Origin of the sequence: Polynucleobacter cosmopolitanus (assembly GCF_002224225.1) — a bacterium.
GTDB classification, from domain to species: domain Bacteria; phylum Pseudomonadota; class Gammaproteobacteria; order Burkholderiales; family Burkholderiaceae; genus Polynucleobacter; species Polynucleobacter cosmopolitanus.
On the sequence record NZ_NJGG01000002.1, the window covers coordinates 1 to 57671 of the forward strand.

At 44.8% G+C, this 57671-nt stretch carries 44 protein-coding genes and 1 tRNA gene (1 of these 45 running past the window's edge); 14 read left to right on the forward strand and 31 right to left on the reverse strand.

Annotated elements, in window-relative coordinates:
* The 6 genes from AOC33_RS09215 to AOC33_RS05540 form a co-directional block, all read right to left on the reverse strand.
* Nucleotides 1-8995: beta strand repeat-containing protein (locus AOC33_RS09215; RefSeq protein ID WP_143744020.1), on the reverse strand; the 8995-nt coding region annotated here is incomplete at its 3' end.
* The gene (locus AOC33_RS05520) at nucleotides 8995-10698 is read right to left on the reverse strand and encodes a ShlB/FhaC/HecB family hemolysin secretion/activation protein (protein ID WP_180738108.1); all 1704 of its coding nucleotides are present in this window, start codon (nucleotides 10696-10698) and stop codon (nucleotides 8995-8997) included. The genes AOC33_RS05520 and AOC33_RS09215, both read right to left, overlap by 1 nt.
* A gap of 356 nt (nucleotides 10699-11054) precedes the next feature.
* On the reverse strand, nucleotides 11055-12161 hold the full coding sequence (locus AOC33_RS09150; protein WP_219349906.1) for a response regulator transcription factor: 1107 nt from the start codon (nucleotides 12159-12161) through the stop codon (nucleotides 11055-11057).
* Between the two features lie 683 nt (nucleotides 12162-12844).
* A complete protein-coding gene (locus tag AOC33_RS05530; protein WP_089515646.1) occupies nucleotides 12845-13693 on the reverse strand; it encodes a spermine/spermidine synthase domain-containing protein in 849 nt (282 codons plus the stop codon).
* 118 nt (nucleotides 13694-13811) lie between these two features.
* On the reverse strand, nucleotides 13812-17846 hold the full coding sequence (gene purL / locus AOC33_RS05535) for a phosphoribosylformylglycinamidine synthase (protein ID WP_089515648.1): 4035 nt from the start codon (nucleotides 17844-17846) through the stop codon (nucleotides 13812-13814).
* A 102-nt stretch (nucleotides 17847-17948) separates the two neighbouring features.
* Nucleotides 17949-18644, reverse strand: coding sequence for an ABC transporter ATP-binding protein (locus tag AOC33_RS05540; RefSeq protein WP_089515650.1), 696 nt, complete (start codon nucleotides 18642-18644; stop codon nucleotides 17949-17951).
* Nucleotides 18645-18748: 104 nt separating this feature from the next.
* Between AOC33_RS05540 and AOC33_RS05545 the strand changes: the two genes are divergently transcribed.
* On the forward strand, nucleotides 18749-19357 hold the full coding sequence (locus tag AOC33_RS05545; RefSeq protein WP_089516427.1) for an arylesterase: 609 nt from the start codon (nucleotides 18749-18751) through the stop codon (nucleotides 19355-19357).
* Between the two features lie 10 nt (nucleotides 19358-19367).
* On the opposite strand, the gene AOC33_RS05550 is transcribed toward AOC33_RS05545, so the two are convergent.
* The 4 genes from AOC33_RS05550 to lon all read right to left on the reverse strand — a co-directional run bounded on the left by AOC33_RS05550 (nucleotide 19368) and on the right by lon (nucleotide 25048).
* Nucleotides 19368-20813: a sensor histidine kinase gene (locus AOC33_RS05550; protein ID WP_089515652.1), complete on the reverse strand. Its 1446-nt coding sequence runs from the start codon at nucleotides 20811-20813 to the stop codon at nucleotides 19368-19370.
* A gap of 115 nt (nucleotides 20814-20928) precedes the next feature.
* A complete protein-coding gene (locus tag AOC33_RS05555) occupies nucleotides 20929-22380 on the reverse strand; it encodes a SurA N-terminal domain-containing protein (RefSeq protein ID WP_089515654.1) in 1452 nt (483 codons plus the stop codon).
* Nucleotides 22381-22421: 41 nt separating this feature from the next.
* Nucleotides 22422-22497 (reverse strand) — tRNA-Val (locus AOC33_RS05560).
* Between the two features lie 124 nt (nucleotides 22498-22621).
* On the reverse strand, nucleotides 22622-25048 hold the full coding sequence (gene lon / locus AOC33_RS05565) for an endopeptidase La (RefSeq protein WP_089515656.1): 2427 nt from the start codon (nucleotides 25046-25048) through the stop codon (nucleotides 22622-22624).
* 250 nt (nucleotides 25049-25298) lie between these two features.
* Here lon and AOC33_RS05570 point away from each other — a divergent pair, with 250 nt between their 5' ends.
* Entirely contained in the window at nucleotides 25299-25595 is a 297-nt protein-coding gene (locus AOC33_RS05570; protein WP_089515658.1) for a type II toxin-antitoxin system RelE/ParE family toxin, read from the forward strand.
* Between the two features lie 2 nt (nucleotides 25596-25597).
* Complete coding sequence (locus AOC33_RS05575; protein WP_089515660.1) at nucleotides 25598-25888, forward strand: addiction module antidote protein; 291 nt, start codon at nucleotides 25598-25600, stop codon at nucleotides 25886-25888.
* Between the two features lie 239 nt (nucleotides 25889-26127).
* Here AOC33_RS05575 and clpX read toward each other — a convergent pair whose 3' ends face one another.
* The 3 genes from clpX to tig are packed head-to-tail and all read right to left on the reverse strand — an operon-like array spanning nucleotide 26128 to nucleotide 29441.
* The gene (gene clpX / locus AOC33_RS05580; protein WP_089515661.1) at nucleotides 26128-27417 is read right to left on the reverse strand and encodes an ATP-dependent Clp protease ATP-binding subunit ClpX; all 1290 of its coding nucleotides are present in this window, start codon (nucleotides 27415-27417) and stop codon (nucleotides 26128-26130) included.
* A 27-nt stretch (nucleotides 27418-27444) separates the two neighbouring features.
* A complete protein-coding gene (gene clpP / locus AOC33_RS05585) occupies nucleotides 27445-28065 on the reverse strand; it encodes an ATP-dependent Clp endopeptidase proteolytic subunit ClpP (protein WP_089516428.1) in 621 nt (206 codons plus the stop codon).
* Between the two features lie 44 nt (nucleotides 28066-28109).
* The gene (tig, locus tag AOC33_RS05590) at nucleotides 28110-29441 is read right to left on the reverse strand and encodes a trigger factor (RefSeq protein WP_089515662.1); all 1332 of its coding nucleotides are present in this window, start codon (nucleotides 29439-29441) and stop codon (nucleotides 28110-28112) included.
* A 248-nt stretch (nucleotides 29442-29689) separates the two neighbouring features.
* Here tig and mscL point away from each other — a divergent pair, with 248 nt between their 5' ends.
* The 4 genes from mscL to AOC33_RS05610 all read left to right on the forward strand — a co-directional run bounded on the left by mscL (nucleotide 29690) and on the right by AOC33_RS05610 (nucleotide 31221).
* Nucleotides 29690-30118 (forward strand): large conductance mechanosensitive channel protein MscL, encoded by a 429-nt coding sequence (mscL, locus tag AOC33_RS05595; RefSeq protein WP_089515664.1) that lies wholly within the window; start codon nucleotides 29690-29692, stop codon nucleotides 30116-30118.
* A gap of 9 nt (nucleotides 30119-30127) precedes the next feature.
* Nucleotides 30128-30475, forward strand: coding sequence for an FKBP-type peptidyl-prolyl cis-trans isomerase (locus AOC33_RS05600; protein ID WP_089515666.1), 348 nt, complete (start codon nucleotides 30128-30130; stop codon nucleotides 30473-30475).
* Between the two features lie 124 nt (nucleotides 30476-30599).
* Nucleotides 30600-30914: a hypothetical protein gene (locus tag AOC33_RS05605; protein ID WP_219349907.1), complete on the forward strand. Its 315-nt coding sequence runs from the start codon at nucleotides 30600-30602 to the stop codon at nucleotides 30912-30914.
* On the forward strand, nucleotides 30892-31221 hold the full coding sequence (locus AOC33_RS05610; RefSeq protein WP_089515668.1) for a hypothetical protein: 330 nt from the start codon (nucleotides 30892-30894) through the stop codon (nucleotides 31219-31221). Before AOC33_RS05605 ends, AOC33_RS05610 begins: the two co-directional genes overlap by 23 nt.
* An 8-nt stretch (nucleotides 31222-31229) precedes the next feature.
* On the opposite strand, the gene ispF is transcribed toward AOC33_RS05610, so the two are convergent.
* Nucleotides 31230-31718, reverse strand: coding sequence for a 2-C-methyl-D-erythritol 2,4-cyclodiphosphate synthase (ispF, locus tag AOC33_RS05615; protein ID WP_089515670.1), 489 nt, complete (start codon nucleotides 31716-31718; stop codon nucleotides 31230-31232).
* Entirely contained in the window at nucleotides 31715-32485 is a 771-nt protein-coding gene (gene ispD / locus AOC33_RS05620; RefSeq protein WP_219349908.1) for a 2-C-methyl-D-erythritol 4-phosphate cytidylyltransferase, read from the reverse strand. Before ispD ends, ispF begins: the two co-directional genes overlap by 4 nt.
* Before the next feature lie 25 nt (nucleotides 32486-32510).
* Here ispD and mfd point away from each other — a divergent pair, with 25 nt between their 5' ends.
* The 4 genes from mfd to AOC33_RS05640 all read left to right on the forward strand — a co-directional run bounded on the left by mfd (nucleotide 32511) and on the right by AOC33_RS05640 (nucleotide 37680).
* Nucleotides 32511-36065 carry a transcription-repair coupling factor gene (gene mfd / locus AOC33_RS05625; protein WP_089515671.1) on the forward strand — a complete coding sequence of 1185 codons (3555 nt, stop codon included), beginning with the start codon at nucleotides 32511-32513 and terminating at the stop codon, nucleotides 36063-36065.
* Nucleotides 36065-36913, forward strand: coding sequence for a phosphoserine phosphatase SerB (serB, locus tag AOC33_RS05630; protein WP_089515672.1), 849 nt, complete (start codon nucleotides 36065-36067; stop codon nucleotides 36911-36913). Before mfd ends, serB begins: the two co-directional genes overlap by 1 nt.
* A gap of 160 nt (nucleotides 36914-37073) precedes the next feature.
* Entirely contained in the window at nucleotides 37074-37373 is a 300-nt protein-coding gene (locus tag AOC33_RS05635; RefSeq protein WP_089515674.1) for a BrnT family toxin, read from the forward strand.
* Nucleotides 37327-37680, forward strand: coding sequence for a helix-turn-helix domain-containing protein (locus AOC33_RS05640; RefSeq protein ID WP_089515676.1), 354 nt, complete (start codon nucleotides 37327-37329; stop codon nucleotides 37678-37680). Before AOC33_RS05635 ends, AOC33_RS05640 begins: the two co-directional genes overlap by 47 nt.
* 70 nt (nucleotides 37681-37750) lie before the next feature.
* Here the strand turns inward: AOC33_RS05640 and AOC33_RS05645 are convergent, their stop codons facing one another.
* The 7 genes from AOC33_RS05645 to AOC33_RS05675 all read right to left on the reverse strand — a co-directional run bounded on the left by AOC33_RS05645 (nucleotide 37751) and on the right by AOC33_RS05675 (nucleotide 45458).
* Nucleotides 37751-38932 carry an acetyl-CoA C-acyltransferase family protein gene (locus AOC33_RS05645; RefSeq protein ID WP_089515678.1) on the reverse strand — a complete coding sequence of 394 codons (1182 nt, stop codon included), beginning with the start codon at nucleotides 38930-38932 and terminating at the stop codon, nucleotides 37751-37753.
* A gap of 152 nt (nucleotides 38933-39084) precedes the next feature.
* Entirely contained in the window at nucleotides 39085-40443 is a 1359-nt protein-coding gene (gene rimO, locus AOC33_RS05650; RefSeq protein WP_089515679.1) for a 30S ribosomal protein S12 methylthiotransferase RimO, read from the reverse strand.
* Nucleotides 40444-40998: a polyhydroxyalkanoate synthesis repressor PhaR gene (gene phaR, locus AOC33_RS05655; protein ID WP_089515681.1), complete on the reverse strand. Its 555-nt coding sequence runs from the start codon at nucleotides 40996-40998 to the stop codon at nucleotides 40444-40446.
* Nucleotides 40999-41085: 87 nt separating this feature from the next.
* Nucleotides 41086-41826 (reverse strand): 3-ketoacyl-ACP reductase, encoded by a 741-nt coding sequence (locus AOC33_RS05660; protein ID WP_089515683.1) that lies wholly within the window; start codon nucleotides 41824-41826, stop codon nucleotides 41086-41088.
* 41 nt (nucleotides 41827-41867) lie between these two features.
* On the reverse strand, nucleotides 41868-43496 hold the full coding sequence (gene phaC, locus AOC33_RS05665; RefSeq protein ID WP_089515685.1) for a class I poly(R)-hydroxyalkanoic acid synthase: 1629 nt from the start codon (nucleotides 43494-43496) through the stop codon (nucleotides 41868-41870).
* A 142-nt stretch (nucleotides 43497-43638) separates the two neighbouring features.
* Nucleotides 43639-44403 (reverse strand): peptidoglycan editing factor PgeF, encoded by a 765-nt coding sequence (gene pgeF, locus AOC33_RS05670; protein WP_089515686.1) that lies wholly within the window; start codon nucleotides 44401-44403, stop codon nucleotides 43639-43641.
* A gap of 29 nt (nucleotides 44404-44432) precedes the next feature.
* Nucleotides 44433-45458 carry an RluA family pseudouridine synthase gene (locus AOC33_RS05675; protein WP_089515688.1) on the reverse strand — a complete coding sequence of 342 codons (1026 nt, stop codon included), beginning with the start codon at nucleotides 45456-45458 and terminating at the stop codon, nucleotides 44433-44435.
* On the opposite strand from AOC33_RS05675, the gene AOC33_RS05680 reads away from it, so the two are divergent.
* Nucleotides 45452-46330 (forward strand): outer membrane protein assembly factor BamD, encoded by an 879-nt coding sequence (locus AOC33_RS05680; protein WP_089515690.1) that lies wholly within the window; start codon nucleotides 45452-45454, stop codon nucleotides 46328-46330. The two genes, AOC33_RS05675 and AOC33_RS05680, sit on opposite strands and share 7 nt — an antisense overlap.
* Nucleotides 46331-46363: 33 nt before the next feature.
* Here AOC33_RS05680 and alr read toward each other — a convergent pair whose 3' ends face one another.
* Entirely contained in the window at nucleotides 46364-47467 is a 1104-nt protein-coding gene (gene alr, locus AOC33_RS05685) for an alanine racemase (RefSeq protein WP_089516431.1), read from the reverse strand.
* 50 nt (nucleotides 47468-47517) lie between these two features.
* Here alr and lplT point away from each other — a divergent pair, with 50 nt between their 5' ends.
* A complete protein-coding gene (gene lplT / locus AOC33_RS05690; protein ID WP_089515693.1) occupies nucleotides 47518-48858 on the forward strand; it encodes a lysophospholipid transporter LplT in 1341 nt (446 codons plus the stop codon).
* 29 nt (nucleotides 48859-48887) lie between these two features.
* Here lplT and AOC33_RS05695 read toward each other — a convergent pair whose 3' ends face one another.
* The 4 genes from AOC33_RS05695 to aceB are packed head-to-tail and all read right to left on the reverse strand — an operon-like array spanning nucleotide 48888 to nucleotide 52288.
* Entirely contained in the window at nucleotides 48888-49427 is a 540-nt protein-coding gene (locus AOC33_RS05695) for a uracil-DNA glycosylase family protein (protein WP_089515694.1), read from the reverse strand.
* 27 nt (nucleotides 49428-49454) lie between these two features.
* On the reverse strand, nucleotides 49455-49937 hold the full coding sequence (rimI, locus tag AOC33_RS05700) for a ribosomal protein S18-alanine N-acetyltransferase (protein ID WP_089515696.1): 483 nt from the start codon (nucleotides 49935-49937) through the stop codon (nucleotides 49455-49457).
* Nucleotides 49938-49954: 17 nt separating this feature from the next.
* Entirely contained in the window at nucleotides 49955-50710 is a 756-nt protein-coding gene (gene tsaB / locus AOC33_RS05705) for a tRNA (adenosine(37)-N6)-threonylcarbamoyltransferase complex dimerization subunit type 1 TsaB (protein WP_089515698.1), read from the reverse strand.
* A complete protein-coding gene (gene aceB, locus AOC33_RS05710; protein ID WP_089515700.1) occupies nucleotides 50711-52288 on the reverse strand; it encodes a malate synthase A in 1578 nt (525 codons plus the stop codon). It lies immediately after the preceding gene.
* A gap of 195 nt (nucleotides 52289-52483) precedes the next feature.
* Here aceB and AOC33_RS09115 point away from each other — a divergent pair, with 195 nt between their 5' ends.
* Entirely contained in the window at nucleotides 52484-52654 is a 171-nt protein-coding gene (locus AOC33_RS09115) for a hypothetical protein (protein WP_180738109.1), read from the forward strand.
* Between the two features lie 117 nt (nucleotides 52655-52771).
* Here AOC33_RS09115 and AOC33_RS05715 read toward each other — a convergent pair whose 3' ends face one another.
* The 4 genes from AOC33_RS05715 to meaB all read right to left on the reverse strand — a co-directional run.
* Nucleotides 52772-53233 carry a VOC family protein gene (locus AOC33_RS05715; protein ID WP_089515701.1) on the reverse strand — a complete coding sequence of 154 codons (462 nt, stop codon included), beginning with the start codon at nucleotides 53231-53233 and terminating at the stop codon, nucleotides 52772-52774.
* Between the two features lie 8 nt (nucleotides 53234-53241).
* On the reverse strand, nucleotides 53242-55239 hold the full coding sequence (gene accC, locus AOC33_RS05720; protein ID WP_089515703.1) for an acetyl-CoA carboxylase biotin carboxylase subunit: 1998 nt from the start codon (nucleotides 55237-55239) through the stop codon (nucleotides 53242-53244).
* Between the two features lie 17 nt (nucleotides 55240-55256).
* A complete protein-coding gene (locus tag AOC33_RS05725; RefSeq protein ID WP_089515705.1) occupies nucleotides 55257-56789 on the reverse strand; it encodes an acyl-CoA carboxylase subunit beta in 1533 nt (510 codons plus the stop codon).
* A gap of 74 nt (nucleotides 56790-56863) precedes the next feature.
* On the reverse strand, nucleotides 56864-57671 hold the 3' portion of the coding sequence (gene meaB, locus AOC33_RS05730; RefSeq protein WP_089516432.1) for a methylmalonyl Co-A mutase-associated GTPase MeaB. 134 nt of this gene lie beyond the right edge of the window; the window shows 808 of its 942 coding nt (coding positions 135-942); its start codon lies off the right edge, out of view — the gene reads right to left on this strand; it ends in the stop codon at nucleotides 56864-56866.

The following is a 57671-nucleotide window of genomic DNA, read 5'->3' on the forward strand; positions in this document are numbered from 1 at the left end:
CTGCGGATGTTGAACTATTAATCAATGCACCACCAGAAGAAATGCCCGTGCCATTTAAGGTGAGCGCATTGGTATTTGTAACGGTTTGACCATTCAGATCAAGAACAGCGCCGTCAGTTACCGATGCGGCACTAGTGGAGCCGCCCAATCCAGCGGCATTACCTAACTTTAGAGTACCGGCACTAATAGTGACGCCACCTGTGAAGGTATTAGCGCCAGAGAGCCACCATGTACCAGCACCTGACTTTGTTAAGCTTGTTGCACCAGTGTTGTTTGCTAATACCGCTGATATTTTGTTGTCGCCAGTGTTTGCTCCAGTCAGCGTGAATGTTCGAGCAGCGGTTGTGCCACTATAAGCAATTGAACCTGTATTGGTGAAGTTCAATGCACCCGCTCCAGATACATCAATAGTTCCACCATTGTTACTAATGGTAAATAATCGATCTATGCTAACGGCACTGCCTGTGTAGGCAAGTGTGCCACCGTTAAACACTAAGTTGCCTGCTACGTTAGTAGATTTACCAATGTTACTGTTGTTTCCACCTGAAGCTAAAGTAGAAACAGATAAAGTTCCACCTGAAAGAGTTGTTGCACCAGTATAGGTATTTGAGCCAGAAAGGGTTACAGTGCCATTGCCTGATTTAGTTAAAGTAACCGAGGTGCCAGCTAAAACTGCTGTGATTGAATGATCTGTTCCAGTAGAAGGATTTAATACATAACTTGTTCCTGTTAATGTATTACCTGTTGCCCCAACAGTGATCGAACCAGAAGTCAATGTCACCTGCCCAACCGTTTCAGTTAAATCATTTAAAACTAATGAGCCGCCGTTGACTGTAATTGCTCCAGTATCAGCGAGCACGGTTCCAGTTGTTGAACTTGATTGATCTAGCGTAAGAGTTCCGGCAGTAATTGTCGTGCCTGCAGTAAAAGTGCTTGAACCCGACAAGGTCAAGTTACCTGCACCCGCCTTATTAAAGGTAATTGCTCCTGAAATGACGCCAGTCAAAGCACTTGAGCTTGAATTAGTGATACTTAATGAACCGCCATCATAAATGTTTATAGCTGCCGCATTGACCGTTGCACCAAGAGCCGCAATGTTGCCAGCAACTTTATTTGCTCCAACTGCACCCGTAAAGGTCACATTGCCTGTACCCGCATTAATATTTAGGCCACTAGCATTTGCCATAAACACAGTATTCGCTGCTGATACAGTGAAATTCCTTGCTCCCCAAGCTTCGTCAGTATTTGCTGAATCAAGAGTAGAACTTAAACTAATTGTTTGATTACTGCTTGATGAAGGCGCTGCAATAGTGATGAGGTACTTTTGATCACCCCAAGCGGCATTGTTGACACTTGAAGATGCCATACCTTGTGAAGCAATTGTTGTAGTGTAGCTTCCAACTGTTTGTGAGGCAGCACTGAGCATATTATCTGCTTCAGCAGTTTGACAACATCTTAATTGAGCCCTGAATATACAACTTCCAATTGTGATGTCAAAATACTCGCTATCCCAAGAATCTACACGATAAAAATCAAAAGTAATAGTTCTTGCAGCCCCACCTAAGTTAAATGTACGGGTTAGTGGCCCAACAGTGTATAACCCCAGAATCGTGCCCCATGCCGAACTTGTATTAGTCGAAGCACTATTCCATCCATCAGTGGTCGTAACGATATCGGTAAACAAATCTGCTTGTCGTAAATAAGACGATGCTGAATCAATCGTAGAAGAAAAACTGATATTTCCACCACCTGTATTGATAGTGATGTCAGCAGAACTTGCAGCAAGTAATACCGGGCCCGTGAATGTTACTGCACCGCCAGTACCTGATGGTGCAGTTGTATTGATAGTGAATGCGTTTTGTTGAAGTGCGATAGTTGGCGCAGTCATTACTACAGCACCGCCTCTGGTGGTGATATTGTTTTCAATACCAATATATCCAGTTGAAGCACCGGCAGTTAACTGAACGCCTAATGCACCATCAGAAGTAGCGATTGTGCTATTGATAAAAATGTCATCACCAGCAGTAAATGACAATGTGCCAGATGTTGATCCAGAATAAGCTACAGCAGAGTTAGTAACAATATCGCCAGTGACATTAACCGTGACACCACCAGTTGCACTCAAGCCTGAGACAGAACTTGCTGTACCAATTAACAAGTTGTCACTCTTAAGAGTTAATGAACCCACTTGACCAGCAAAAGTTGATATCACATTGCTTGCATTATTCAATGTGAAATTGCCACCACCCTTCAGTAATAATGTGTTGGTAGTAGTACCGCCTGTTACTGCACCGCTCAAAGTTAGGCCACTAGCAGTATTCATAATGACCGCTGAACCCATGGTTACGTTACCAGCGTATGTGGCAGCAGTTGATGAACTGTTGATGAGTGATCCACCAGAACTAATACCTGTTCCTGATAATGAAAGAGCGTTGGTATTCGTCATCGTGATACCGTTTAGGTCAAGCACCGCCCCACTGCTCAAAGTGACGCCACCGGTAGAGGCTCCCAAGGCTGTTGCGTGACCGATTTTGACAGTACCGGCAGTGATCGTGGTGCCGCCCTTATAGGTATTGGCACCACTGAGTAAGACAGTACCCGTTACTCCTGAAGTGTTAATATTGAGTGAGTTGCTATCACAAGAACACGAGGCTGCCTCAGTGGTTGAAACTAATGTACCACTTAACGTCAAGGTTTTTCCTGCGGCTACATTAATCGAGGTACCACCTGATTTCGTGAGAGTTAATCCTGTTGCACTTACAGTTGAGTTTTCCGTAACTGTTATGTCAGTACCTAAATTCCATGACCCCCACTGAGATGTCGTGCCACCCCACCCCAGAGTTCCGCCCGCCAATACAAAGCTACCAAGTTTTAAATGAAAAGTAGTCGAAGAACTTGCTGCGGAGGTCAGAGTACCCCCCGAATTAATAGTTAAAGTTAAACCTGAACGAACACCGTTACCAATGAACCCATTGCTATTCGCAGTGGTTGCTAAAGTGATGGTTCCGCCATTATTAATATTGATGGCTGTGGCATTACCTAAACCAGCTGCAGCATTATTAGTACCCGCAGTCATGGTTACATTTTGTGCAACATTGATGGTGCCGGTGAATGCTTGATCCCCGCTGATGGTCACCGTGCCTGCAGATGCCCCCAAGTTTATAGTTCCAGTCCCTGCTGCAAAATTACTAAAGGTCTGGTTGGCGGAACTTAGCCAAGAGAAAGTTGCGCCCGAGCTAACCGTAATAGATTGGGAATAACTCGCACCCGATCCTAAGGTAGCAGCGCTACTACCTAAAACACCTATTGCTAACGTCCCTGATGATACTAAGGTTGTTCCAGAATATGTATTAGCGCCAGTGAGTGTCCATGTGCCTGAACCTACTTTAGCTACACTCAAAACAGTAGGTCCATCACTCGAAGCGCTATTGACAATCGTTCCTGCAAAGCTTCCCGTACCATTATCGTTACCAACTGAAAGTGTGAGTGCCTTGCCACCTCCGCCTGAAGCGAAATCAATCGTACCGTTACCCGTAATAGTGCCTGATTTAATGGTCGCACCAGCTGCTCCATAAACTCGCAAATAGGTATTGGCACCATTTAAATTAATCGCTGAAGTCGCATTGACGGACGAGCCCTCTAGCCACAAATTACCGTAGTTAGTCACCGTCATCTGACCAGATACGGTGGAGGTACCTCTAAATATCATGCGATTATTAAAAGTTGTATTGCTGGATGCACTATTTATCGTCCATGTACCAGCACCTGAAACTGCGCCATCCAAAAATAATGCGCTACCACTCGCTGCTTCGTATAGCACTTCAGAATTATTTGTAATGCCACCACTTAAAGTCATCGAAAAACTAGAGGAAGGTGCAAACTTTAGCGTTCCTGCGCTAACAGTAGTTAAGCCAGTGTAGGTACTGTTGCCAGACATCGTCAAAGTGCCTGTGCCAGCTTTAGTCAAATTAATTTGCTTGCCCGCACTACTAATGACACCAGAAAAAGTAGTGTCGGCATTACTTCCACCTACAGTTAATTTTGCACCTGCAGAGGTTTCTTGTATTTGAGTTGCTGTTAAAGCTTTGTTGTAAACCTGAACAGCATACAAATCACCTTTCAAAAATTCATTTACAGCTGAATTGTATTTTGCTGCGCCAATTAATGTTTCCATGGTGGCTCCGCCACCACCTGACACAGAACCCAATGTCATTGATCCTTGTGAAACTCCATTGATATAAGAAGTTAAAACACTACCGTTGTAGGTCATTGTTAGCTGAGACAAGTTGCTAACCGGAACAGTGCCTGTACTATCAAAACCCCATGGGGAAATCTCACGATAAGCACCTGTTTTTCCACTAGAAAGAACTTTATATACGTAATCTCCCTCGACGCTACCGTTATGCCTGCTGATCAGAACTTGGTTTGCAGTAGGACTTGGTAGACTCACCCAAAGATTAAAAGTAAATGAACTTGTGCCGTTGAGTAATAAGCTAGATGAGCTACCTAAATTAAAGTACTGACTTGTTCCATTTAATGTGAAATAACCACCAGAGGAATTAAAAGTTGGACTACCTACGATGGTGGCATTTAAAGAACTATTAACTAAGTTTGTCCAAACAGTTCCTAAGCCACTATAAGATGAACTATTAGCTGCATCTAAATAGACAAGCAATCCAGTCTGGTCACCAACAGGAGTTCTGCTAGATATTATTGTTCCAGCTCCAGATAAGGAGCCAATTGAAATTGAGTGACCCCACATATCAAGAGTGGCACCAGTATTAACTGTTAGAGCAGTAGTAGATGGCAAAGCGGTTGTTGAACCAGTTCGCAACGTTCCCGCTGAAATAGTTGTCGAACCACCGTATGAATTGTTTCCAGATAGAGTAAGCGAGCCGCCAGTAGCATCAATAGTTAATGATCCTGTTCCTGAAATGGCGCCAGTTAATGAAGCAGAGAATGAACCATTGATAACAAAGCTAGAACTACCTGTTGTTGAAAAAGTATGAATTGTTTTATTACCTGAGGTTGTTACTACCCCACCTGTTGCCATACTACTTGTGCCAGCATATGCAACAACAACAACGCCAGAGCCGCCAGATGCATTGGAGGCACCTTGTGAACCACCGCCACCGCCACCCAAACCAGCTGTTCCTGATACGCCTGTAGCATCGCCTCCCGCTCCACCTCCGCCAGAACCTCCTGATCCTTGGGTACCGCAACTTGAGCAGGTTGCACCACCACCGCCACCACCGTAAGTTCGGCTAGATCCAGAGATATCGAAAGCAATTCCGCTACCACCATTTCCAGGATTACGATAGACTGAAATGCCGCCACCAGCAGAGCCGGCGCCACCGCCACCGCCACCGGCTTGCAATGCCACACCTGATCCACTACCTCCGACATTGCCATAGGCCTGCCAAGCACTACTCGGTACTGTTTGAGTTGAAGCAGCACCTCCTTGCATTTGATTTAATAAGCTATCTTCTCCAGCACCTCCGCCAGAACCACCGGCTCTACCACTCGCAGCTACGCTGTCATTACCATACCCATATCCTGATCCACCACCACCACCTATGGCAGTAACTGTTCCAAATTGACTATCAGCACCGTTATTACCAAGACCAGTTGAATTAAATTCACCCGATCCACCACTACCAACTGTAATTGCTGTTGTGCCTGAACTTAAGGCTGTATTTCCGTAAATAACACCACCACCGCCACCGCCTCCGGCCCAGCCTCTGCCACCGCCTGCACCACCTCCAGCAACGATAAGCACTTGTACATCTAATTGCTGGAATATCTTGATAGTGACACCACCACTACCAACCACGATATCGTTAGAAACAGTGATGCCATGAGATAACTCAAGAGTTGTGCCACCACTCAGGTTCAATTTGCCTGTACCAGAAACAGAACCTGAACCACTACGAAGGATTAAACCTCCAGTAGATGTGCGAGTGATATCAGCATTAATGACAATGTTCCCAGCTGCTTGCAAGGTGAGCGTGCCAGTCCCACCTGCAGTGATTGCACTACTTACAGTAATATTTCCAGCCTGAGAATTACCGGTAGATCCTGTAAAGACTGTAACGTTGGTGCTAGCCAGTGCAGTATTCAAGGTTGTTACATTGATGACAGCGCTATCTGCAGTAGCTGTGTAGCTAGAAACTCCACTATTAGAGCCAGAGCTAATAGTTATATTTCTTGGGTCAAGTAACCATTGACCAATTTGCCCATTTGGAGCCGCAGTAGAGATTGAAGCACCGTCAACATTTAAGTTATAGCCAGAAGTTTCAATCTGTCCACCATCTCCAGCAGTTAAACCGCCTTTTGCAAAAATAGTTCCTTTTGCTGTCGTGACTGAATTTTGATTTGTAACATCGCTCCACAGAACAACTGTTCCGCCATTCCCATTTTGGATAGCACTTGCATCTATGATGACGCCTTGATTCATGGTGACAGTAATTGATTGGTGCAAAGTACCCGACCCCTGCCAATCACCACCCACCAATACAGATCCACCACCACTGTTACCAGTGACATTGATGAGTGTGTTGCTATCTAGAAGAATATGATCTGCGGTTAAGAGAACTGTTCCGCCAACAGTGGCACCAGTCGCTTGGATGGTGCTATTAATTGTGAGGCTGCCTGAGTTAGAAGAAATCTCAACCGTGCCTCCGCGACCATTACTTCCATTTGTCTGAATTACTGAATTATCAAAAACAATGTCTTGATATTGAGAGTTCAAATAGATTTGACCACCTTGCTCACCATTCGCTTTTAATGATGAGTTATTAATCAGCAAGTCATTTTGTGTATCAATCTTGATTTGATTGATATCTTGATTATTTAAATTATTCTGACCAGATACATCAATATTCGCATTATCTAAGGTCACAGAAACAGAAAACGGCAATGTGCCATTATCTGCATCATTGCCGATTAAGATTATGCCACCTTGATTTAATCCTTTTGCCTCGATATTAGAATCTGAGATCAAAGTATTATTAGTGGCGGATATTCCAATAGAACCACCTCGGCCATTTGAACCGTTGGTTTGAATTAATGCATTTTGTAGGATTAAGTCACCAGAGTTGGTGAATATATTGATATAACCACCATTATTACCATTGGATTGGATAATAGCGTTATTAATGTGAATATCTTCAGCTTGGGAGATATTAATCTCTCCACCACGACCATTACCACCATTTGTTTGGATTAATCCTTCAATCGTGATAATACCAGTGCCATTAGCACTTAATATAATCGTGCCACCATTAATGTCACCATTGGCTTCTAACTTTCCGCTTGATGCCAAAGTTAACTCATCCGCTGTGATGCGGATAGTTCCTACTGTGGCACTGTTACTAGTAACGCCATTAACCGTAACCTGCGCTCTGGAGTTAACCGTGATAGCACCATGGAAGTTAAAAATATTCGCCAAGATGTTAACCAATGGGTTAGCTCCTGCCCCAATGATGCTACCGTAACCTGTTACCGAGTTAACTGCTGTGATCGTAACTTTGTTAACTTCTATCTTGCTGTTTTGGGCCAGGTTAACGTTTTGTGCCTGGATCACCACTTCTAAGATCGAATCAGCTGCCTGGTTGATGGTGCCATAGTTAAAGAAGGTCCCATCTGCTAAGAAAGTTAAGACTGTTTTGACACCACCCGTTTTACTGATGGTTACGCCTTGGTCAATCGTGAGGTTACCGCTGCCGTTCTGGGTACAGCTACCCCCTGAACAAACATTGCCCTGCACCTGAACTGTGACGTTATTGTTCTGCAAGGCATCGCTGATTACTTGAGCAAATCCTGTGGTTATTAGTAGATCCATAGGATCCAATAGCCAAGTACCGGCTTTGCCTAGGATATTTCTAGCTGAGGTATCAACCTTTGTCTTGCTGCTGATCTCTAGGACTTCCTTCGAGCTGGTGTCAATGAAGCCGCCATTACCGCTGGTCTTGCCACCCTTGGCTTCAAGCACGCCTGAGACCTGAGTCTTCTTTTCTGAGAGAACGATGATCTGGCCGCCATTGCCTTGCTCTTTGGCATTGGCCTTGATCTTGCTGCTATCAGCCAAAGCAATGTTGTTGCCTTTGATGTTGATCTGACCGCCGTTACCTGTATTACCTGTGGCATTAGCGATGATGGCACCTAGGTTCTGAACCGTATCAGCCAAGATCTCAATCACACCACCGTTATTGACCATAGAGCTGGTGCTGATGCGGCCGCTGTTCTTGATGACTGAGCCCATCAGCTGGGCGGCAGAGTTTGCAGCGATCACAACCATACCGCCGTCCACCTGAACCACTCGTTTGTTCTCAATCAATGATTTGTAGGCAGAAGCATCGACCTTCACAGTCATGAGCTGATCACCACGGAAATCCAAGGTCACTTGGCTTCCACTGGCCAATGCAACCACGTTAGCTGCACCGCCCTTGGCCAGGATGTAGCCCTCGTTGCGTACTTCTGGCGCCAATAAGGCGATATAGCCTTTGGGGTCTTTGGTTTGGATCTTGCCGTGGTTGACCACAGCGCCTGTGCCATTACCTTTGAAGGTACTCTTACCTTCCATGAAGTCTTTGTCATTGATGTCCATAGTGGTGGCCACGATAGAACCCACGTCAATCTGAGCAGATGTACCAAAGCTAACACCCTTGGAGTTAGAGATCACCACCTGTCCATTGGACTTGAGCATGCCATCAATCTGAGTGGCGCTCACCGAATTAACACGGTGATGAATCACTGCTTGAGAATTGGGTTGAACAATTTCAACCTTGGCATTTTTACCGATATTGAAACTATCCCAATTGACCACAGCACGCTGTGAGGCCTGGACCACGTTCATGGTATTGCCCGTGTGATTGATGATGGCCTGTCCTGCGACTACTCGACCACCCGTCGGGAGTGCATCAGCTGCAGACTGGGCAAAGGCCCCGCCAGCAAGCGACATCAATACAAGGGAGATCCATGGGGCTTTGATCATCAAAACACCCACTGCACGTTAGCCCAAATATAGGCAGACTTTGAAAGACCATCGCTGTTCACACCTTTTCCGCTATAGGCTAGCAAAGGATTGTGGCCCAACTTCCAATTGATGGTGGTGCTCCAGATGATGTCCTCACCAGCACGCTTGAGACCAACACCAGCGCTGCGCAAGCTATAGCTATTGTTTGCGCCGACAGCGTCCTCGTAGAGGGTCTTGTTACGGTACTGCTGAACAAAGCCAATGTCGTAGAAAGCAGATGCAATGATCTTGTCTTCGAGGGCCTGCTGTAACTCAATGTTCAGCATCGCGCCTTGAGAACCACCAGCTTGAGAACCTGGGTAGCCTTTAACTCCATTGGGGCCGCCCAAAAAGAATTTTTCAGCCGAATCAAGATCCACAGAAGACATCTGACCAGAGACGTTGATGTTCAGGATCGTCTTATCGGGGACAACTTGATGAGCTCTCGATAAGCTGGCATTAAATTTTGTAAAGGTGGTTGGCGTCGATGTGCCATAAGCGCTGGTTGGCGCCTCAGTTTGAAGCTTGATGGTTTCTGAACCGAAAGTGATGTGGCCCTTGGTCATCGATACAGAACCTTGAGTCACGCCACCGCCCAGCCATTGATCGTACTGGTTGGCGTTGTAGCCGAAGACCATGTTTTCAATTCTGTAATCGCTGGATACATCCCCGGTGCTGGCTTGCTTATTCAGGTACATCTTGCGATCTAAGCCAGCTGTCACATTGCTGTTGGCAGCGGCAGAACGAAGCGTTGGATAACTCAAATTCGCACCAACAGTTTTGGCACGGCCAAAGCCAGCATTACCGTTGCGTGGATAGGCGAATTTATTGACGTTCGAGTAATCAAGGTAGCTACCAGAAACACCAGCCCTCAAGCCATCAGAGTTAACTGGTAGCGAGTAACTGGCCAAAGAATAATCAGAGCCATCGGACTTGATGTTGCTGGCTGCAAGCTGATCACCATTGCCTGTCAAGCCGTCAAATATCAGGTTCACAACGCGTTGACCAGTGCCTGTAGCACGGCTACCTTGGTTATTCCATTCAACGCGACCTCTCACTGGTTTTGTGTCAGCCAATGAAAGCTTGATATCCACTTCTCCTTCGTTCTTACCAGGCTGTAGCTCACTTGCCACTGCAATGCCTGGGGTTTCATTGAGGATGTAGATGGAGCGTTCAATGTTGCGGGTTTGAACGATCTCTGAGAGTCTGTTGGCATCAGTCACATAACGACGGGCCCTGTCTTCACCAAAGCGTGATGGTCCATTGGGCATGTCCACATTGACCGCGCCAAGCTTGGCTTCTAGGACCTTGAGGATGACGATGCCATCAGTGATGCGCTGAGGTGGTACAGAAACTTGAGCCAAGAGCCCTTGGCTTTGATACAAGGCTGCGACTAAGTCAGCGGCCTTTTGAAGCTCTTCAAAGGCAACGGTCTTGCCAAGCCAAGGCTTGAGAGCTTCTTTGATGAGCTCTTCAGACAAGGTCTTGTTGCCATCAATGCGAAAACCCTTGATGGTCACCTTCACCTCACTGGGCTTCGCCTCTTGGGGCTTGGCTGGGGTCTTAGGAGCAGAAGGCGTGGGCAAAGGCTGTAAATTAGGAACTTGCTTTTGCAACTCTTGCTGCAAGGTTCCAGCACCAGGTGTGAAATCAGTAGACGCCGCATGCACGAGTGTAGTCATGGCTGTAAAGCCAATAGCTACAAGGGGCATAAGGAAACGAAGTCTCATTTTTTCTCTGTTTTTTGCAAAAAATGTTCTGAAAATATTTACAGAACGGGCGCGCGCATGCGATTTTAGAGGAAAAGAACCCCTTTAGCAAAAACAAAATCTTCTAAGTTATTGAATTAATTGGATTTCCTACAAAAACCTACATATGAATGTAGGACTTTTTTCTCCCTAAAAAACTATGAAATAGATCAACAACGAAGGTTAACCAACTAATTTCCCCTGGTATCAAAAGAAAAAGAGCTAGGTTAAGAAACAAAAAAGCCACCCGAAGGTGGCTGTAAATTTACTTTTACTTAACTTTTTAAAAGTTAACTCTTGGTAAAGAGATCGGGGCTATCATTTTCAGTTGGTAAAGTTTGGTCAACTTCTTTACTTTCTTGAGCTGGAACTGTCTTAGAGATTAACTTTTTAAGGTCTTCTGGTTTTTTCATACCTAACTTACCAGTCATTCTTGAACGATGGACCTTAACGCTTGCTTCTGAAGAGTTAAGGATGGTTGCAATCTCACCATTCTTCTTACCGTCTGCTGCCAAGAAGAAAACATCACGCTCTTTATCAGTTAACTTTTCTAGTAAAGCCAGTTTTTCCATATCAGTTAATAAATCTGGGTTAACAGAAACAGTTTCAGTGGCATCAGCTTTCTTATTAATAGATTTTTCTTTAACTGGCTTATCTTCATTATTAAAGAAGGATGGTTTTTCAGCAGCTTTTTCCTTGGCTGGTGATTTATCCGCTAATCCCGGTTTTACTAATCCATTCGTAATTAACAGGTCTTCTGAGATTTGAAGTGACCAAGCAATATTGGCCACCAATGTTGCAACTAGATTAATCAGACTTGTCAGGTAAACAACCTCTGAAGTCACAATAATATAGTCACTACCTTTGGCTGCTAATGCACCCAAAGTTAATAAAGCCATGAACACACCCTGAACCCAAAAGACACCACTGATTAAATAGATGTATTTACTTCTGGTTTGGAGTGCTTGAACACCTGCAAACCACCCACTATATATAAGTGTCGCAGAAACTGGCGCCAAAAGAATGGCTTCAAGGCTTCCCAGCGGGGCTTCGAATAGTCTGCTGAAATGGAATAAAGTAGCAGTTAAGGCTACGCCACCCACGCATATTAACGATGCTTTTTTAGGTAATGTATATCCAGACCATATACCTAAAGAGCTTAATGTCACCAAACTACCCAGTAATACTGCGATTGGGCCTGCTACCCAAGTATGAGGCAATGGATCAGCGCTATTAAGCAGCGTTACGATGTAACCAAGGCCCACAAGTAGGTAACCAGAAGCCCATAGGTAAGCTGACAAGCCTTTTTTTCTGAATAGAATCAACTGTGTAACAGAGAAAGCAATGGCTATGAAGCCCGTTAAGTAGATGGTTGTAACGTTATCTAGAGGTAACATGATTAACCTTAACCTTTTTTGTTAATTTAAAGAACTGTGAAATTTACCTGAATTAACTTAATTGGTAAATGTTTTCTTTGGTTAATTTCTCAATATTTTGCGGTGTTTTGAGGCCTTTATTGAGGCCTTGAGGCTGATGGCAGGGCTTTTAGTGCTGTTATTTCTATCTTCTACTTGCTCTTTCAGGGGGTTTAGATGGCTCCCTTTACCTTTTTCTTATAAATAAGCTTGTTCTTGGGGCCTCTTATATACAGCTTATATATTGTTGCTTCATCTATGTTGCTTGGCTCCATGTCATCCTCCCCTTGTATCTGAATTAGTCTTTCTGTGTATTAGTCTTTTATATATCAGCTCTTTATTTGTTGTAGCTTATTTATTGGTGAGTATTTCCAGTTCTTTAGTTTGCTTAATTAAGCATATTAATTTCTTAATTAACATTTAGGCCATGATCTTTTTAAGCTTTGCTTTATTTACTTGTTAATTGGCTATTCAATTTTTAGGTTTTCAAGCTGTTTATGATTTTCACTAGGAATCGCACTTTTTGGTCTTTTTACTATTTTTAACGTAATGTTTGCCTTGACGCATATAAAGGACATGTTTTGGGGGCAATTTCCAAAAGATGTAAAAAAGCCACCCTTGGGTGGCTTTTGGAAATTTCTCAAACTAAGAGAAAAAGAGACTATCTATATAGATAGGTAGTTTTCTTGTCGGGCATTCTCAGATCTGAGTCCTGGCACCCAGGTTTTGGTGGGTAAACCGTATTTCTTCTCTAAATAAGCTGCTCTACCCTTCACATCACTCCAGTCAACTTCCAAATGCGGTCCTTTGAAAGCAATCACGACGATATTGCAGTCATGCACTTGCTGAAAAACCATGACCCGGTTGTTAAACGCATTACAAATATTGGTGATGTTTGATTTATAGCTCTTATGGTTACCAAATAGATTGACCGTCATCACACCAGGTTCTTTGAGGCTGTCATAACAAGCCTGATAAAACTCTGGAGAGCTCAAAGCTGGACCTCTGGCAGTCGCGTCATATAAATCTACTTGGAGTAAATCGATGCTTTCTTTGTTTTTCTTATTGGTGACGTACTTCAAGGCATCTGTTTGCAGCACATGGAGGTGTTGATTTGATGGCGGCATATTGAACATCACTCTGGCCGCCACAATTACTGCTGGGTTGAGGTCAATTGCCGTGACTTGAGCCTTTGGAAAATGCTTATGAGCAAACTTGGTCAATGCACCTGTACCCAAACCTAACTGAACCATGTGGAATGGCTTATCCGATTTTTTAGATTTAGATATTTTTAATCTTTTATCGTTAGGATCTAGAAACAGCAAGCCAGCCATCATTTGCTGGGCGTACTCTAGTTCAATGAAGTCAGGCTTATTGATACGCATCGCGCCCTGCACCCACCAAGTTCCAAAGTGTAAAAAGCGCACACCACTCTCCTCAGAGAATGTAACTGGTGCAAATGTTGGTTTGGGATCTTTTTTATTAACTGTTTTTCTTACTTGTTTGTTAGCCATCGCGGCCTCCGATAAAAGAATAAGGCTCAACGCTTGTTGAGCCTTATGGTCTATTGCTTGTTTCAATTTGGAACGAATGGATCTTGTTTAATTGTTCGATTGAATATTTTGCTTACTCTTACTTTACCCAAGCCCTGGCATTGCGGAACATGCGCATCCATGGGCTTGCACCGTCAGCGATGTCATGCCACTGCTTTGGAGCCCAGCTCATTTGTGCTGTTCTAAAGACTCGCTCAGGATGAGGCATCAAGACTGTGAAACGTCCATCTGGTGTCGTCAAACCAGTAATACCCTCTGGTGAACCGTTTGGGTTCAATGGATAAGTCTCGGTTGCTTGTCCTTGGTTATCAACAAATTTGAGAGCCACCAAGCCTTTGGCTTGCGTCTGCTCTTTATTACCTTGCTGACTGAAGTTGGCAAAGCCTTCACCATGGGCCACAGCGATTGGCAACTGACTGCCCGCCATACCTTGCAAGAAGATCGATGGTGATTGTGTAACTTCCACCATCACCAAGCGTGCTTCGTACTGTTCGGATTTATTGCGTGTGAACTTAGACCATGTATCAGCACCTGGAATGATGCTGGCCAAGTTGGACATCATCTGACAGCCATTACAAATACCTAAACCAAAGGTGTCTGGACGATTGAAGTAGGTTTGGAATTGATCTTTGATATTACTGTTAAAGAGAATAGATTTTGCCCAACCTTCACCTGCACCCAAGACGTCACCATAACTAAATCCGCCACAAGCCACCAAGCCTTGGAAGTCTTTTAAGTTGACTCGTCCAGCAATCAAATCACTCATGTGCACGTCATAGCTTGAGAAGCCAGCCCAGTCCATGGCATACGCCATCTCTAGGTGTGAGTTAACGCCCTGCTCTCTGAGGATCGCGACTTTAGGCTTGGCGCCATTGGCAATGTACGGTGCTGCCACATTGTCACTTGGATCAAATGTGAGTTTTGGCTGCATGCCTGCATCGGCCAAGTTATCGACAAGATTGTTTTCACTATCGGCGCAATCTGGGTTGTCGCGCAGACGCGCGATCTGCCAACTGGTGCTTTGCCATAGTTTTTGTAAGACGTGGCGTGGCACATCTAAAATCTTCTTCGCATCACGCCAGATTTCTACTTGGCCTGTGGTGTTTGGTTTGGCAATCACATGACTGCAGCTATATAAGTTGTGTTGCTTGAGAATTTCAAAGACGGTGTCGCGGTGTTCACGTTTCACTTGAATCAAGGCACCCAACTCTTCATTGAAGAGTGCTCGTAAGGTCAAATCGTTTCTTCTGCCAGATACTTGCTGAGCCCAATTTTTGGCATCACCAAAATCAGATTCGTGATCTTTATCAAGCACCAACATATCCACATTGAGTGACACACCGACGTGTGATGTGAATGCCATTTCAGTAGCGGCCGCGAATAGACCACCGTCTGAACGGTCGTGATAAGCCAAGAGAAGACCTTGACGGCGCATGCTGATAATTGCTTTTGCTAGATTCTTTAGATCCTCTGGATCATCTAAGTCTGGCGTGCTTTGACCTGCTTGGTCAATCACTTGAGACAAGATGCTGCCAGCCATGCGGCTCTTTGAACGACCTAAATCAATCAATACGATTTCTGTATCAAGTGCTTGACCTTGCTCATCTTTAGTTTGCAACAAAGGCGTTGTTGTTTTACGTGTATCGACCACTGGGGCAAACGCCGAGATGATCAATGAAACAGGAGATGTGACTGATTTCTTTTCAGAGGTTTTTTCATCATCCCATTGCGTGCGCATCGACAAGGAGTCTTTGCCCACCGGAATAGAAATACCCAAAGCTGGGCAAAGTTCCATGCCCACTGCTTTAACAGAATCAAATAATTTGGCATCTTCACCAGGATTGCCGCAAGCAGCCATCCAGTTAGCAGATAGTTTGATATCTTCAATGCTGTCAATATCGGCTGAAAGAATATTGGTGATTGACTCAGCCACAGCCATGCGAGCTGCTGCTGGTGCGTTCATCACAGCCAATGGAGTTCTTTCACCCATTGACATGACTTCACCACGATAGCCCTTGAAGTCCATCAAGGTCACAGCAGCATCAGCTACCGGTACTTGCCACGGACCAACAAATTGGTCGCGGGCGTTCAAGCCACCCACTGTTCTGTCACCAATGGTGATCAAGAATGATTTGCTGGCAACGGTTGGGTGTTGCAAAACCCAACTAGCGACTTGATCCAGTTTGACATCGGTGAGATCAATTTCAGGCAGTTGCTTTTTAAGACGCCTGACATCACGGTGCATGCGCGGTGGTTTGCCCAATAGCACTTCCATCGGCATATCAATCGGTAGACGTTCGTCTTTGCCGGCAGCTTCTTTGGTGTCAACCAAAAACAGCTGGCGCTCTTTGCTTGTTTCGCCAACAACCGCGATTGGACAACGTTCACGATCACACATGGCCTGCAGAATCGGCAGACTTTCTTTTGCAATCGCTAATACATAACGTTCTTGAGATTCATTGCACCAGATTTCAGCTGGGCTCATGCCGCTTTCTTCGAGTGGCACTTTGCGCATATCAAAGGTGGCACCTAAACCAGCGCCATCGGCCAATTCCGGGAATGCATTCGATAAACCGCCGGCTCCCACGTCATGGATAGAAACAATCGGGTTCTTCTCACCCATGGCGCGACAAGCGTTGATCACTTCTTGAGCGCGGCGTTCGATTTCTGGATTACCACGTTGTACCGAATCAAAGTCCAAGTCAGCAGTATTCGCACCAGTGGTCATGGAGCTCGCGGCTCCACCACCCATACCAATGCGCATACCAGGACCACCCAATTGAACCAATAGGTAACCAGGTTTGATTTCTTTTTTATGGGTATGACCATCATCGATGGCACCAATACCACCAGCGATCATTATGGGCTTGTGATAACCGCGGCGCTCGCCATCAATGGTTTGCTCAAACACGCGGAAGTAACCACCTAAATTAGGACGGCCGAATTCATTGTTGAATGCCGCACCACCCAAAGGGCCTTCAATCATGATTTGCAATGGAGATGCAATGCGCTCAGGCTTGCCGTACGCTTGTTGATCCCATGGCAACTGACTGCCTGGTAAGTTCAAGTTCGATACTGAAAAACCAGACAAACCTGCTTTGGGTTTACCACCAATACCAGTGGCACCTTCATCACGGATCTCACCACCGGAACCAGTAGAGGCTCCAGGGTATGGGGCAATCGCTGTTGGATGGTTGTGCGTTTCCACTTTCATGAGCGTGTGTGTCAATCGTGTTTGTTTCACATACTCTTGTTGTTCATTGGGAGCCCATACTTCAGCTTCACAACCCACCATGATGGCGGAGTTGTCTGAATAAGCCACCACCGTACCTTTGGGTTGCAACTGGTGCGTATTACGGATCATCGCAAACAAAGACTTGTCTTGCTCTAGACCATCAATGGTCCAAGTGGCATTAAAGATCTTGTGACGGCAATGTTCACTGTTGGCTTGCGCGAACATCATGAGCTCAACGTCACTAGGATTGCGGTTCAATTTTTTAAAGTTATCAACCAAGTAGATGATTTCATCATCAGACAAGGCCAAGCCCATGGTTGTGTTGGCTTGTTCAAGAGCAGCTTGACCGCCTTTGAGAATATCGATGCGTGTGAATGCTTTGTCACTCAAGGTTTGATACAGCTCGGCTGCTGATTCAATCGATGGCAAAGTGATTTCTGTCATGCGATCATGGATCGCTGCCAAAACTGCTTGGCGCTGAGCTTCATTCAACGCTTTTTTACTGGTCCAGAAAAATTGTACACCGCGTTCAATGCGCAGGACATTCAAACCGCAATGATGGGCAATATCAGTGGCTTTACTGGCCCAAGGAGAAATCGTACCAATACGTGGTGCGACCACTGCGTGATCTTGTTTGCCGGCAAATAAGCCTTTGGCCTCGATCAAACTGAATGGCTCACCATAATTTAGTAAGCCGGCCAAAACCTGCTGATGATCCCCTGAAAGTTCAGCATCAGACCAGACAAAATGCACAAATTGCGCTTGGATCTGAGTGAGCTCGACGCCTTGCTCAGATAAAGAGCTTAAAAGACGCTGTTGGCGAAATTGAGAGAGGGCTTGAGACCCATTTAGGCTTAAAAAACGACGATTTGCAGGCATCCGAAGATTATAAAACGAATGGCATTCTTGCTATTGTTTTTAAAGCTATTTTTTGAAGAATTGCCCTATTAATCTAGGTTCCTCAAGCTTCTTCAGGCTTCTTTAGTCTGATGCGACCACTCGGCCGTTGTTTAAAACCATTTGACGTTCACAGCGACTGGCCAAGGCCATGTCATGGGTGACCAAAATCAGGGTTGAACCCAGTTCTTGGTTCAGCTGGAACAGCAATTGAATGATTTTTTGGCCATTTTGCTCATCCAAGCTACCTGTAGGTTCGTCGGCAAACAGAATGTCTGGTTCTGTGACAAAAGCACGTGCCAAAGCTACACGCTGTTGCTCACCACCTGACAAGGTTTTGGGGCGGTGCTTGAGGCGCTCAGATAAACCAACTTTTTCTAACCAAACTTGAGCTTTGGCCGCAGCTTCGGCTCTGGGCATGCCTGCTAATTCAAGAGGCAGTTGGACATTTTCCAAGGCGGTTAAATGATCAATCAATTGAAATGACTGAAACACAAAACCCACGTGCTGAGATCGGATTTGGGCGCGTTGATCTTCACTGGCCGCAGAAATATCCCGGTCCATCAGCAAGATCTGACCTTTGCTTGGAGTATCTAAGCCAGCCAAGAGACCCAATAAGGTACTTTTACCTGAACCACTGGCTCCCACAATCGCCAAACTTTCACCCTCAGCAACTGAAAAATTAATATCGTGCAAAATAGTCAGAGGACCATCCACCGTATCCACGGTTTTTGCTAGATGCGATACTTCTAGAACAGTTTTGAGTGTTGTTGCATCCATAGGAGCTTAGTTTGAGTAGTTTTTTAAGTTGTCGTTCAGGTTTTAAATCTGGATCAGCATCAATAAAGCGTAATAGTTATCTTACGCACATCACTCACATGGTAATGGTGTTTGCTGTCTTGTGCATGGCTCTTTTAAATAGCCCCACTGTTTATGCGCAAAGTTCAAAAGTTTTGATCATGGGCGACAGCCTCTCAGCCGAATATGGTTTACCCCGCGGCACTGGCTGGGTGAAATTGCTCGAAAATCGTTTAAAGAAAAAATACCCAGATATACAAGTGATCAATGCCAGTATCAGTGGAGAAACCACCAGCGGTGGTCAGATGCGCATGGCTTCATTATTAAAAACTTACCAACCCAAAGTGGTGGTGATTGAATTAGGCGCTAATGATGCGTTGCGCGGCCTGCAACTGACAGCCACCGAGCAAAATTTACGCCAGATGATCCAGGCATCAAAACAATCAGGTGCAAAGGTTTTATTACTGGGTATGCGCATTCCACCAAATTATGGCCAGGACTACACCAATAAGTTTTTTGCCATTTATGGCAAGTTGGCCACATCCGAACAAGTTGAGTTACTACCCTTCTTCTTAGAGCGAGTGGCCACACGCATGGATTTGTTTCAGGCCGATCGCATTCATCCGAATATGACAGCGCAAAGTCTCATGCTTGAGAATGTTTGGCCTAAATTAGAGCCTCTATTGAAACCTTAGTCCTTAGATCTTAAGTTTCAACACATTCAATTGGTAACTGGATCAAGAATTCAGCACCGCCCAATGCAGATTGTTGGTAACTGATGCGGCCTTGATGTCTATCAATGATGTGCTTACACAACCACAAGCCTAAACCCATGCCCTGCTTTTTATTGGTTTTCATCAAATCAAAAATACTGGCTTTTAATTGATCAGGAATGCCTGGGCCATTATCAGAAACCTTTAACTCCACAAAATTACCAAATACTCGTGTGTGAATATTGATCTCTTTATTTGACTGACTTGAATTGGAAAGTGCCTCAATGGAGTTGTTCAATAAATTGATCAATACCTGACTGATTTCATTGTTGTTCATCGGTATTGATTGATTCACATTCAAATCAAACTTTAAGTTGATTTTTAAGTCACGGGCCTGAGGCACGATGATAGATTTAGTTTGCTCAATCAATTCATCCAAATGCACATCACTTGTTCTGATTTCTTCTTGTCTGAAGATATCCCTTAAGGTAGAGACAATTTTCGCAATTCGTTGATTGTCTTGCTGAATATGCGTGATGACTTCTTTTAGACCATTAGGATCAGTTTGACCTTCATTCAATTGGCGTTGAATGAATTCAGTATTTAGACTGATGGCAGCAACAGGCTGATTCAACTCATGAGCAATCGAGGCTGACAGTGCGCCAGTGGCTGCTGTTTTATTGGCAATCAATAAAGATGAAATCAAACCTTCACGCTCTTCTAAAAGCGCTTTGATTTGCGTATTTTCTGTGGAACTTCTTTCAAGGCCAAGCCTAGCAGTCAATTCACTCTTCATCAGGCGTTGGTACAAATAACTACTAACCGCAATGTAAATCAAGAGATGTGCACTCAAGCTACCCCAAAGAATAAAGGTGCTGTCAAATTGAATCAGTTGGCTAACACCCCCTGTGTGATTGATGAGTCCATATACGGCAACAGAGAAAGTAACCGTCAAACTAATCAAAACTATTCCCATCAAAACCTTAAGACCAAAACTTTGATCCTTCTTTAGCAATCGTGTTAACTCATTAATTTCCCAAATTGAAAGTATCAAAATTGGAATCGACACAAAGCCAGTTCTTGCTGCAAAATCTGCGCCACTTTGCCGTAACACTTCATAAATAAAGATGAATATCAATAAAAATGTCGTTGCCACTATCAAGTTTGAGCGTGTAATTTCTACGTGCCAGCTTCTGAATAAAAGGACCAGAAACACCATGGAGCTCAAGAAGCAAAAATTAGCAATCGTCAGAGAAAAACCAATTAAATAAGGTGAAACCGTCCAAACAATAAAAGCCAATGCCCGGAGCAAAATGGATGCCTGCCAGTACACCAAGTTCTTATCTTTTTTATACCCCGATGGCGTGATTGTGCTCACGTACAAACCTACCAACATGAGGGCCAGTAGTGAGAAGAAGATTTGATTGGCGGCTTGCATGCAGGGATTATGACTTATTTAGAATTGATTGAAAGTCTTTTATCCATGAAAAAAGCCACTTCATGTCAGAAGTGGCTTTTTAGATCATGCATTTAATTTTCTATCTGCTCAATGATTACTTCACTGAGTTGACTTGCTTGACACCCGCACGATCTTTCACACTCTCAAAATAAGCTGCTGCTTCAGATTGGGCGCCGAGGGCAGCCACCTGACGAGCTTGATTAGTGCGTAACTTTGCATCCGCTTGCAAAGGTTTCTGTACCTTGTTTACTCGGTAAATAGCGAACCCACCATCATTGGCTTGAGCACTGACCACGGCTGGCAATTGTTTTGCATTCGCTGACATCACCGCATCCATGCCACTTGCCGTTAAGTCGGCAGGCTTGTTGCGTGATACCCACTTACCAGCTGTGAAACCAGCTGATTCGCTTGGATTCTTCTGAAGTGCTTCAAATCGCTCTTGGCCAGTCTTGATCGCTAACTCTTGAGCCATTCTGAGTGACACTTGTTTTTTGACATCTACTTGAATTTGAGACAAAGGCAAAGCAGCTTGTGGCTTGTGAGTTATGACACGCGCAGAAATGATCTTTCCTGGTGACAACTCTAAGGCTTCAATATTGCGGCGGTTTTTAACTGCATCATCAGCAAAGATAGCTGCCAATAATTTAGGGTTGTTGAATGGATGATCTGCTGGGGCTCCACGCAAACCACCGCGGGTGATGTTGCTGGCTTTTTGAATTGGTAAGCTCAAGCGATCAGCTACTGGTTTCAAGCTATCAGCCTGTTCATAAGCCATGTTAGCAAATAAATCTGCTTTTTCTGCGAATTTTTTTGGATCTGCCTTAGCATCACCTTGCAAGATCACGTATTCAACTTCAACGTTCTCGGGGGCTTGATAAGCATTGATATTGCTTTGATAGAAAGACTCAATGTCTTGCTGTGATGGGTTCACTTTAGAAACAAAATCGTTTGGTGAAAAACGCAAAACTTGAACTTCACGTTCTGTTTCAAAGGCAATCGATACTTGCTCAGCCACTTTTCTTGAACCAATGCCAGTTGCAACCACCGCTGTCAAAACATGACGGGTTTTAAGTTCATGGCGACGACCATTTTCAAATTGATCGACCGTTAGATTGTTGCTAGCTAGCAGCTTTTTATAACGCTCAGCATCAAACTGACCATTGTTATACAGCGCTTTGATTTCTGGAATTTGTGTCAAATCACGAGCCAATGCTTCTGGGCTGATAGAAAGCTTGAGGGCTTTAATTTCGTAAGCTAAGAGGCGCTGCTGAATAATTTCATTGAGCACAGCCTGCTTAAAAGGCACGCTGTTGACCATTGCTGAGTCCACGCGACCTTGCTGTTGCTGCAAACGATCAGCTCTTAACTTCACGGCATTATCAAGTTCTTGACGGGTGATTGCAGCACCATCCACTTTGACCAAGGTTGAGTCTTTGCCTATGTCTTGCATGTAACTCTCAACGCCCAAAAAGACGAATGATGGCAAGATGAGCAAAAGTAAAAGCCCCATCAGTATTTTTTGGTACTTACGGATCGATTCAAGCATGAGTATGTAGTGTTGACGTAGAAAAAGTCAGAAGAAATCTGTGGTGGGTGCTGACGGGGTCGAACCGCCGACATTCGCCTTGTAAGGGCGACGCTCTACCAACTGAGCTAAGCACCCACAGAGAAACGAGAGTATACAGTACCTTCATTCCCACTGCAAATATTTCAGACTGTTTGGTTAAACAAGTCCCTCACACAAAGGCTGTTGAGGCCTATGTATGAAGGTTCTTTTAATACAAGAATCAGTGCTTGAGGACATCCCCTGAGCTGGCTTGAGCAGATTTACTTGCTTCAGCAGCTTTGGCGATTTCTTCAGCGGTTAACTCAGGCAAGGCTTCTGGCATTTTTTCTAGCGCCAATTCTAAGACCTTATCAATCCATCTGACTGGAACAATCTCGATCGCGTTTTTAACGTTATCAGGAATGTCGGTCAAATCTTTGATGTTTTCTTCAGGAATCAAAGCTAGCTTGATACCACCTCGGTGAGCTGCCAATAGCTTCTCTTTCAAGCCACCAATCGGCAAAACTTCACCACGCAAAGTGATTTCACCGGTCATGGCCACATCGGCTCTGACTGGAATACCTGTTAAGACTGAAACCAAGGCGGTAGTGATCGCGATACCTGCTGATGGGCCATCCTTCGGTGTGGCGCCTTCTGGGAAGTGAATGTGAATATCTTTCTTTTCAAAAGATTCTTCAGTGATACCCAATTTGCGACCGCGTGAACGAACCACTGAGCGTGCTGCCTCAACAGATTCTTTCATCACATCGCCCAATGAACCTGTGCGAATCGTGTTGCCCTTACCTGGCATCACAGCTGCTTCAATGGTCAATAAATCGCCACCCACTTCAGTCCATGCCAAACCAGTGACTTGACCCACTTGGTTTTGCTTTGCAGCTAGACCGTAGTCATAGCGACGCACTGATAAGAATTTATCCAAGTTCGAACCATCAACTTTGATCGGTGCAGCTTCTTTTTTGAGCAAAAGTAGCTTGACCACCTTACGGCAGATTTTGCTGATCTCACGTTCAAGCGCACGCACACCTGCTTCGCGGGTGTAGTAACGAATGATGTCGCGAATCGCAGATTCATCCACCACAATTTCACCAGCCTTCAAACCATTGCCTTTGATTTGCTTAGGCAACAGATAGCTCAATGCAATGTGAGTTTTTTCATCTTCGGTGTAACCCGCCAAACGAATCACTTCCATACGATCAAGCAAAGGACCTGGAATGTTCAAAGAGTTTGAAGTCGCCACAAACATCACATCTGACAAGTCGTAATCGACTTCAACATAGTGATCTTGGAAGGTGTGGTTTTGTTCTGGATCTAAGACTTCAAGCATCGCGCTCGCAGGATCACCACGGAAGTCCATGCCCATCTTGTCAATCTCATCTAACAAGAACAATGGATTGCGCACACCGACCTTGGTCAAGCTAGACAAAATCTTGCCTGGCATTGATCCAATGTAGGTACGACGATGGCCACGGATTTCAGATTCATCACGCACACCACCCAAGGCCATGCGCACAAACTTGCGGTTTGTGGCGCGTGCAATCGATTGACCCAAAGATGTCTTACCCACACCAGGAGGGCCAACCAAACAGAGGATTGGAGCCTTCACTTTTTCAACACGCTGTTGAACTGCGAGATATTCCAAAATACGTTCTTTGACTTTGTCTAAACCATAGTGGTCTTCGTTCAATACTTTTTCAGCATTGGTTAAATCATTATTGACCTTGCTCTTTTTCTTCCAAGGCAAGTTCACCAATGTTTCGATGTAGTTACGAATCACTGAAGCTTCAGCTGACATCGGAGACATCAACTTCAACTTCTTCATTTCTGATTCAGCTTTTTTCAAAGCTTCTTTAGGCATCTTGGCAGCTTTGATGCGTTTATCGAGTTCTTCGATATCAGCACCCTCTTCACCTTCGCCCAATTCCTTCTGAATGGCTTTGACTTGTTCATTCAAGTAGTACTCACGCTGACTCTTTTCCATTTGACGTTTGACACGTCCACGGATGCGTTTTTCAACTTGAAGAATATCGATTTCACTTTCAAGGTGGGCCAAGATCGCTTCTAGTCGCTCAACCACTGTTGGCAACTCTAGAAGTCTTTGCTTCTGATCCAACTTGATTGGCAAGTGTGAGCAGATGGTATCGGCCAAGCGACCAGCATCATCAATGCCTTGCAAAGTCGCAAGGATTTCTTGAGGAATCTTTTTATTGAGTTTGACGTATTGGTCAAACTGAGAAACCACCGCACGACGCAAAGCTTCAATCTCAGGCACTTCGCTGCTAGCGATTGCTTGAGGTGTGGCTTCACACATGAAGTATTCCAAACTGTCTTCAACATTGGCAACATCCGCACGTTGAGTTCCCTCGACGAGGACTTTGACAGTGCCGTCTGGCAGTTTGAGCATTTGTAGAATCTTGGCAATACAGCCCACTGTGTACAAATCTTCCACAGCAGGTTCGTCTTTGGCGGCCGTTTTTTGAGCAACCAATAAGACGCTTTTGCCAGTTTCCATGGCAGCTTCAAGAGCTTTGATAGATTTAGGTCTACCCACGAACAATGGAATCACCATGTGCGGGAATACCACCACATCTCTTAGCGGCAACAATGGCAGCTGGATGGGTTCAGAAGGAAGTAACAAGTCACCAGGCATGGTTTATCTCCAAAATGTGTGTTTGTATTTTCCTACGTAGTAAGAATACATTGAATTTGGGACTGTTTTGCTCAAAAACAAGGGTAAAAACTAAGAAAATTGCGAAAAAATTGGTTTTTAAGTCGTTTTCTTTTGCTCTTCTCAATCTTTCACTCTTTCTTATCCATCAAAGCAATAAATTAACCCCAATTTAATTATGTTTTTTATAACTAGATTGATTTAATGTTAACCATGGTTTACAGTTGTAAGAATGATGACTATACTTAAAACAAGCAAATTTACGAAATGGATTCAAGAGCTCAAAGATCTAAAGGGAAAAGCAAGAATTCAAGCAAGGATAGACAAACTAGAATTCGGACATTTTGGCGATTGCGAATCTATTGGCTCGGGTGTGTTTGAACTAAGGATACATTTTGGACCTGGGTACAGAGTTTATTTAATGAAAAAAGGTCAAGAACTTGTAATTCTTCTCGCTGGCGGAGATAAGGGATCACAAGCCAAAGATATAAAACAGGCAATCAATTTATCGAATGAATTGCGGGAGTGAAAATGACTAAAGAAAAACTAACAAAATGGGATAGTGCTGAATTACTAAAGACAGAAGCAGACATTAGTAATTATCTTGAAGCTTGCTTTGAAGATGGTGATCCACAACTCATTACACATGCACTTGGTGTTATTGCTAAAGCAAGAGGAATGACACAATTAGCAAAAGACACGGGTATAAGCCGAGAGGGTTTATACAAAGCATTAACAGATAACGGCAACCCAGAGTTCTCAACAGTTTTAAAGGTATTCAAAGCACTTGGATTGAGACTAAGCTTAAGACCAATTACTTAAGTTAAATCAGCTCTCTACCCACAGGCTTTGAATTAAGCCACGCCCTGTCTTCTTCTGAAAATTCACCCGTAGCGCATTGACTAAGCAGCTCTTCAAGCGTGTAACTGGGCTTTGGGTTTTTTGGATATTCAATCTTTACTGTATTTATCATTAATTTATCAGGGGCTTTAATTTGCAATATATTTATGGAAATTATAACTATCTTTATAAAGTTAATAAACTAACAAACAAAAAGGAATTTAAGAAGCGGCCTTCTCTGATGCTTCTTGATAGAGCATCAAAGGCTTACTATCACCATTGATGGTGCTTTCATCGATCACCACGCGTTGAACGTTTTCTAGGCTTGGTAAGTCATACATCACGTCCATCAAAGCGTGCTCGATGATTGATCTCAAACCACGGGCACCTGTTTTACGGGCAATCGCTTTTTTAGCAATGGCACTCAGTGCATTAGGACGAATCTCTAATTCAACACCTTCCATGTCCAATAAGGCCTGGTATTGCTTCACCAAGGCATTGTTAGGCTCTGTGAGAATCTGAACCAAGGCAGCTTCATCCAATTGAGCCAAGGTGGCTACCACTGGTAAACGGCCAATCAATTCTGGGATCAAACCAAATTTGATCAAATCTTCAGTTTGAACTTCTTTGAGCAACTCAGAAATAGAACGGTCATCTTTGCCGCGCACTTGAGCACCAAAACCGATACCGGCGGTGACTGTGCGTTGCTGAATCACTTTTTCTAAACCGTCAAAAGCACCACCGCAGATAAACAGGATGTTGGTTGTGTCGACTTGCAAGAAATCTTGATTAGGATGCTTGCGACCACCTTGTGGAGGTACAGAAGCCATGGTTCCTTCAACAAGCTTTAAAAGTGCTTGCTGTACTCCCTCACCTGATACGTCACGGGTGATTGATGGGTTGTCTGATTTGCGTGAGATCTTATCGATCTCATCGATGTAAACGATGCCCTTTTGTGCTTTTTCAACGTTGTAGTCACAAGCTTGTAAAAGCTTTTGAATGATGTTCTCAACGTCTTCACCAACATAACCAGCTTCAGTCAAAGTTGTGGCATCAGCGATGACAAATGGCACATCTAATAATCTTGCCAATGTCTGAGCCAATAATGTTTTACCTGAACCGGTCGGGCCAATCAACAAGATATTGCTCTTAGCTAATTCAACACCGTTGTGAACAGTTTTTTTGTTTTTAGCGGCACCAGTGATTTCAATGTGCTTGAGGCGCTTGTAGTGGTTGTACACCGCTACTGCCAATTGTTTTTTGGCATGATCTTGACCAATCACATATTGATCAAGACTGGCGCGGATTTCATGAGGAGTTGGCAGACCTTCGCGAAGATCTGCTTCAGGCAATTGGCTGATTTCTTCGGTGATGATGTCCGTGCATAAATCAATGCACTCATCACAAATAAATACAGATGGGCCTGCAATTAGTTTTTTAACTTCGTGCTGACTCTTGCCACAGAATGAGCAGTAAAGAGGCTTCTCAGTTGAATTGGTTGTATCGCTCATGAGTAAACCTCCTGACTATCTTTTAGATTAGCGCTTTTCGATCACTTGATCGATGAGGCCATATTCTTTTGCTTGTTCTGCTGACATGAAATTATCACGATCAGTGTCTTTAGCAATCGTTTCAATCGTTTGACCCGTGCGATCAGACAACACTTTATTCAAACGTTCGCGCAAATAAAGAATCTCGCGAGCTTGAATCTCAATATCAGACGCTTGACCACGTGCACCACCCAAAGGCTGGTGAATCATCACACGTGAATTAGGCAATGAGAAGCGCTTGCCTTTTGTTCCAGCTGCCAACAAGAATGCGCCCATGCTCGCCGCCATGCCCATGCACAAAGTGCTGACATCAGGCTTGATGAACTGCATGGTGTCGTAAATCGCCAAACCAGCAGAAACAGATCCACCTGGAGAATTGATGTACAAAGAAATATCTTTCTCTGGGTTTTCGCTTTCCAAGAAAAGCAATTGAGCAATCACCAAATTAGCAGATTGATCATTGACCTCACCCACCAAGAACACCACACGCTCTTTGAGTAAGCGTGAATAAATGTCATAAGCACGCTCGCCACGACCAGATGTTTCTACGACCATTGGGACCAAACCCAAGGCTTGTGTATCTAGTGCGCTATTTTGTGTGTGGTTCATATTCTTTTTGTCTCCAGGGTATCCATCAACAGCCATTCAAACCATTAAATCTTGCTGAGTTCTTCAAAGCTTACTGCTTTTTCTGATACTTTGGCTAGACCTGTCACATAAGCCACCACATTGTTCTCTAAAACAAGGGCTTCAACATCGGCCAAACGCTTTGGATCGCTGTAATACCAACGCATCACTTCTTTAGGATCTTCGTAGCTGGCTGATTGCTCTTCGATTTCGGCTTTGATTTGTTCTGGCTTAGCTTCTAGTGATTGTTGTTTGACCAATTCATTCAAGATCAAACCAAGCTTCACACGCTGCTCAGCTTGTGACGTGAATAGTTCTGCAGGAATCGGCGCATCTTTGGCATTAGGTACACCACGAGCTGCTAGATCTTGACGCGCATTGGCAATCAATCTTTCTTGCTCTTGTGCAACTAAACCTTTAGGCACTTCCATTTCGCAGGCTTTTGTCAAAGATTCCATCACTTGGCCTTTTAACAAAGTCTGTGTGCGACGAGCTACTTCACGTGTCAAGTTTGTACGAATTTCTTCGCGCATTTTGGCAACGCCTTCAGCAACGCCCAAAGCTTTTGCAAGCTCATCATTCACTTCTGGCAAATGTGGCCATTCAACTTTTTTCATTGTGATGGTGAAGTCAGCTGTTTTACCAGCCACGTCTTTACCGTGATAGTCGGCCGGGAAAGCCAATGGGAAAGTCTTCTCTTCGCCTGCCTTTAAACCCAAAGCCGCAGCTTCGAATTCTGGCAACATGCGGCCTTCACCCAATACAAAAGCAAAGTTCTCAGCTTTACCGCCTGAGAATTCAACGCCTTCAATCTTGCCCACGAAGTCAACGGTAACTTGGTCACCTGTTTGAGCCGCTGTGTTGGCACCACCATTGCCATGGTCACCTGCTTCACCACGCACATGGTAGTGAACGCGCTGTTTGCGCAAGATGTCTAAAGTCTTGTCGATTTCTGAATCGTTCACATCGGTTGTGTGACGTGTGATTTCTACTTTTGATAGATCACCGATCTTCACTTCTGGGAATACTTCAAACTTGGCGTCATAAACGATTGGATCAGCTGTCATGTCGCTCTTTGGCTCAAGACTTGGCTGACCAGCAATTTTCAAACCTTCTTTTTTGCTGATATCAAAGAATAATTTAGAGGCATGGTCAAACTGAACTTCAAAGTCCACTTGCATACCGTATTGGGCTTCAACCATTTTCATGGGAACCTTACCCGGGCGGAAGCCTGCCATCTTTACTGTTTTTGACAGTTTTTGTAAGCGCGCTGCGCGTGCTTTTTCAGTATCAGCTTTTGGAAAGCTTAAAGTAATTTTTCGGTCTAAATTGCCGAGGTTTTCAATCGTTACAGACATGCTGGTATCCCGTTTAAGCTAATAAAATTAGGGGCTTAGGAATCAACCACTCAAGGGTTTTTCCGCAACCACTAGTGAAACACTACAAAAGCTCACTATTCTACATGATGGGCGGGCCAAAAGGACGTCTTATGATTCAGTGGTTTATAGGGCTTTTAGCGCTTATCTCCATGAAGCGGATTGGCATTCATTTCCAATCTAGCTAAACTACCGAGTTCATTGATTTAGCAGACAGAAAGAGCAGCCATATGAAGATGATTCAAGAATTCCGCGCCTTTGCGGTACGAGGCAATGTGATTGATCTGGCCGTTGGTGTGATCATTGGTGGCGCTTTTGGCAAAATCGTTGATTCTGTTGTAGGCGATGTGATCATGCCCGTGATTGCCTGGTTGATCGGCGGAAAATTAGATTTTTCTAATTTATTCATTGTTTTAGGCAAAGTTCCTGAAAATGTCCCAATGACCTTGGATGCCCTCAAAAAGGCTGGCGTACCATTATTTGCCTACGGTAACTTTTTAACGATCACCCTCAATTTCGTCATTTTGGCCTTCATCATCTTCCAAATGGTCAAAATCATTAATCGCATTAAACTTCAAGACGAAGCAGATTCACCACCACCTCCTGTACCTGAAGATATTCAGTTACTCAGAGAAATCAGAGACAGTTTGAAAAAATAAGGAAAGAAGATGATCACCACCCCATCAGGTTTGCAGTATGAAGACACAGTTGTAGGATCTGGCGCAGAAGCTACCAAAGGTCAATATGTGTCAGTTCATTACACAGGTTGGTTGTATGAGAACGGCCAGGTAGGTTCAAAGTTTGATTCAAGCAAAGATCGCAATGATCCTTTTGAGTTCCCTTTGGGCGGCGGCATGGTCATCCGTGGTTGGGATGAAGGCGTGCAAGGCATGAAAGTTGGCGGCACACGTCGCCTGGTAATTCCATCTGACTTGGGCTATGGCTCATCAGGTGCTGGTGGCGTGATTCCACCGAATGCAACTTTGCTATTTGAAGTGGAGTTGTTGGCTGTTTAAGAAATGATTTAATTTCTGATTCAAAAAAGCCTCGATTTTTCGAGGCTTTTTTATTTGAATGACTATTAAGCTTTGAAATAAAAAAGGTTCCACCAAATTCATGCCATCATGCTATAATGCAATCATGCTGCATGAATTGGAGAGAACCATGGGCGTAGTCATCGATCACCAAGTTATTAAATCTATAGGCTCAAGTGGACAAATTTCACTTGGGAAGGAGCATGCTGGTCGTCAAGTTCTAATTGAAAATCCTGAACCTGGTGTTTGGGTCATTAGAACCGCCACAGTAATTCCTGATAATGAGAGATGGATTCATACGCCAACAGTTAAAAAGAATTTAACTGCAGCCTTGGCATGGGCAGAAAAAACTCCGGCAAAAGCCAGCGATTTATCAAAGGTAAAGATATCAAAAACTCATGGCGCGAAACGTAAAGCCTGAGTTATTAGTAGAAATTGATCTTAATAGCCCCTCATTTCAATCAACCTGGAACGATCTAGAACAAATTGAACAGGAGAAGGCAATTGCTACCTTCGAAAAACTCACTCAACTGACCTGGAATCAAGTCTACAAAGATAAAGGTTTGAGGTGGGAAAAGATTCACAGCATTCAAGCGCCACAGGGTATTGATGCACTCTATTCATTCCGGGTTAGTAAATCAATACGCGGAATTGGGTTCAAACAAAATCATTTTTTAAGGGTTTTATTAATTGAACCTGATCATGACGCAGCCTATGGGAAAAAATAAAGGAACTCTTAGGATTTCCGAATCAAAGCAATGGCTTGCACAGCAATGCCCTCGCCTCTCCCTAAGTGACCCAGCTTTTCATTAGTTTTGGCTTTGACATTGATGTGATCGGATGCAACACCCAAATCACTGGCAATGTTCTTAACCATCTCAGGTATGTGTGGTGCCATTTTTGGTGTCTGACAAATGATGGTGGCATCCACATTACCCACTGAATATCCTGCTGCTTGAAGCAATGACATGGTGGCACGGAGTAAGATGCGGCTGTCTGCTCCTTTATAGCGATCGTCTGTATCAGGAAAATGTCTACCGATATCACCCAAGGCTGCAGCTCCCAAGAGTGCATCGGTGATGGCGTGCAGCAAAGCATCCGCATCCGAGTGTCCCAATAGACCTTTGTCATGAGGTATTTTTACACCACCCAAAATCAAATCACGACCAGCCACCAATGCGTGAACGTCGTAACCTTGGCCGATTCGAAATACGCTGCTTGTCATTGATTCTCTTTCTTTTGAGAGTGATGAGTCAAAATTTGATCCATCAATGCCCAGTCTTGTGGGTATGTGACTTTGATATTACGCCATTCACCTGGCACCAAGAGTGGTTCACAACCAGCGCGCTCCATGGCGCTCGCCTCATCCGTGACTTCAAACTTGTTGTTAATGGCTGCCTCTAATGCTTCAGTCAACGCCATCAAACGGAACATTTGTGGGGTTTGGGCTAACCACAAGCCATCTCTTGGCAATGTTTTGCCGATGCATTCCGGGTTTTGTGGCGAAATGAGTTTCAATGTATCAGCCATGGGCATCGCCAAAATGCCGCCACTGACATACACGTGTTCAGTGACTGCTTGAATCAATCGTCTGGCGGCCTCAACCGTTAAACCAGGCCTGGCGGCATCATGCACCAAGACCCAAGCGTCCTGATCAATACCAGACTTCGCCATGGCTTTCAGGGTATTAACAACCGTATCAGCTCTTGTGGCTCCACCCGTTGTGCTTAGGTTAAAGCGCGAGTCCTTTGGCCAAGATGCTTTCGGCAGTTCTTGGGGCAGCTCTTTGTTTTCTTCTGAAACACCCACCCAAACAGACGCAATTTCAGGCATTGATAAGAAGGTATTGATGGCATGAAGGGCCATAGGCTGACCTGCCAACGACTCAAATTGTTTGGGTTGATTCAAACCCATGCGACTGCCAGTGCCAGCACAAGGAATCAGAACATGCAGCTTGGGCATCGAATTTGGAGGGGTTTCGGCTAAGTTCATCCCTCAATTCTATAATGTCTAGCTTATGCAGAAGTTATCGGCTGAAATATTGGCCAAATCTAGTTCGGTGACATGGTCACCCCCCCTACCCGGACCAAGGGATGGGCAGCGCTTTACCCTAAGCGGCTTGAATGGTTCTTCTGATGCTGCGGTGATTGCCCAACAGGCCTTGAATCATCGTTCAGCCTTTTCTGTGATGGTGATCATTTGTGCCAGTGCTTTAGATGCAGCGCGCTTGCATGAGGAAATTCCGGTCTTTGCTCCCGATCTGACAGTCAGATTGTTGCCCGATTGGGAAATCCTCCCATACGATGCTTTTTCACCCCATCAAGATTTGGTTTCTGAGCGCTTAGCCACCCTTCATGAATTATTGATTGGTCATTGCGATATTGTTTTAATGCCAGTGACCACCGCTATACAAAAGCTCGGCCCTCCAAGTTTCTTGGCTGCTCACACCTTCTTTTTTAAGAAGGGGGATAAGCTAGACGAGATGGCCCTGCGTTTGCAACTTCAGCAAGCAGGCTACGATCCAGTCAGTGCTGTGGTCCGTCCTGGCGAATACAGTTTGCGTGGTGGCTTGATTGATTTATTCCCAATGGGCTCAGCCCTGCCTTATCGCTTGGATTTGTTCGGTGATGAGATTGATCAAATCAGATCGTTCGATCCAGACACCCAACGCAGCTTGTTTCCTGTGCAAGAAGTACGTTTATTGCCAGGCCATGAATTCCCGATGGATGAAGAATCACGCACAGCTTTTCGTGGTCGTTGGCGCGAAGTATTTGATGGTGATCCAAGCCGCTGCAGTATTTATAAAGACATGGGCTTGGGTATCCCTAGTGCGGGCATTGAATCTTATTTACCTCTGTTCTTTGAAAGCACTTCCACGGTATTTGATTACCTACCACTGGCCAAAGGCCCAGTGTGGTTAGGCATTCATGGTGAACTAGAAAATCAAATCAAAGGTTTTTGGCAAGACACACAGCAGCGCTATAACTTTTTAAGTCACGACTCTTCACGACCAGTTTTAGATCCTAAGAGACTGTATCTGCAGAACGATGAGTTATTTGCTTTATTGAAACCTCACGCACGCTTGGTTTTGCAGAAAGAAAGTTCTACAGAAAGCGCTGGCGAAAATACCGAAGTGAGCGAGCGAATCTTTTGGACTTTGCCTGACATTGCTGTGAATCGCAAAGATGCTGATCCAATTTCTAAGCTCAAGCATTTGATCAACAATACCGAATCACGGGTTTTAATCAGTGCTGATAGTGCTGGTCGTCGCGAAACCATTCGTCAATTATTTGAAGAGAATCAATTAAAGACTCATTCATCAGATTCTTTGGCTGAATTCATCGCCTCTGATGTTCCCTTGTCGATCACTCACAGCGCGATTCATGATGGCTTTGTCGCCAGTCATGCCAAGGTCATTGTGATCACTGAATCTGAGTTATTTGCTGCGAGCGCCAGAACCAGACGCAAGGGTAAAGATAAGGAAGCCAGCAACGTTGATACCTTGGTCAAGGATTTATCCGAGCTCAAGGTCGGTGATCCGGTTGTACATGCTGAACATGGCATTGGTCGTTATCAAGGTTTGATTTTGTTAGATGTTGGCAATGGCGAAGAAGAGTTTTTGCATTTGTTGTACGCGCACGCTGCCACCTTGTATGTACCGGTGGCTCAATTACAACTGATCTCTCGTTATGCTGGCTCTGATCCAGAGACAGCCCCTTTGCATCAATTGGGCTCTGGTCAATGGGAACGCGCAAAGCGCAAAGCGGCCAAACAAATCAGAGACACTGCTGCTGAGCTTTTGAATTTATATGCCCAACGAGCATTGCGCAAAGGTCATGCCTTTGAATTTTCTGCTCATGACTATGAAGCTTTTGCAGAGAGTTTTGGCTTTGAAGAAACGGCTGACCAAGCGGCTGCAATTGCTGCTGTGATCCAAGACATGACCAGCGGTAAACCGATGGATCGTTTGGTTTGTGGTGATGTGGGCTTCGGTAAAACTGAAGTGGCTTTACGTGCCAGCTTCTTAGCGGTGATGGGTGGCAAGCAAGTCGCAATCATGGCCCCAACCACACTCTTGGCTGAGCAACACGCCGAGACCTGGAAGGATCGGTTTGCTGATTGGCCCGTGAAGATTGTGGAACTGTCTCGCTTTAAAACCACCAAAGAGATCAATACTGCTTTAGAGGCGATGGCCAAAGGTGAAGCAGACATTGTGATTGGCACACACAAACTGTTCTCAGCTGATGTGAAGTTCCCACGTTTAGGCTTGGTAATCATCGATGAGGAACATCGTTTTGGCGTGCGCCAAAAAGAAGCCCTCAAATCTTTGCGAGCAGAAGTGGATGTTTTGACTTTAACTGCCACCCCTATCCCAAGAACTTTGGGTATGGCTTTGGAAGGTTTGCGAGATTTCTCGGTGATTGCCACGGCACCTCAAAAACGTTTGGCCATCAAAACTTTTGTACGCAGAGAAAGCGATGGGGTTATTCGTGAGGCGGTGCTTCGAGAAATAAAACGTGGTGGTCAGGTCTACTTCCTCCACAATGAAGTCGATACCATTGAGAACCGCAAACAGTCTTTAGAAAAACTATTGCCTGAAGCTCGCATCGTGGTGGCTCATGGACAGATGCATGAACGTGATCTAGAGCGTGTGATGCGTGACTTCGTCACACAACGTGCCAATATTTTGTTGTGCACCACCATCATTGAAACCGGCATTGACGTGCCAACCGCCAACACCATCATCATGCACCGTGCTGATAAGTTTGGCTTGGCTCAGTTGCACCAATTGCGCGGTCGCGTTGGACGCTCACACCATCAAGCCTATGCCTATTTAACAGTGCCTGATCCAGAGGCACTGACCAAGCAAGCCAAGCTGCGTTTAGATGCGATTCAGGCGATGGAAGAACTGGGCTCTGGTTTCTATTTGGCGATGCACGATTTAGAAATACGCGGCGCCGGTGAAGTCTTGGGAGACAAACAATCGGGTGATATTTCTGAAATTGGCTTCCAGCTGTACACCGAGATGCTCAATAAAGCTGTTAATTCTTTAAAAAATGGCAAAGAGCCTGATTTGATGGCACCAATGGAAGTGATCACAGATATCACTTTGGGGGTTCCTGCTCTTTTAACCAATGATTACTGCCCAGATGTTCATGAGCGTCTTTCACTGTATAAGCGCTTAGCCACAGTGAGTTCATTTGAGAAGCTCATGGATATCAAAGAAGAATTGGTCGATCGCTTTGGTGATTTACCTGAACAAGCTCAATCATTATTTGAAACCCATCGTTTGCGTTTGAATATGGCTGTGTTGGGTATCAAGAAAATTGATGCCAATCCTGCTCAGATCACAATTCAGTTCATCCCCAACCCACCGATTGATCCAATCAAGATCATTCAGTTGGTTCAAACCAATAAACGAATTCAGCTCAATGGCCAGGATAAGTTAAAGATTCTGCCGGCTGATAAAGAAGCATTCATTACCTTGGCTCAACGCCTTGAGGCAATTCGACAATTACTCAAGCATTTGAGCGATACTGCTATAAAACCTGAAATACTAAAAACTTCATGATGAACATTGCCTTATTCCATCAAGACGCCATTGAAGATCAACTCATCCGTGAGATTGAAAAATCTCACGCGATAGTTTCTATTGAAAAAAAGACTCCAAGAACCGCAGTGCTCGAATTAAAAGAAGCATTGAATATCGAGCAACGTACCCATCTTCGCAATTTAGGTGTTTTACATCAAACCGATGTCGGTTTTTTACCAAAGCATTTCAAAGGCTCAGATATCAAGGTCTTGGCCATGGACATGGATTCAACCTTGATCAATATCGAATGCATCGATGAAATTGCCGATGCTGTAGGAAAAAAGAAAGAAGTATCAGAAATCACAGAAGCTGCGATGCGCGGTGAAATCATAGATTTCGGCGAAAGTTTGCGCAAACGCGTGGCCTTGTTAAAAGGTGTTCCTGCCTCCGCCTTCGATGAAGTCTTCTCTCAACGTCTGCGCCTCAATCCTGGCGCAAAGGAATTGATTGCTGGTGCGCACGCCAAAGGGATACACACCCTTTTAGTTTCTGGTGGCTTTACTTTTTTTACGCACAAGCTTCAAGTTCAATTGAATTTATCTGAAACTCACGCCAATCAATTAGAGATTGTTGATGGATTTTTAACTGGGCAAGTATTAGGCAATATCGTGGATGGTGAAGCTAAAGCAGCTTACGTTGAAGCGCGTTGCTTAGCACTAGGTGCTAATAAACATGCTGCTATCACCATGGGCGATGGCTCGAATGATTTACAGATGATGCATGGCGCTGGTTTATCAATTGCCTACCGTGCAAAACCAGTTGTGAAAGAAAAAGCTGATTTAGCTTTTGATCATGTGGGCTTGGATGCTTGTTTAGATCTTCTTTGATTGAATATGCCGTAAACAATCTGAACACATAAACGTTAATTAATCAGAACCCCTGCTTTTATGAAGCGGGGGTTTTGTCCTTATTGGGCTTCATAAATTAACAAATATGTGAAAAGAGGTTTATTTGATCAATAAAGTACATCTTGACATAAGTAGTTCAATGGACTACATTAAGAAAAAAGAATTTGAGTGGGATGAAGATAAAAATTCAAAATGTAAAAAATTAAGAGGATTTCAATTTAAAGATATTACGAATGCCTTTTTAGACCCCCACCGTTGTATCACCCCAGATACGCGCCATGATTATGGTGAAGAAAGGTTTGAGTTATTGGCCAAGCATGACGAAATATTGTTTGTTGTCATTTATACCTTCAGAGAAGAAGCCATCCGAATAATTTCAGCGAGGAAAGCAAATGAAAGAGAAAAAAAGAGATACAAAAATCACGCGCATTACGGTTGACTTTAATGATCCAAAGTCTTTTCCAAAATCAACCCTCAATAAGAAATTACTGAATGCTACAGGCGAAAAAGAAATTGCCAAACAAAAAGCTCAAGATGATTTAGAGGCCAAAATGGATGCTGCTTTATATGCAAAGAGCATTCGTGAAAAATTAGGTTTCACCCAAAAAGAGTTATCAGAGAGAATCATGGTGCCTTTGGATACCATCAGAAATTGGGAACAAGGAAAACGTTACCCAACTGGTCCAGCAAGATTACTTCTCAAAATACTAGATAAATCCCCTAAATTAGTTTTACAGGTGATTTAATAAAAAAGCCGCTCTGTTTGAGCGGCTTTTTGTTTGAGACTATTTACTAATTATTGCTATTGATTTTTGATCAGAGACGCTCAAACACCACAGCAATACCTTGTCCACCACCAATACACATCGTCACCAAAGCATATTTGCCGCCAGTACGATGTAATTCATAGATGGCTTTGGTTGCAATGAAAGCACCTGAGCAACCCACTGGATGACCTAATGCAATCGCACCACCGTTTGGATTGGTCTTAGTCATGTCAAGCTCTAAACCTTTTGAGACTGCAATCGCTTGCGCTGCAAAAGCTTCGTTAGACTCAATCACGTCCATCTTGTCGATGGTCAAACCAGCACGCTTCAAGGCAATCTTAGAAGCTGGAATTGGCCCTTCGCCCATGATGTCATTAGGTACACCTGCCAAGGCATAAGATACCAAGCGAGCCATTGGTTTTTGACCAGCCTTGGCTGCTGCATCAGCAGATGCTAAGACGAAGAATGCTGCGCCATCATTGATACCAGAGGCGTTACCTGCAGTGACCGTACCGTCTTTTTTGAAAGCTGGCTTCATCTTGCCCAAGCTTTCCATCGTGGTACTTGCCTTAACGTGTTCATCCGTATCAAACACCACATCACCTTTGCGAGTTTGCATGGTGATTGGTGTGATCTGTGACTTGAAGCGACCTTCCGCAATCGCAGCAGTCGCACGACGATGAGATTCAACAGCGAGAGCATCTTGCTCTTCACGGGTGATGTTCCACTTTGTAGCTAGATTTTCTGCAGTGATACCCATGTGACCTGCACCAAATGGGTCTGTCAATGTAGACACCATCAAGTCAATCATTTTGGTGTCACCCATACGTGCACCAGTTCTCATGGCAGGTGCACCATAAATACCACGTGACATCACTTCAACACCACCACCAACACCGTAGTCGCAATCGCCCAACATGATGGCTTGTGAAGTTGTCACAATGCCTTGCAAACCAGAGCTGCACAAACGGTTCACGGCCATCGCCACTGAATCCATTGGTAAGCCTGCTTGAATCGCTGCCACACGTGCAACATAAGGAAAGCGTGATTCTGTTGGAATACAGTTACCAACGGTCACATAATTAATTTGTTTAGGATCAACACCAGAACGGTTTACTGCCTCTTTCATGACCGTACCAGCAAGTTCAGCGGGCTCCATGCTGCTCAATGAACCACCAAAACCACCAATTGCAGAACGAACTGCGCTAAGAACGACTACATCACGTGCCATCTGGAACTCCTTGAGTACTTAAGTACTTATTATGAATAGAAACAACTAGTCTGTAGGGCTAATCTTACGAGTAACTGTCTAAAGCAAGCTATTAGGGAATACTAGGGGTATTCACCCATGAAATGCCCTAGATATATAGGGAAAAGAGCTAATTACAATTGTGCAATCAAGTCGTGTCCTTGAGTTTGTAGCACTGTGGCTTTGACAAAATCACCCACTTTGTATTTTTTAGAGATCTTATCCGTTGGTAACAAATGCACCAAACCATCAATCTCTGGGGCATCAGACTGACTGCGACCAATGCCACCTTTTGAGCTGACTGAGTCAACCAAAACTTTGATGCGCTTACCCACTTTGGCTTGCAAGAGTTGAGTAGAGATTTCTTCAGCGACTTCCATGAATCTGGCTTGACGCTCGTTTCTAAGCTCATCAGGTAAGGCGCCTGCCAATTCATTGGCTTTAGCACCCTCCACTGGAGAATAAGCAAAGCATCCAGCACGATCAATTTTGGCTTCACGCATGAAGTCGAGTAAGTAATTGAATTCTTCTTCTGTTTCACCAGGAAAACCCGCGATGAAAGTACTTCGAATCGTTAATTCTGGACATGCTTTGCGCCATGCTTGAATGCGATCAAGATTCTTTTCACCACTCGCAGGACGCTTCATGCGCTTTAAAACATCAGGATGCGCATGCTGCATTGGTATATCTAGATATGGCACAACACCACTGCCTTCATCGGCAAAATTTGCCATCAAGGGCAAAATGTCATCCACGTGGGGGTAAGGGTAAACATAGTGCAAACGAACCCAAGCACCATGCTGTCGGGCTAACTTACCTAAGGCCTCAACCATGTCAAATAGTTTCGCCTTGACTGGACGACCATCCCAAAACCCAGTGCGATATTGAACATCAACACCATAAGCGCTCGTGTCTTGCGAGACCACCAATAATTCTTTAACACCAGCCTCAAACAAATGTTGCGCTTCTAATAAGACATCGCCAATCGGCCTTGACACTAAATCGCCACGCAAGCTCGGAATGATGCAAAACGTGCAGCGGTGATTACAACCTTCAGATATTTTTAAATAGGCGTAGTGTTTGGGTGTTAACTTGATACCAGCTTTGGGTACTAAATCTGCAAATGGATCGTGTTTTTTAGGTAAATGCTGATGAACCACTTCTAGAACTTCATCAGCAGCATGTGGGCCAGTCACTGCCAATACTTTTGGATGAACTGAAGTGACGACATCAGAACCATCAGCGTTTTTCTTAGCTCCCAAACAACCAGTGACGATCACCTTGCCGTTTTCTGCTAAAGCTTCACCAATCGCGTCCAAGCTTTCTTGAACAGCTGAGTCAATGAAACCACAAGTATTTACCACCACCAGGTCAGAGCCTGCGTAGTCTTTAGCGATTTCATAACCTTCAGCGCGCAACTGTGTGACGATGCGCTCAGCATCCACTAAGGCCTTAGGGCAACCTAAGGAAACAAAACCAATCTTGCCGCTCAATTATTTATCGCTCTTATCAGGGGTTGTGAAAGGGAAACCAGTGAAGACGTTCGCTGGATCTTTCATCTTTTCTTGCATTTGAGTGAAAAGATTTTTACTCTGCTCAACGTAGCTTCCCATCATTTGCTGCATCATGGGATTTTGAACATTCATGAACTGCGCCCAACTCTCAGGAGTGGCACCACCTTGCTTTGACTGCTCAGCATACTGTGATTGCAGATCAATGAAGGATTGAATATTTTTTTCCAACATGCCACCCACAACGCCTTGCATGGAGTGACCATAGAAACGAATCATTTGAGACAACATCGGTGTGGTGAATAAAGGCACGCCACCAGCTTCTTCTTCCAAAATGATTTGCAACAAAATAGCTCTGGTCAAATCTTCTTCGGTCTTGGCATCTAAGACTTTGAATTCTTCATGTGCCAACACCAAGCTCTTCACGTCCGACAAGGTGACGTAAGTACTTGTTTGCGTGTCGTACAGACGACGATTGGGATACTTCTTAATCGTTCTGACACCAGCAGACTTGGCAGATTGTTTTTTAGTGACCATATTTAGTAAGTTGGGCTTGATTACCCGTATTGTATGGGTAAATCAAGCCCTAGATTGTTGCACCGCAATATACTTTTTGTATATTGTTTAGCCCATGTGTAAACCACCGTTCAATGAGAAGTCAGCACCAGTGGCAAATCCACCCTCATCTGAAGCAATCCAAGACACGATTGATGCAATCTCATCAGGGGTTCCAAGGCGTTTAACCGGAATGGTGTTGATGATTTTCTCAAGCACATCTTCACGAATCGCTGTGACCATGTCTGTGCCAATGTAACCAGGAGATACTGTATTAACAGTCACGCCCTTAGCAGCAGTTTCTTGTGCCAAAGACATCGTGAAACCATGGATACCTGCTTTGGCAGTAGCGTAGTTGGATTGGCCAAATTGACCTTTTTGACCGTTCACAGAAGAAATACTGATCACGCGCCCCCAACCTGCTTCAACCATGCCATCGATCACTTGCTTGGTCACGTTAAAGAGAGAATTCAAGTTCGTGTCGATCACAGCACGCCAGTCTTCTGGAGTCATCTTACGGAATACAGTGTCGCGGGTGATACCAGCGTTGTTCACCAATACATCCACCTTGCCAAATTCAGCTTTTACTTTAGTAAATGCTGCAACAGTACTCTCCCAGTCACCCACATTGCCTTCAGAGGCTGTGAAATCAAAACCAAGGGCTTTTTGCTCAGCCAACCAACGATCTTTACGTGGTGAATTAGGACCGCAACCAGCGATCACTTTAAAACCATCCTTGGCTAAACGCTGACAAATAGCGGTACCAATACCACCCATGCCACCTGTTACATACGCAATCTTCTGACTCATACTCACTCCCTTTTTAATTCGATGCTTTAATAATAAAACGATTAATCAATGGCCTTTTCTTTGACATAAGAACCTGGCGCTTTTTCTAAAACTTTGTACTTCGTGTTGCCATAATTTTTGGGTGCTGCTTTTTTCTTGCCACTCAGTGGCTTTAACCAATCAGTCCAATCAGGCCACCAGCTACCTGGAATTTCTTTAGCGCCATCAAACCATGCATCGGCTGTAGCAGGTGCTTTGGAGTTGGCCCAATAGTTGCGCTTTTTCTTGGCGGGTGGATTGATCACGCCAGCAATGTGCCCCGATGCACCCAAAACAAAATGCACTTTGGCGCCCTTCAAGAGCTTGACGGATTCATAAGCAGACCACCATGGAACGATATGATCTTCGCGTGATGCGTACAGGTAGACTGGGCATTTGATTTTGCCAAGATCTACTTTTTCGCCACAAATGGTTAACTTGCCAGGAACTTTGAGTTCATTTTGCAAATACAAATGTCTTAAGTACCAAGAGTACATGGCACCAGGCAAGTTAGTGGAGTCACCATTCCAATACAAGAGATCAAATGGCGGTGGTGAGTTACCTTTTAAGTAGTTATCAACCACGTAGTTCCAAACCAAATCGTTGGGGCGCAAGAATGAGAATGTGTTGGCTAACTCAACACCACGCAACATGCCGCATTTACCACCACCTTTACCACCTATGCTGTTCTCTCGAAGAGATACCAATGCTTCATCAACGAAGACATCCAAGATGCCCGTGTCAGAAAAATCTAACAAAGTCGTCAATAAGGTCAAGCTGGCCGCTGGGTGCTGATCTTTTGCTGCCATCACTGCCAAGGCAGTCGCGGTGATCGTGCCGCCCACACAGAAGCCTAGGATATTGATTTGCTTTTGACCGCTGATATCTTGAACCGTTTCGATGCCGTGAACAGCTGCACCAATGTAATCATCCCAAGTGGTATCAGCCATGCTTGGATCTGGATTTTTCCAAGAGATCAAATAAACGGTGTGCCCTTGCTCAACCAAATAACGCACCATTGAACTCTCGGGCTGTAAATCCAAAATGTAATATTTATTGATACATGGTGGAATCATCAAGTACGGACGCTCATACACTTGATCTGTCAGTGGCTTGAATTGCAGAATCTGGAATAACTTGGTTTGATAAACAACGGCGCCCTCAGCAGTCGCGACATTCTTACCTACTTCAAATGCTGATTCATCGGTTTGCGAAACTTTGCCCTTACCCAAGTCTTGCAAGGCATTCAGGATGCCTGTTCGCAAAGATTCGCCTTGGGTATCAATCAAACGTTGCTGAGCTTCAGGATTCGTCGCTAAGAAGTTAGCTGGCGACATCGCATCAATCATTTGCTCGATGCTAAAACGTATTCTTTGACGCACCTTGGCTTCTGCTTCAACGGCATCAGCCAAGTTCAATAAATGACGAGAATTCAATAAATAAAAATTAACCGTGGCTTGGTTCCAAGGGTTTTGCCATGCCTCGCCTTTGAAACGACGATCATTAATAGGTGTACCCGTTGGATTGGCCCAAAGTTCAGATAAGTCTTTGGCGTATTGCTTTTCAATCTCAACCAGCTTTTCTGCTGGAATTAGAGCCATGTGCTGAGGGGCGAGGCTTGGCCCTGATCCAAAGCCTTGCGTGTTCATCATAGAACTTCCTTAAGTAGAATTTATTTGACCTAAGTCTAATAGCCCTATTTTGATGGTTTATGAAGGAAATCGTTATAAGAATTAACCCTATCTGAAACTTCGCTCAAGCTTACTTGATGGGGGGACGTTGATTTGCTGCTGTTTAACTTGAGGTTGCTTCTATCCAGATGAAACTGCCCATTCGGCCAGTTTGTTGATCACGACGGTAGGAGAAAAAATCCGGATTTTGTACGGTGCACTCAGAGCCACCCTCAATGAAATCAATACCCAGGGCATTTAAACGCAGACAGGCCAATCCATAGATATCAGCCAGATATTTACCCTTTTCTTGTAATTGTTCAAAGCAAGCTGCGCTTACTGGGTTTTGCGCTAAGAAGATCTCTCGTACTTCACTGCCCACCTCAAAAGCATGCGGACCAATGGCAGGCCCTAAGTAGGCAAGGATTTCGCTTTGAGTTTTATCTTGATGACTTTGCTTGGCTCGCATCAAAGCAACTGTTTGCTCAATCACACCAGCAGCCAAACCTCGCCATCCAGCATGAGCTGCCCCGACAACTTTGCCATCCTTACTGGCTAATAAAACAGGTAAACAATCCGCCGTCATGATTGCCAGTACCTGTCCGGGTGTTGTGGTGACTGAGGCATCAGCATTCAGCACCCCAATCACATGCTCATCAGCATCGACCACCTGAGTGCCATGAATTTGATTTAACCAAACAGGCTCATGGGGCAAGACTGCTTTTAATGCTTCACGGTTTTTTTGGACCACCACTGGATCATCACCCACATGCAAACCAAGATTCAAACTATCAAACGGAGCTTGACTAAACCCTCCATGACGATTCGTGATCATGGTTTTGATTTGTTTTGGCGCCCCCCAATGAAGGAGTTGAATGGATGATGTCATTGAATGTTGTGATGGTGTCTTGATTATGATTAGTCGTCCAACTCATCCCATATGAGGTGCAAGTCTTTTTCCGTCATGCCCAATCGTATTCCCAAATCATGCATATCTGCCGGTATAGGCGCTTGCCACAAAATATCCTCTTCGGTCATTGGATGCTTGATCCCCAGGACCGTTGCATGCAAAGCTTGTCCTGGTCTTGAGAAGGCTAACTGAGCAGCATCAGCTGGTGATTTCTTTTTATAAACTGGATCTCCCACCAAAGGATTGCCCAAAGACTCCAAATGCACTCTGATTTGGTGAGTTCTGCCTGTTTCTAAGCGACACATCACCAAAGATACTTTGGTTTTACCAAATTCTTGTGTGTTCAAGTTTCTGACATGAGTCACAGCTGGCTTGCTGGCTGAACCAGTGAGCAAGGCCATTTTGAGACGATCTCGGGGGTCGCGACCAATCGAGGCATGAACGGTTTGGGATCTGACTTCACCCCAAGCAAAAGCCAAGTAGCGACGAATCACTTGGCGAGACTGTAATTGCCTGACCAGATCTGTTTGAGCCTCCAAGGTCTTGGCGACCATCAATAATCCAGAGGTATCTTTGTCTAGACGATGAACAATCCCTGCCCTTGGCACACCAGCAATCGATGGGTAGCGATAGAGCAAGGCATTCAATAAGGTGCCTGACCAATTACCAGCCGCAGGATGAACCACCATGCCTGCCGGCTTATGAATCACCAAGAGTTCAGAGTCTTCATAGATGATGTCCAAAGGCAGATCCTCAGGCAAGTAGGCTTGTTCTTCAGCACTGGCCTGTGGAATCACCGTGATTTGATCACCAGCCTTGGCTGAATATCGAATTTTGAGTGTTTCACCACCAATTGTGACAAATCCATCCTCAATCCAAGTTTGCAAGCGATTTCGAGAATGTTGAGGTATTAATTGGGCCAAAACCTTATCTAAGCGCTCTCCTGCCAAACTATCTGGCACAACAACTGCAATAAAGTCTTCCTCATCGATATAATCAGAAGAATTGTTCTCAGGAGAATCTGGTAATGCCAAAATTGGATGCCTTTCCATGTATTAATAACGCTAGTTTAAGTCGCATTGGTCAAAGACTTGCGACTTCCATTGCCAGCATTTGTATCTTGGGCTCTTCTGCCCTTTTAACTGGCTGTGCTGGCGATGTGAATGATGAGACCGCTGGTTGGTCACAAAATAAACTCTATGTTGAAGCCAAAGATGCCATGGATGGTGGCGATAACGCCAAATGTGTCAAGTATTTTGAAAAACTTGAAGCTCGCTATCCATTTGGTCCTTATGCCCAGCAATCACAAATCAACGTGGCTTATTGTCATTGGAAAGATGGTGAATTAGCACAAGCTATTACAGCAGTTGATCGCTTCTTACAATTACATCCAGGTCACCCAAGTGTTGACTATGCCTATTACTTGAAAGGTTTGATCACTTTTAACGACAACATGGGCTTTTTGGGCAAACTCACTGGTCAAGATTTGAGTGAACGTGATCCACGCGCAGCACGCGATGCATTTGAAGCGTTCAAAATATTGACGACTCGTTTCCCAGAGAGCAAGTACACGCCTGATGCTTTAGATCGCATGCGTTATATCGTGAACTCATTGGCAGATAGCGATGTGAACACTGCTCGCTACTATTTCCGTCGAGGCGCTTACCTGGCAGCGATCAATCGTGCACAACGCGCCATCACAGATTACGACCGCGCTCCAGCAACAGAAGAAGCTCTGTATATTTTGTATAAATCTTATGAAGCACTGAACATGAAAGATTTGAGCAACGATACTTTGCGCGTTTTAAAGTTGAACTTTCCTCAGAGTCAAATCTTAGTCACTGGCAAAAGAACTGGCGCAGATGAGATCAAGCCATCTTGGTGGCAAATCTGGCGCAAGTATTAATCATTAACTCTTAGGGTTCGCAATCATCACTGACTACTGACGTCGAACCCTTGGAGCAACCGCGCACAAGAGCTCATACCCGATTGTGCCGGCCGCCTGAGCCACTTTATCAATGGGCAAATGCTTGCCCCAGAGCTCAACTTTGCTACCTACTTGCACATGAGGCATGTCTGTCACATCCACTGTGATCATGTCCATCGATACTTGTCCTGTCATCAAACAAACCTTGCCACTGCTTAAGCCATCAGCACCAGCCACCCATACCGGTGTGCCATCCGGCGCATGTCTTGGGTAACCATCGGCATAACCACAAGCAATGATCGCAATTCGAATTGGTACATCGGTGCGATATCTTGAGCCATAACCAATCGACTGCCCTCCCTCAAGATGTTGAATCCCTATAACTTCAGAATGTAATGACATCGCGGGCTGTAGTTGAGCTTCTTGTATATCCTCATAGCGACCCGATGGGGAGGCTCCGTAAAGCATGATGCCAGGCCTCACCCAATCAGAATAAATGACATGGTGGTGCCATAAAATAGCTGCCGAGTTAGATAAAGAAGTGCCACCTGCTAAACCTTCTCTGCTTTGATTGAATAACTCCGCTTGCTGATCAACGCTTGGAGTTCTATCAATGTAATCAGCATTCGCAAAATGGGTCATGTGGGTCAACTCATAACCAGCTGAATGCAAACGGTGATAAGCCTCTCGGTATTGAGCTGGGGTAAAACCCAAACGGTTCATACCGGTGTTCATTTTTAGATAAATATTAGGCAGTCTGTTGGATGAACGAGCCTCACTGAAGGCCTCTAGCCAATCAATTTGATTGAAGTCATGAACCACACAATCACATTGCAAGTCGGTGACCATAAAGATGTCTTCTTGGGAAAACAGGCCTTCTAGCAACAAAATCGGACCCGTCCAACCTTTTTCTCTCAGAGTTTTGGCTTCAGCTAAATCCAATAAAGCAAACCCATCGGTGAGAGATAAGCCCTTAAGAGCTGCTTCTAACCCGTGGCCATAAGCGTTGGCTTTGACCACTGACCAAACTTTGGAGCCGGGCACGAGTTGTCTGATGCGCTCAAGGTTATGACTTAAGGCATCAGTGTGAATATGGGCATATATCGGTCTTGACAGAAAAAACTCACTTTCGTGTTTTAATGGCATTTCATAACTGAATTGTACGAATGAAACCAGGTTTTTACACAATTATGGCGGCGCAATTTTTTTCGTCGCTCGCCGACAATGCGCTCTTAATTGCTGCCATTGCGCTGTTATACCAACTCCAGGCCCCAGCCTGGATGACTCCGCTCCTAAAACTTTTCTTCGTTTTATCCTACGTTTTACTTGCTGCCTTTGTTGGCGCCTTTGCTGACTCACGCCCCAAGGGGAATGTGATGTTTTGGACCAACAGCATCAAAATTGTTGGCTGCATCGCCATGCTCTTCACTCTACACCCTTTGGCAGCTTATGCGATTGTGGGTTTTGGTGCGGCAGCTTACTCACCTGCTAAATACGGTATTTTGACTGAATTACTTCCGCCTGAAAAACTGGTCGTGGCCAATGGCTGGATTGAAGGTTTGACCGTGGGCTCAATCATTTTGGGCACGGTCTTGGGTGGTGCATTGATTTCTAATAAGCTCTCATTGGCTTTATTAGGACTTGACCTGCCATTTTTTGAAACTGGTATTGATACTCCTCCAGAAGCTGCTATTTGTGTGATTGCCTTCATTTATTTGATTGCAGCCGGGTTTAATTTAAGAATCCCGGATACGGGCGCAAGATACCCTCAGCAAGGAAAAAATCCACTCCGTTTGATCAAAGACTTCCAGCATTGCTTCAATACGCTGTGGAAAGATCGTTTGGGTCAAATCTCTTTATCTGTCACAACACTCTTCTGGGGTGCTGGTGCAACATTACAGTTCATCGTTCTCAAATGGGCTGAATCTGCTTTAGGCATGAGCTTGTCACAGGGCGCAATCTTGCAAGCAGTCGTGGCATTTGGCGTTGCGGGCGGTTCCATTTGGGCAGCTTCACGCATTCCTTTGAAAAAATCTCTGAGCGTTTTGATTTACGGTGTGATGATGGGTGCTTTGGTGATGGTCATGGCGATTTACAACCGTGACTTGTTACCAGACGTGGCGATTGATTTGGGCTTGTTCCAAATTCCACTGTATCTGTTAATTGCTTATGTTTTTTTAGCGACGATTGGTTGGTTGGCTGGTTACTTCGTGGTGCCAATGAACGCCCTGTTACAGCACCGTGGTCACGTTTTATTATCTGCCGGACACTCGATTGCCGTTCAGAACTTCAATGAAAATCTCTCCGTCTTGGGCATGCTTTGTTTGTACGCCCTACTGATTTGGTTGGATGTGCCAGTTTCTATTGTGATTATTGCATTTGGTAGTTTTGTGTGTTTGGTGATGATTCAGATCATTCGTTGGCACAAACGCAATCAAGCTGAATACGATTCACTTCATCTGATTGGCGAGCACAAGCATCCTAAGACTGCAGCAAGACCTCATTAATGCTAGATAAGGCTTAAGCCTTTAATTCTTTAAATCAAAGAGCGCGCCAAGAGTAAATCTTGCCAAGTCTTTGCTTTGTCACTTGGCTTCTTTAATAAGTGCTCTGGGTGATAGGTTAAAACCACTGGCAACTCATCTTCTGCCTGCTCTAAAGAATGCACAGCACCTCTTAACTCCTCAAAGCTATCGTCCATTTGCAATAACTGTCGGCCCATTTGTGAACCCATGGCCATCACCACTTGGCCGGTCACTTTGCCAGCTAAAGCTTCTGCGCTGCTGAGTAATTGAATAGTGTTTCTGCTCAACATCAATGAGGCCAAGATTTTGTCAAACAACAAAGCGGCATCACCAGATAACTGATCCACCACAAAGGTCCAAACAATCTCTTGATTACTCAGTTGAGGCTCTTGATAGCTATCGGCTCGAGTAGCTTGCTGATCCACTTGCTTCATTTCTTGCTGGCCATCTTGGTTGGCTTCTACAGAATTTGACTCGCCACCATCCTCGCCCTTATTCCTTAGCACCCAGGTACTGATGCCCATCTCATTTAAATAATCAGCTTGACTCATTGGCTTGATAGTTCTTTCTGTAATCGATCAGTTGGATGGTGCGTTCAATACTTTTTTCATGACTTTGGCATTTTCACGACCACCATCTTTTAAAGAATAGTAATCCTTTCTGATGCCAATTTCTTGATATGCAAAACTTTCATACAAGGCAATTGCTGGGGTATTACTGACTCTGACTTCCAAGAAAATATCTTGGAATGACTTTGATTGTGCAGCGTCTTCGATGACCTTCATGATTTTTTTGGCCAGACCTTGTCTTTTATAAGATGGATGAACTGTGATATTCAGGAGTTGTAACTCATCTAAAGCAGGTAATAAGACGCAATAACCCAATAATGGATCTGGCTTTTCATCGTCTACCGACAGTTGGCGCAAACAATAAGCCCAATAGCCTGCCTCAAGAGAGTCTGTGAAGTTACCCAAGGTCCAAGGTGACACATGACTTTGTTGCTCGATCTCCATGACTTCAGTCAAGTCACGCAAGGCCATCGGTAAAAGACGCAGATCCATGACTAGATTCGATGCCCTTAAGATTTCTCTTGATTGGATTTTTCGAGCTCGCGCTCAGCTATCGTTTGAGCCACCTTGTCACGCACATAGATCGGTTGCAATTCAGCAGCGCTGACTTGCAGACCTTTTTCTAAAGCATCCAAGCCTAATTGAGCAATCGACCTTGCATGAGGCACAGCTGTTTCATCGATGGCCATGGCTTTTTGACTGATCACCAACATGTCCTCTGGATAGGCAGTGACAGCATTACCCACCAAAGCAAATGGTGTGGTTGGAATATCAATGTCTTTGGGTGCAGATAGATACACATCATCCTGGCGCTCTGGCAAACCATTTGCTTGCACCACATAACGAGCCCAATAGACTTCACTCATGCGTGCATCAGTGGCTACGATCAGGTGATCATTTTCTTTGAGTTTGAGTTGATAAATGCCTTCTAGTGCAACCGCATCCAAACAAACGATCGGCAAGCAAGGTAGATCAGCAGCAAAGGCCATCCCCTGCCCAATGCCCACACCAATCCTGATACCCGTGAATGCTCCAGGACCAATACCAACTGCAATACCAGTTAGATCCCTGAAATTAAGTTGCGCTTCTTCTAAAAGAGCCTCCACCCAATCCAAAGCATGTTGACTTGATTCAGGGCCGAGATTTTCATGGCGCACAAGGTCCCCAGATGACAAAGGGGACTGCGGTTGACCCGAGCCCCCTTGTGGGTTGACCAAGGCCACTGAACACCACTGTGTCGAGGTGTCGATGGCCAGAATCGTCAATTAGATTTCCTCGTACAAAGGCAATGTCAAGAATTCTTCGAACTTCTCGCCAGTGCTCATCACGTCAAAAATCTCAGCAGCGCGATCCCAGTGACCTGTTGCACCGCTTGCTTTAACTTTTGGCAATTCTTCAGCGATCAATTGACGAACTAATTCAACTGTGACTTTTTTGCCGTCATCCAAAACACCTTTTGGTGAACGGATCCACTGCCATACTTGTGAACGGCTGATCTCTGCAGTAGCAGCATCTTCCATCAAGTTGTGAATTGGTACGCAACCGTTACCAGCCAACCAAGCACCTAGGTAATGAATACCCACGTTGATGTTCATGCGCAAACCAGCTTCAGTGATCGGGGTTTCTGGTTGGAAGTCCAACAAGTCAGCAGCTGTTACATTCACTTCAGGTTTTTGCTTGTCAAATTGGTTTGGACGGTCGCCCAATACTGCCTTGAACTCAGCCATAGAAGCTTCAACAAGACCTGGGTGAGCTACCCAACCACCATCGTAACCATCAGTTGCATCACGCTTTTTGTCATTGATGATGCCTTGCATAGCAATCGCATTCTTCTCTGGATCGTTCTTGATTGGAATCAACGCGCTCATACCGCCCATCGCTGGTGCGCCACGCTTATGACATGTCTTCAATAGCAATAGAGCATAAGCACGCATGAATGGAGCAGTCATGGTCACTTTTGCGCGATCAGCCAAGCAGAAGTTTTTGTCTACTTTGAATTTCTTGATGCAAGAGAAGATGTAATCCCAACGACCAGCATTCAAGCCGGCGCTGTGCTCACGCAACTCATAAAGAATTTCATCCATTTCGAATGCGGCCAAAATGGTTTCAATCAACACAGTGGCTTTGATCGTGCCACGTGGGAAACCTAATTCGTCTTGAGTCATGCAGAAAATGTCATTCCACAAACGTGCTTCTAAATGGCTTTCCATTTTTGGCAAGTAGAAATAAGGGCCTGCGCCACGTGCCAACTGTTCTTTAGCGTTGTGGAAGAAGAACAAAGCGAAGTCAAAGATACCGCCAGATACGCGTTGACCATCAACCGTCACGTGCTTCTCATCCAAGTGCCAACCACGTGGGCGAACTTGCAATGTGGCAATCTTGTCATTTAACTTGTAGCTTTTGCCGTTTTGCTCAAGGCTTAGTTCGCGACGAATCGCCTTTTTCATGTTGATTTGACCCTGAATTTGATTCGTCCAGCTTGGGCTGTTTGAATCTTCAAAGTCAGTCATATATGAGTCTGCGCCTGAGTTAAAGGCATTGATCACCATTTTGGCTTCAACTGGGCCAGTGATCTCAACGCGACGGCACTGTAATGCTGCTGGAATTGCAGCTACTTTCCAATCACCTTCACGGATGTGTTTTGTTTCAGGCAAAAAATCAGGTTTTTCACCAGCGTCCAAACGCTTGGTGCGCTCAACACGTGCCTTGAGGAGTTCTTTACGACGTGGCTCAAAAGTACGGTGAAGTTTGGCCACCAAAGCCAAAGCCTCTGGGGTCAAAATAGTTGCAAATTCTGGGGAAACATCGGCGCTGATCGCCATGCCTTGAGGCAAGTTAGACATGAAAAACTCCTGAAAAACAAATAGTTATGGTTATAAGTACGTGTTGCTTTTTCTTGCAAAAACAACATTATGCCTTTTGCGATGAAAATTGTCCCAAAACGCCTTTTGACTATTTCATGAATTTATTCATTCAAGGTCAACCAAACTTAAAACTCACGCGTTAATGGCGTAAGGACACTTTTATAGGAGCCTTCTGTGAGATACGGTTTTAACCATTTATCTGATGATGAATTTCTAGTTTTGTGCAAAGAATTGAATAAAAACAAGGGCTTACTCTTGATTGGTAAGATCAAAGAGCTACCGCCCAAGCTGGCCGCTTTTGCAGAATGGCGCAAGGGTTTGAGCTATATGCAAGCGTACGCATGATCAAATTTATAAAAATAACTGAATAAATAGACAAAAAATTAGAAGCATTCAATAAAAAACCGCCTGATTGGGCGGTTTTTTATTAGCGGTACTTTCTCGATGGTAGTTTGGACTCGTTTAGCTCAGCGCTTGAATCACTTCAGGTGGCGCTTGAACCAATTCAATCAAAACACCCTCGCCCCCAATTGGGAACTCTTCATTCCCTTTAGGGTGTAAAAAAGTGATGTCATACCCTGCAGCCCCTTTTCGAATCCCACCAGGTGCAAATCTCACACCATTGGTTGTCAACCATTCAACCGCGACCGGCAAGTTATCAACCCATAAACCAATGTGATTGAGTGGGGTTGTGTGCACAGCGGGTTTCTTTTCTGGATCGATCGGTTGCATCAAATCCACTTCCACCTTATGAACACCCTTACCCATGGCACAAATGTCTTCATCAACGTTTTCGCGTTCTGATTTAAATGTACCAGTCACTTCTAGACCAAACATGTCAACCCAAAGCTTTTGAAGTTTGGTTTTGTCTGGTCCACCAATGGCCACTTGTTGAATGCCCAAAATTTTGAATGGTTTAGTCATCTGCTGGCTCACTCGAATCTCAGAATTTCTTGATCAACGGCAAGACTCTCACCTTTGGCAGCCATCACAGCAGCAACCACGCCATCCTGCGTTGCGACCAAGACGTTTTCCATCTTCATCGCTTCAATCGCAGCTAAGCGCTGACCCGCTTCTACTTTTTGACCGACAGTAACAGCGACATCAACCAATAAGCCAGGCATCGGAGACAACAAGAACTTCGACATATCGGGCGGTTCTTTGAAAGGCATCAGCTTTTGCATTTCAGCAGCCTGTGGTGTTAACACCATGCTGTCGACTCTCACGCCATCGAATTGCAAGCGATAGAAGGTGCCCATGCGCTCAACCTGAAGCGCGATCTCACGTCCATTCACAGATGCTTTGTAAATGATCTGACCAGGATTCCAGTCTGAATCAATTTTATAAACTGAACCATCGACTGTGACTTCATAACCACGAGCTGTTTCATCAATCGATGTTGGCACGTAATTCATCTTGCCAGCTTCACCAGCTGCCACCACGAATTCTGTTGGGATTTTGACCTCGTGACCTTCAAGCTGACCATAAATACCAGCCGCACGATCCAAGTAACGGCGATGAACAGCTGTTGCCAATGCATCCATTAATTTTGGATCTTCCGCTTTGACATCGGACGCTCTAAATCCATGAGGGAATTGTTCGGCAATAAAACCAGTGTTGAAGTCCCCAGAGATGAAACGTGGGTGCTGCATCAAAGCAGCTTGGAATGGAATATTAGAATGAATGCCACGAATCACGAACTCATTCAAAGCAGCACGCATCTTAGTGATTGCATCCAAACGATCTTTACCGTGCACGATCAATTTAGCAATCATTGAATCGTAGTACATCGGAATCTCACCGCCTTCATAGACACCAGTGTCCACACGCACGCCATTCACCTCTTCAGGCGGCTGGTATCTAACCAAACGACCAGTTGATGGCAAGAAGTTGCGGTATGGGTCGTCCGCATTGATGCGGCACTCCATGGACCAACCATTGCGCTGAATATCTTTTTGACCAAACGATAATTTTTCTCCAGCGGCTACTCGGATCATCTGCTCAACAAGGTCTAGTCCTGTGATCGATTCAGTCACAGGGTGCTCTACTTGTAAACGAGTGTTCATTTCCAAGAAGTAGAAAGACTGGTCCTTGCCAACCACAAACTCAACCGTACCAGCAGATTGATATTTCACAGCTTTGGCCAAAGCCACCGCTTGGTCACCCATCGCTTTGCGAGTTTCATCACTGATGAATGGTGATGGCGCTTCTTCGATCACTTTTTGGTGACGACGCTGAATCGAGCACTCACGCTCCCACAAGTAAACAGCATTGCCATGACCATCACCCAACACCTGAATTTCAATGTGGCGCGGCTCTTCAACAAATTTCTCGATGAACACACGATCATCACCAAAGCTGTTACGAGCTTCATTCTTACAAGCTGAGAAACCTTCAAAAGCTTCTTTATCGTTAAATGCAACGCGCAAACCTTTACCGCCGCCACCTGCTGATGCTTTGATCATCACTGGGTAGCCAATGCCTTTGGCAATCTCTACCGCAGATTCAGGCGTATCAATCGCGTCGTTGTAACCAGGAATCGTATTGACCTTGGCTTCGTTGGCTAATTTTTTAGAAGCGATCTTGTCACCCATCGCAGCAATCGAATAATGCTTAGGCCCGATGAAAGTGATGCCCTCTTCTTCCAAGCGCTTAGCAAATGCCTCGTTCTCAGATAAGAAACCATAACCAGGGTGAACCGCTTCAGCACCCGTGTCTTTACACGCCTTGATGATGTTATCCATCACCAAATAGGATTCACGTGAAGGAGCTGGGCCAATACACACTGCTTCATCAGCAAGCTCTACGTGACGCGCATCACGGTCGGCTTCAGAATAAACAGCCACAGTTTTAATGCCCATCTTGCGAGCAGTTTTAATCACGCGGCAAGCAATTTCACCACGGTTAGCAATCAGAATCTTCTTAAACATGTTCTTGTCCTAATCGATTAAAGAGGGATGTTGCCGTGTTTGCGCCAAGGATTTTCAATATCCTTGTCTTTGAGCATGGCCAAAGATCTAGCAACACGTTTACGAGTTTCATGAGGCATGATCACATCGTCAATGTAACCACGACGACCAGCCACAAATGGATTGGCAAACTTGGCTTTGTACTCTGCCTCGCGCTCGGCTAACTTGGTAGGATCACCTTTTTCTTCACGGAAAATAATTTCCACAGCGCCCTTAGGGCCCATCACCGCAATTTCAGCTGAAGGCCAAGCAAAATTCACATCACCTCTGAGGTGTTTTGAAGCCATCACGTCATACGCACCACCGTAGGCTTTGCGTGTGATCACTGTGATCTTTGGTACTGTGCATTCTGCATATGCGTACAACAACTTGGCGCCGTGCTTGATGATGCCGCCGTATTCTTGTGAAGTGCCTGGCATAAATCCTGGCACATCTACAAAAGTAACCACTGGGATATTAAAAGCATCACAGAAACGCACGAAACGTGCCGCCTTGATCGATGATTTGATGTCCAAGCAACCAGCCAAGACCAATGGCTGGTTGGCAACGATACCGACTGTTTGACCTTCGATGCGTGCAAAACCAATGATGATATTTTTCGCATAGTCAGGTTGAATTTCAAAGAAATCACCATCATCAACAGTTTTTGTGATCAACTCATGCATGTCGTAAGGCTTATTGGCGTTATCAGGCACCAAAGTATCTAGCGAATAATCCAAGCGCTCTGCTGTATCAGCCCCCTTGCGCACAGGTGGCTTCTCTTTATTTGATAAAGGCAGATAGTTAAAGAAGCGACGCAACATCAAAATCGCTTCAACATCGTTTTCAAAGGCGCGATCACACACACCTGATTTGGTAGAGTGAGTCATGGCACCGCCCAACTCTTCTGCTGTCACTTCCTCATGAGTCACGGTCTTGACAACTTCTGGACCCGTCACAAACATGTATGAACTATCTTTGACCATGAAAATGAAGTCGGTCAATGCTGGTGAATACACAGCACCACCAGCGCTAGGCCCCATGATCAAAGAAATTTGTGGAATCACACCTGAAGCAGACACGTTGCGCTGAAAAATCTCAGCATAACCACCCAAAGATGCCACACCCTCCTGAATACGTGCACCGCCCGAGTCATTCAAACCAATCACTGGAGCGCCGACCTTCATGGCTTGATCCATGACCTTACAAATCTTCTCAGCATGAGCTTCAGACAATGAACCACCGAACACAGTGAAGTCTTGTGAGTACACAAAGGTCAGACGACCATTGATCATGCCGTAGCCAGTCACCACACCATCACCAGGCACAGATTCATTGGCCATGCCAAAGTCTGTGCAGCGGTGTTCAACGAACATGTCCCATTCTTCAAATGAGCCATCGTCTAATAACAACTCAATGCGCTCACGAGCTGTTAATTTGCCTTTGCCATGTTGGGCATTGATGCGCTTTTGACCGCCGCCCAGGCGAGCCTGTTCACGCTTGGCTTCTAGTTGTTTGATGATGTCATGCATAAAATGCTCTCCCTTGTTTCTCAATCTTTAAATTAACTTTTACTCATTACTTATTAACTTTTACTTCTTGATCTTTACTTCATTAAATCCAATAATCGTCTGGCGGCCACTGAGGCTGCCATGGTTCCCTGGTTCACCGCTTCACTTAATTCAGGCAATAGCTTTTGTACTTGTGCATTGGCTTTGAAGTTTTGTCTTAAGCCTGCTTCGATGCGTTCCCACATCCATGCTTGGGCCTGTTGCTTTCTTCTCAATGCCAAGTGACCATGCTTTGTCTGAATGTCTTTGAATATGTTGACCGTGTCCCAAAACTCAGTGATACCTTCAGACTTCAAAGCGCTCATGCGAATCACTTTTGGATGCCAAAGTGTTTCATCATGGTGAGCGTGCTCAGGGTTGCCGTGCATGCTGAATAAGCGCAATGAGCCCATGATTTGCACTTGCGCCCTAGTGGCAGCATCTGGGTCTAAATCAACTTTATTGATGACCACCAAATCAGCTAACTCCATCACGCCTTTTTTGATGGCTTGAAGATCATCGCCTGCATTAGGCAATTGCAACAGAACAAACATGTCTGTCATATTGGCAACAGCTGTTTCACTTTGACCAACACCGACCGTTTCAACAATCACTACGTCATGACCGGCCGCTTCAGCGACCAACATGGCTTCACGTGTTTTTTCCGCGACTCCACCAAGATTGCCTGATGAAGGTGTGGGTCTGATGAATGCTTTTTCATTGACCGATAAAAACTCCATGCGGGTTTTGTCACCCAGAATCGAACCACCAGAAACTGTGGACGATGGGTCAATTGCTAAAACAGCCACACGATGACCTTTACTGATCAGATACAAGCCCAAGGCTTCAATGAAAGTAGATTTA

What these genes read in the sequence shown, in the direction of transcription:
- ispF (WP_089515670.1), bottom strand. Translation starts at nt 31,718, where the DNA reads ATGACAAGCAGCGTATTTCGAATCGGCCAAGGTTACGACGTTCACGCA.
- AOC33_RS05695 (WP_089515694.1), bottom strand. Translation starts at nt 49,427, where the DNA reads ATGAGTCAAGCTGATTATTTAAATGAGATGGGCATCAGTACCTGGGTG.
- AOC33_RS05660 (WP_089515683.1), bottom strand. Translation starts at nt 41,826, where the DNA reads ATGAGTCAGAAGATTGCGTATGTAACAGGTGGCATGGGTGGTATTGGT.
- AOC33_RS09150 (WP_219349906.1), bottom strand. Translation starts at nt 12,161, where the DNA reads ATGTTACCTCTAGATAACGTTACAACCATCTACTTAACGGGCTTCATA.
- accC (WP_089515703.1), bottom strand. Translation starts at nt 55,239, where the DNA reads ATGTTTAAGAAGATTCTGATTGCTAACCGTGGTGAAATTGCTTGCCGC.
- AOC33_RS05645 (WP_089515678.1), bottom strand. Translation starts at nt 38,932, where the DNA reads ATGGCACGTGATGTAGTCGTTCTTAGCGCAGTTCGTTCTGCAATTGGT.
- AOC33_RS05550 (WP_089515652.1), bottom strand. Translation starts at nt 20,813, where the DNA reads ATGCAAGCCGCCAATCAAATCTTCTTCTCACTACTGGCCCTCATGTTG.
- AOC33_RS05635 (WP_089515674.1), top strand. Translation starts at nt 37,074, where the DNA reads ATGGACTACATTAAGAAAAAAGAATTTGAGTGGGATGAAGATAAAAAT.
- mscL (WP_089515664.1), top strand. Translation starts at nt 29,690, where the DNA reads ATGAAGATGATTCAAGAATTCCGCGCCTTTGCGGTACGAGGCAATGTG.
- pgeF (WP_089515686.1), bottom strand. Translation starts at nt 44,403, where the DNA reads ATGACATCATCCATTCAACTCCTTCATTGGGGGGCGCCAAAACAAATC.
- ispD (WP_219349908.1), bottom strand. Translation starts at nt 32,485, where the DNA reads ATGAACTTAGCCGAAACCCCTCCAAATTCGATGCCCAAGCTGCATGTT.
- AOC33_RS05715 (WP_089515701.1), bottom strand. Translation starts at nt 53,233, where the DNA reads ATGACTAAACCATTCAAAATTTTGGGCATTCAACAAGTGGCCATTGGT.
- mfd (WP_089515671.1), top strand. Translation starts at nt 32,511, where the DNA reads ATGCAGAAGTTATCGGCTGAAATATTGGCCAAATCTAGTTCGGTGACA.
- AOC33_RS05725 (WP_089515705.1), bottom strand. Translation starts at nt 56,789, where the DNA reads ATGCATGACATCATCAAACAACTAGAAGCCAAGCGTGAACAGGCTCGC.
- AOC33_RS05575 (WP_089515660.1), top strand. Translation starts at nt 25,598, where the DNA reads ATGACTAAAGAAAAACTAACAAAATGGGATAGTGCTGAATTACTAAAG.
- AOC33_RS05605 (WP_219349907.1), top strand. Translation starts at nt 30,600, where the DNA reads ATGCTGCATGAATTGGAGAGAACCATGGGCGTAGTCATCGATCACCAA.
- phaC (WP_089515685.1), bottom strand. Translation starts at nt 43,496, where the DNA reads ATGATGAACACGCAAGGCTTTGGATCAGGGCCAAGCCTCGCCCCTCAG.
- lplT (WP_089515693.1), top strand. Translation starts at nt 47,518, where the DNA reads ATGAAACCAGGTTTTTACACAATTATGGCGGCGCAATTTTTTTCGTCG.
- AOC33_RS05555 (WP_089515654.1), bottom strand. Translation starts at nt 22,380, where the DNA reads ATGCTTGAATCGATCCGTAAGTACCAAAAAATACTGATGGGGCTTTTA.
- clpX (WP_089515661.1), bottom strand. Translation starts at nt 27,417, where the DNA reads ATGAGCGATACAACCAATTCAACTGAGAAGCCTCTTTACTGCTCATTC.
- purL (WP_089515648.1), bottom strand. Translation starts at nt 17,846, where the DNA reads ATGCCTGCAAATCGTCGTTTTTTAAGCCTAAATGGGTCTCAAGCCCTC.
- AOC33_RS05680 (WP_089515690.1), top strand. Translation starts at nt 45,452, where the DNA reads ATGCCAAAATTGGATGCCTTTCCATGTATTAATAACGCTAGTTTAAGT.
- AOC33_RS05540 (WP_089515650.1), bottom strand. Translation starts at nt 18,644, where the DNA reads ATGGATGCAACAACACTCAAAACTGTTCTAGAAGTATCGCATCTAGCA.
- phaR (WP_089515681.1), bottom strand. Translation starts at nt 40,998, where the DNA reads ATGGTCACTAAAAAACAATCTGCCAAGTCTGCTGGTGTCAGAACGATT.
- AOC33_RS05610 (WP_089515668.1), top strand. Translation starts at nt 30,892, where the DNA reads ATGGCGCGAAACGTAAAGCCTGAGTTATTAGTAGAAATTGATCTTAAT.
- clpP (WP_089516428.1), bottom strand. Translation starts at nt 28,065, where the DNA reads ATGAACCACACACAAAATAGCGCACTAGATACACAAGCCTTGGGTTTG.
- AOC33_RS05545 (WP_089516427.1), top strand. Translation starts at nt 18,749, where the DNA reads ATGGTGTTTGCTGTCTTGTGCATGGCTCTTTTAAATAGCCCCACTGTT.
- AOC33_RS05530 (WP_089515646.1), bottom strand. Translation starts at nt 13,693, where the DNA reads ATGGCTAACAAACAAGTAAGAAAAACAGTTAATAAAAAAGATCCCAAA.
- serB (WP_089515672.1), top strand. Translation starts at nt 36,065, where the DNA reads ATGAACATTGCCTTATTCCATCAAGACGCCATTGAAGATCAACTCATC.
- aceB (WP_089515700.1), bottom strand. Translation starts at nt 52,288, where the DNA reads ATGTCTAACTTGCCTCAAGGCATGGCGATCAGCGCCGATGTTTCCCCA.
- AOC33_RS05600 (WP_089515666.1), top strand. Translation starts at nt 30,128, where the DNA reads ATGATCACCACCCCATCAGGTTTGCAGTATGAAGACACAGTTGTAGGA.
- rimI (WP_089515696.1), bottom strand. Translation starts at nt 49,937, where the DNA reads ATGGATCTGCGTCTTTTACCGATGGCCTTGCGTGACTTGACTGAAGTC.
- AOC33_RS05640 (WP_089515676.1), top strand. Translation starts at nt 37,327, where the DNA reads ATGAAAGAGAAAAAAAGAGATACAAAAATCACGCGCATTACGGTTGAC.
- tig (WP_089515662.1), bottom strand. Translation starts at nt 29,441, where the DNA reads ATGTCTGTAACGATTGAAAACCTCGGCAATTTAGACCGAAAAATTACT.
- AOC33_RS05570 (WP_089515658.1), top strand. Translation starts at nt 25,299, where the DNA reads ATGATGACTATACTTAAAACAAGCAAATTTACGAAATGGATTCAAGAG.
- lon (WP_089515656.1), bottom strand. Translation starts at nt 25,048, where the DNA reads ATGCCTGGTGACTTGTTACTTCCTTCTGAACCCATCCAGCTGCCATTG.
- AOC33_RS05520 (WP_180738108.1), bottom strand. Translation starts at nt 10,698, where the DNA reads ATGACTACACTCGTGCATGCGGCGTCTACTGATTTCACACCTGGTGCT.